Below are 54,964 nucleotides of genomic sequence, written 5' to 3'. Positions count from 1 at the left end.
TCACGGATGTGAACTCCGAGCAGCCAGGGCTTTCAACGACACCTGAAAAGCCCAGCCCACACCCGAGGATGCGCATACTCCGCGCACACCCTGCAGACCTCAGCACGGCCGACGCGATACCCAGACTCCTACTCGAAGACCGTGCCCCGCTCCCCTTGCCCACCCCGGCGCCATACAGCGACGATGACGCCTGCCCCGACGCCCGCACCCGGTGTCGGGGAAGGGACGCCGGACCATGCCACGGCGGCGCCCCGCGCCCGCCCCGCCCGCCCCAGGCGCAGAGCCCACCCGCGTACCGGCGTCCAGTGAGCCTCCGTCCCCTGGTTGAGGGGTACTTGAACTGGCGCCAACAGGAGGGGTCGCCCAGGGTACGGCGTGACTGCGCCTCAGCGTGTGGCTCCAGACGCACCCCGGAAGGCAGGAGCTTTCACGCTGCCCGCACTTCCAGATGCCTGATCTTGCCGTCCGCGTCGAGGTGGGCGATGTCCTGGCCGGCGAGGGCGAAAACCTCTCCGGTGTTTCGGCGGCCAGCCACCGCCCAGGACGCGGCAAGCTCGTTGCCGCCCTGGGTGACCGTCCATACGATGCTTAAGCTCCGCCTTCCGGGTGAGGAAGCCCCGGAAGAAGTCAGCTACGCCGGTGGCCCAACGAGCACGCACAGCGAACACTCCGGCCTACCGGCCAGGAGCTGGTCCAGGAGATATTGTCAAATCCTGTGGACTGATCGGACCGCCCAATGACCGGTCGGTCAAGCAAGCGGCTTGCGGTAACGGACGTACTCGTTCTGCCGCCGGAACCTCACACTCTCGTAAAGATCGTAAGACGGTGCGGGTTTGACGTGCCCGTGAACAGCCGAGCGGTCGTTGCACCCTGTCCGCGAAGGCTCCGCAGCCCGTCCAGCAGCAGGGCCCTGGCCGAGGACGAGGTGGGTACCCACCTCGATCAGGCAGGCCATCCATACCTGGGGAAAGCTGGACTTGTCGTGGCCTCGGCTGTTTCCGACGGCCGAAGGCGGCCTCGGTCGCCGGGCTGTCGGCGACGTCAGCAGGTGCCGTCCACTGCGAGCAGCCGCAGCCCACGCCAGAAACAACCCGGTCTGGCCTCGGTGCCCATCGGGTTCGCGGTCGTTGCGAACAGCACCCGCAGCGGCTCCGAGCCCAGGCGCTGGGTCATGTGTTCCCTGGCCTCACAGGCTGTTGCGCTCCATCCGCGTCCAAGATCCCAGCACCATCAGCGTCTTGGTCCCGGTGATGTTGCCCGCACGCCTGAGGCCGTCGATGACCTGCTGAGATGCTCGATGTCCCGACCCGCACCTGCACGAGCGCGTCCGGGTCGCCGGCGATCGTGAACATCGCCTGCACTTCGGGCACTTTGTAGGCCGTGCGGACGATCTCGCCGACCGGGGTACCGCCGGTGCACGAGAGTTCTATGAACGCCTCGATGCTCCAACCAAGTTTGGTGTGGTCCACCTGCACCGTGAAGCCGGTGATCACACCTGTCTCGCGGAGCCGTCGATGCGGCGCTTGACGGCGCGACGGACAGTCCGACCTCGGGCGCCATCTCGAGTACGTACGCCGTCCGTCCTTGTGGAGCATGTGCAGCAGTTGCCTGTCGATGTCGTCGACCTGGGCCATGACCATCCTCCGCGGCACGCAAGCGAGCTGGCTTAAATCGGCAAGAGACTCAATATATTTGCGAGTTTGAGACTTACAGCCGCAATTTGCTGTGCTCCTGTTGTGGGGCGGGTTGCCGACCTGGGCACCTCGTTCGCCACGATGTGAGGTAGCCCGCGTGAGCACCGCCCCAGCTTCCATCTCGCCCGGCGTCTCGCTTGACGACAAGTACGTGGCCCGCAGCGGCTCGCGTGCTGATCTCCGGAATCCAGGCATTGGTCCGACTCACGCTCGAGCAGCGGTATTCTTGGACCAGACCCTAGGGCCTCGACACGCAGGCGTTCGTCACCGGCTATCAGGGGTGCTCCGCTGGGCGGAGTAGATCGCGGGAAGATGGGGCGGGCCCGAGCGGTTCCTGGACGCCGCGGGTGTGGTCTTCCGGCCGGGGCTGAACGAGAGCTCGCAGGCCACCGCGGTGGCCGGGACGCAGATCGCTCGGCAAGGTGCCGGGCCGGCGCCACGAGGGCGTGACGGGCTTCTGGTACGGCAAGAACCCCGGCCTCGACCGTGCGGCGGACGCCATCCGGCATTCCACGGTCGCCGGGACCGCGACAAAGGGCGGCGCGGTGGCGTGGATCGGTGACGACCCGGGTGCCAAGTCCTCTACGGTGCCCAGTTCCTGCGAGCCGATGTGCCAGAGCCTGTCGATGCCGCTGCTCGCCCCCAGCTGCGTCGCGGAGATCATCGAGTTCGGTCTCCACGCGGTGGCCATCTCCGGGTCAGCGGGTTGTGGACCGGCCTGAGAGATCGTCGCGGACATCGCCGACGCCACTCAGGTGATCGACCTGGATGCGGCGATCCTCGGATGCCGGATGTGACCCGGTGCCCCGCGGCACGCTCGCCCACCCTGGTCGGCCCCGCGTCCCTGGACGCCGAGCACGACATGCTGACACGACGGCTGGACGCGGCCCGCGCCTACGCCCGCCAAGCGGGCCTCGAACCGCGTCACGTTCAGCGCCTCACGGGCCACGCTGGGCCTGCTGGCATCGGGCGCCTCGTTCGCGGTGCTTCAGCGCGCCCTGAACGATCTCGGCATCGATGACGACGCCATGGAGCAGCTCGGCATCCGGTTGATCCGGCTGGGGATGCCCTTCCCGCTCGACGCGGAGGAGCTCGTCGCCATGACCGGCGACCTGGAGCAGGTCCTCGTCGTCGAGGACAAGGTGCCATTCCTGGAAGGCCACCTCAAGCAAGCGCTGTACCGCTCGGCCGATGCTCCAGTGGTCGTCGGGCGGCACGGTGAGGACGGCCGGCCGCTGCTCAGTGCCCGTGGCACCCTGAGCGCCGAGGAGGGGTCACGCGGGCCCTGGTCCGGCGCATCGGTTCCGACCGGCTGCCGCAGCAGGCCGCGCGCCGTCTGGCCGACCTGGCGCCGGTCGCCCCTGCCCGGATCGCACTGCCAACGGCGGCTCCCCGTACCCCCTTCTTCTGTTCCGGCTGCCCGCACAGCGCCTCCACTCGTACCGACGACAGCACCTTGGTGGGGGTCGGGATCGGCTGTCACGCCATGATCGCGCTGGACGGAGCGGGGCGGGCCTGCAGGTGGGCCTGACGCAGATGGGCGGCGAGGGGCGCAATGGCTCGGCCTGCAACCCTTCACCGACGACCGGCACTTCGTGCAGAACCTCGGCGACGGTACCTTCCACCACTCCGGGTCCCTTGCGATCCGGGCCGCGGTCGCCGCCGACGCCACCATGACGTACAAGCTGCTGTACAACGAGGCGGTCGCGATGACCGGCGGGCAGCAGGTGGAAGGCCGCCTCGCCATCCCCGACCTGACGCGCTGGCTCGCCCTTGAAGGCGTGCGCAGGGTTGTCATCACTACGCCGGATCCCGGCAGTTACCGCGGGGTGCGTCTCGATCCGATCGCTTCGGTGCGCCATCGCGACGACCTGTCGAAGACGCGAGCGGGAACTGGCGGCCACCGAGGGCGTCACCGTTCTGATCCACGACGACCGGTGTGCCGCTGAGGAGCGACGCCTGCGCAAGCGCGGCCAATTGCCCGCGCCGGCCGAGAAGGTCGTGATCAATGAGCGGGTCTGCGAGGGCTGTGGTGACTGCGGTGACGTATCCACCTGTCTGTCGGTGCAGCCGGTGCACACCGAGTTCGGCCGCAAGACGCGCATTCACCAGTCGTCGTGCAACTCCGATCTGAGTTGCCTGAAGGGTGACTGCCCCTCCTTCCTGCTGGTCGAGCCGCTGCAGCTGGGAAGGAGACCCACGGCAGGAGTCTGCCACCGCTTCCCGTACAACTGGCCGCGCCGACGACCCGGTTGGACCGCGACCATGCTCTGCTGCGGATGCCCGGCATCGGCGGAACCGGCGTGGTGACCATCTCCCAGATCCTGCAGATGGCCGCCCACCTCGACGGGCGCTATGCGGCCGGTCTTGAGCAGACGGGCTCTGGCGCAGAAGGGCGGGCCGGTCGTCAGCGACGTACGGATCTCCTCCGGGCCGGTGGACGGCTCAGTGCGCGCTTCTCGGGCGACGGCCGACGTCCTCGTCTGCTTCGACGCCCTGGGCGCCGCGTCCCAGGAGAACCTGAACTCGGCGCGCGCAGGACACACGGTGGCCGTCGTCAACACCGCCGTCGTCCCCACCGCGGCCATGGTCACCAACCAGGTCGTCGTGCCGGGCACCGCACAGGACTCACTGGAGCGCATCGAGGCGGTCACCCGGCCCTCCGACAACCTCTACCTGAACGCCCAGGACCTCGCCGAGCGGCTGTTCGGCGACCACATGCCCGCCAATATGGTCCTGGTCGGGGCGGCGTTCCAGCACGGCTGTATCCCCTGACGGAACAGTCCATCGAGAAGGCGATCCGCCTCAACGGGGCCGCCGTCGACAGAATCTGGCCGCCTTCGCCTGGGGCCGTGCCGCGACGCTGGACCCGCAGGCCGTCGAGCGAGTCCCCTCGCGGCGCCCGACTCGCCCATGACGACGGTCATCACTCCCGAGGCGCGTGCGCTGGTCGCCCTCTGGACATCGGCGACGCCCTGCGCGAGATGCTCCTGCTGCGCACGGCCGACCTGATCGGCTACCAAGACGCCACCTACGCGGCCCGGCACACGGCCGATGTCGCCGACTGTGGCCGCCACGGCCCACCGCGCGGCAGGGCCGGACGCGGGTGAGCGCGTTGCCACTCGCCTACGCGCGCAGCCTGCACAAGCTCATGGCGTACAAGGACGAGTACGAGGTGGCGCGGCTGCATCTGGACACCGTGGAGAGGTCGAAGGTCGAGACCGAGTTCGGTGCCGGGGCGGACGTCTCCGTCCTGCTGCATCCGCCGCTGCTGCGGGCCCTCGGCATGCGGCGCAAGATCGTCTGCGTCGCACCGCGCCCGCCCTGTTCAGGCTCCTGTACCGGCTGCGTGCGGTGCGGGGCACCCGCCTGGATCCGTTCGGCTACGCAGGCGTGCGGCGCGAGGAGCGTGCCCTGGTCGCGGAGTTCCCGGTGCTCGTCCGCCAGGCACTGACCGCTCTGACGCGGGACAACGCCGACGCCGTGAAGTCGCTGATCGAGCTCGCCGACGAGATCCGCGGCTACGAGGACATCAAGCTGGCCCGCATCGCGGAGTTCCGAGCCCAGGCCCACGAGACCCGGGCCGCGCTGGTCTCTCCGACGACGGTGATCCGCCTGACGCGGCACACCGCACGCGTGACACCGCACACACACCACGCCACTTCGCGTGCCACCGCACCGCACCAGGAGCCCCGCCATGCCTGTCGATCGCTTGCTCCCCACGTCCCAGGCGCACGATCTCATCGACCTCGTCCGGGATATCGCCGACAAGGAACTCGCTCCCCGTGTCGACCAGCACGAGCGCGAACACCGTTACCCCGAAGGCCTTTTCACCCTGCTCGGCCGCGCCGGCCTGCTAGGGACTCCTACCGTGGAGTGCGGCGGCGGGGCCCAACCCTACGAGGTGTACCTCCAGGTCCTGGAGGAGCTGGCGGCGCGGTGGGCCTCCGTCGCGGTCGCCGTCAGCGTCCACACCCTGGCCGCTTTCCCGCTCATGCGCTTCGGCACCCCGGCCCAACGCGAGCGCTGGTCGCAGGCCGTGCTGAACGGCGAACTGATCGGCGGATACAGCCTGATCGGAACCGCACGCCGGATCGGACGCCGCCGCCCTGCTCTGCCGCGCCGAGCACACCCCGGACGGCTACCGCATCAACGGAGCCAAGGCCTGGATCACCCATGGCGGCAAGGCGGACTTCTACGCCCTGTTCGCCCGTACCGCGCCGGGCAAGGACGGCATCTCCTGCTTCTTGACACCCGGCGCCACAGAAGGCCTCAGCTTCGGCCGGCCCGAGGACAAGATGGGCCTCAACGCCGTGCCCACGACCACCGCACACTGGGACGGGGCGCTGCTGACGACGGACCGGCTGCTCGGCGCGGAGGGCCAGGGACTGCCGATCGCGTTCGCCGCGCTGGACTCGGGCCGTCTGGGAGTCGCCGCCTGCGCGACGGGTCTTGCGCAGGCCGCGCTGGACGCCGCGGTCGACTACGCCAACGAACGCACCGCCTTCGGGCGCCGCATCGTCGACCACCAGGGACTGGGCTTCTTGCTCGCCGACATGGCGGCGGCCGTCGACTCCGCGCGCGCCACCTACCTCGATGCGGCGCGGCGCCGCGACCGGAACTGCCCTACGGCCGGCAGGCGAGCGTCGCCAAGCTGGTCGCGACGGACGCTGCCGCGAGGGTCACCACCGACGCGGTGCAGGTGTTCGGCGGCTACGGCTACACCCGCGACTTCCCGGTGGAGCGGTACATGCGCGAAGCCAAGATCATGCAGATCTTCGAAGGCACCAACCAGATCCAGCGCCTTGTCATTGGCCGTTCCCTAGCACGCTGAGCAGGCAGAGAACGGGCGGAGCGCAGAACGTCCGACTTCGTGCAATCAGAACCGACTTCGACGCCCCGGTTCGTGCGTCGGAACGAACCGGAAGGGACCGTTGCGCTCCTAAGGTCAGGGACCGGCAGGCGTTCACAAGGAGATGACCATGCAGACACTGTTGCGAGGCGGCCGCGTCATCAATCCCGCCGAGGGATTCGACGGGGCGGCCGACGTACTCGTCACCGACGGAAAGATCTCTGCCGTCGGGCCCGGCCTCGATACACCACCGGACGCCACCGTCATCGATGTCACGGGCCTCATCATCGGCCCGGGCTTCGTCGACCTGCACAGTCACGTGCACTCGATCGCCGGACACCGGTTGCAGGCCATGGACGGGGTGACCACCGCGCTCGACCTGGAAGCCGGGCTGATGCCCATCGAGCGTGCCTACGCCGAGGCCGCCGCGGCGGGACGGCCACTGCACTTCGGCTTCTCCGCGTCCTGGGGCGGAGCCCGGGCCCAGTGCTTGCCGGCATCGCCCCCGACGCCCGGATGAGTCCGGCCTCGCGGTGCTCGGCAACCCGCGCTGGCAGCGCTCCTCCTCCCCGCGCGAACTGGCCTCCTGGCTCTCCCTGTTGGAGACCGAACTCGCCGGCGGCGCGCTGGGGATCGGCGTCCTGATGGGTTACGCGCCCGGGACCGACCCCTCGCCGAGTTCCTGGCTGTCGCACGCCTGGCGGCCAAGGCCGGTGTACCGACGTTCACCCACGTCCGCGAACTGGTCGAGATGGACCCGGCCACCCCCATCGACGGGTCCACCGAGATCGCGCTGTCGCGGCGGCGGAGACCGGCGCCGCCATGCACCACTGCCACGTCAACAGCACGTCCGGGCGCCACGTCGACCGGGTCCTCGGCACGCTCGAGGAGTCGCAGCGGTCCGGTTCGCGGGTGACGGTGGAGGCCTACCCGTACGGGGCGGGCAGCACGCGCCGTCGGCGCGGCGTTCATCGCGCCGGAGCGGCTGCGGCTCAAGGGTCTCGGCCCCAGCAGCGTCATCATGGTCGAGACCGGCGAGCGGATCGCCGACGCGGCCCGTCTGCGGCAGCTGCGCGCCCAAGACCCGGGCGCACCCTGTCTGCTGGAGTTCCTCGACGAGGACGAGCCGCGCGATCTGGAGCTGATGCGGCAGGCACTCGCCTACCCCGACGCCGTCGTCGCCAGCGATGCGATGCCCGTCTACTGGCCGGACGGCAGCCACGACAGCACCCAGTGGCCCTTGCCGCCCGGCGGCACTACTCACCCGCGCACGGCCGGCACCTTCGCCAAGACGCTGCGCCTGATGGTGCGCGAGAGCGGCGCTCTGGACCTGGGCCGAGGCGTTCCGCCGCTGCTCCTTCCTGCCCGCCCGGATCCTCGACGACGTCGCACCGGCCGCCCGCGCGAAGGGCCACCTGAGCGTCGGCGCCGACGCCGACCTCGTCGCCCTGGACCCGGCGGCGGTGACGGACACCGCCACCTACGCCGATCCCACACGCCCGTCCCTCGGGATCCGCCATCTGTACGTCGCGGGACAGCCCGTCGTCACGGACGGCACCCTGCAGACGGACGCCCTGCCCGGACGGCCGCTGCGAGGCGAGCCCCGATGACAGCACCGGACCTGGACGCTCTGCTCGCCGACATCGAGACCCTGGTGCGCTGCGAGTCACCGTCCGACGACCATCAGGCCCCTGCGCGCAGCGCCGACGCGGTGACCGCAATCGGGCGTCGCCTGCTGGGCGTTGAGCCCGAGCGTCTCGTCACGGACGGGTGCCCGCATCTGCGGTGGCGCTTCGGCAACGGGCCCTCGCGCGCCCTGCTGCTCGGGCATCACGACACGGTGTGGCCGCTGGGGACACTGGACACTCCACCCCTACTCCGTGCGCGACGGCGTACTGCGCGGCCCGGGCTGCTTCGACATGAAGGCGGGCGTGGTGATGGCGCTGCACGCCGCCGCGGCGCTGCCCGACCGCGACGGGCTGACCATCCTGATCACCGGCGACGAGGAGATCGGCTCACCCGGTTCGCGCGAGCTGATCGAGGAGGCGGCCCGCGGCTGTGAGGCGGTCCTCGTCCTGAGGCGTCCGCCGACGGCGGGGCGCTGAAGTGCCGCCGCAAGGGTGTCTCGCTCTACCGGATCGAGGTCGAGGGCCACGCCGCACACGCCGGCCTGGAGCCGGACAAGGGCATCAACGCGGGCATCGAACTCGCCCACCACGTCCTCGCCACGGCCGAGCTCGCCGACTCCGCACGCGGCACCACGGTCGTACCCACGGCGTCGACCGCCGGTACGACGGCCAACACCGTCCCGGCCACCGCCCAGGTGGCCGTGGACGTGCGGGCCTGGGACCGGGCCGAGCAGGAGCGGGTCGATGGGGCCGTGCGCGCACTGCGCCCCGTACTGCCAGGTGCGGGCCTGCGCGTCACCGGCGGCATCAACCGTCCGCCCTCTGGACGCGGCGGCCTCGACGGACCTGTTCGCTCTCACCGAGTCGCTCGCGGAAGACCTGAACATCGGACCGCTGACCGCCGCGAGCGTCGGCGGCGCATCGGACGGCAACTTCACCGCCGGCCTGGGCGTTGCGACCCTGGACGGCCTGGGCGCGGTGGGTGGAGGCGCACACGCCGACACCGAACACGTCGTGGTCGCCGAACTCACGCCACGCACGCAGCTGTTGACCGCTCTCGCTCGGACGCTGCTGGCCCGCCACCACCGTGCGGGCGAAGCTGGACAGCCGGCTCGTGTTCCTTCGGAGAGCCCTGCGTACCCCCGCGCACGAGGTGACACGGTGACCAAGCTGACGGCCGACACCCCGAGCGCGCCCTGCCCGCACTGCAACACGAGGCGGACCAGTGACGCGGCTGCGGCAGCCTCGGCCTCCCGCGTGACTGGTCCGTGAGCTCGCCGACGTAGCCGAACTCAACGCTGTCAGCGCCCTGTTCCAGTCGATCTGGCAGCCGGACGGCGGCAGCCGACCGGTCCCGACCGAGCTGCTGCGCGCCATGACCACCACGGGCAACTACGTGGCCGGCGCGTTCGACGGGCAGCAACTCCTGGGCGCCTGCTTCGGGTCTTCGGCACACCCGCCCACGGCAGCCCGCACAGCCACATCGCGGGCGTCACCCCCAGCGGCCTCGGTCGCGGACTCGGCTTCGCCCTCAAACTCCATCAACGCGCTCTGGGCCCTGCGCCGCCACACCCACACGATCTCCTGGACGTCTCGACCCGCTGGCGTGCCGCAACGCCCACTTCAACCTGACCAAACCGGCGCCCGCCCGGCACGCTATCTGCCGACGACTACTACGGCCCCATGAACGACAGCATCAACGGCGCCTCCGCGACGGACCGGCTACTGGTCAACTGGGAACTCGCCGGTGACACCGCCCAGACGCGCGCCGCGGCGAACCCCAGCGCGCGCCGACGCGCGACGACAGCTGCGCGCGCAGGGCGCCGGGCTCGCGCTGTCGATCGCGGCGGACGGCAGTCCCGTCGCGGGCCGGGCGACGCGCTCCCTGCTGCTCGTCGCGGTACCGCCCGACATCGAAGCACTCCGCAAGAGCGATCCTGCGCTCGGCCTCTCGTGGCGCATCGCGCTCAGGGAGACCCTGCTCGGCCTGCTGGAGGACGGCGCCATCGGTCACCGGATTCGACCGCGCCGGCTGGTACGCACTCGAAAGGAAGCACGCGTCATGAAGCTCAGTGGAGTGGAACTCCTGCGGGTCCAGATGCCGTTGGTGGCACCGTTTCGACCTCGTTCGGTACCCAGCACGCACGGACCTGCTGCTGGTCCGGGTGGTGACACCGGCCGGTGAGGGCTGGGGTGAGTGTGTCGCGCTGGCTCGACCCCCACTACTCGTCCGAGTACGTCGACGGCGCCGAGCACATCCTGCGCGACTACCTGGTTCCCGCCCTGATGCGGGCCGAGGAGGTGACCGCTCACCGTGTCGCCTCCCTGCTCGCCCCCGTCAAGGGACACCGGATGGCCAAGGCAGCCATGGAGATGGCCGTCCTCGACGCCGAACTGCGCGCGAGCGGCACCTCCTTCGCCACCGCGCTGATCCACCAAGGACTCGGTGGCGTGCGGGTGTCGGTCGAGCATCATGGACTCCGTCCCGCAGCTGCTTGACGTCGTCGGCTCCTACCTCGGCGCGGGGTACTCCGGATCAAGCTGAAGATCGCGCCCGGCTGGGACGTCGAGCCGGTGCGCGCGGTCCGCGAACGCTTCGGCGACGACATCCTGCTGCAAGTCGACGCCAACACCGCGTACACGCTCGCGGACGTCTCCCAGCTGCAGCGGCTCGACCCGTTCGGACTGCTGCTGACCGAGCAGCCGCTCTGAAGAGGAGGACGGCCCGCGGCCACGCCGAACTGGCCCGGCACATCACCACCCCGGTGTGCGCTGGACGAGTCGATCGTCTCGCGCGCGCTCGGCCGCCGACGCGATCGCCCTCGGCGCCTGCCGCATCGTGAACATCAAGCCCGGCCGGGTCGGCGGCTACCTGAGGCCTCGGCGTGTGCACGACGTGTGCGCGGCCCACGGCGTGCCGGTGTGGTGCGCGGCATGCTGGAGACCGGTCTCGGCCGCCGCCAACGTGGCGCTCGCCTCGCTGCCCGGGTTCACGCTGCCAGGTGACACCTCGGCATCGAACCGCTTCTACCGCACCGACATCACCGAACCCTTCGTCCTGGACTCCGGCCACCTGCCCGTGCCGACCGGCTCCCGGTCTCGGCGTCACCCCGATCCCGGAGGCCCTGGCCGAGCGACCGTGGACAAGGCCTGGCTGACGTCATAACGCCGTGAGAAGCTCTGAGCCCATGCCTGCAAAGCCCCGCGGAGTCTCGGGCCCGGTACTCGACGCTCTCGGTGACGTACTACTGCGGCCGCTGGCGGGGATGCAGTACCCGCGCCCGCTCCTTGAAGCCGTCGTCATCCACGACCCTCTGGACACTTGCGAGTTCCCCGCCCATGCCATGGTCCTCGGCGTGGGCGTGCGAGATCCGGACGACATCATCGAGCTGCTGCACGACTACGGCCGACGGGACGCGGCCGCGCTGGTGGTCCGGCAGCCGGCCGAGGCCACACCCGACGTCGTACACGCGGTGCAGGAGTCGGGTGTCAGCCTGCTCGCACTGGCCGCCGGGGCCTCGTGGAACCAGCTTGCCGCCATGCTGCGCACGCTCCTTGCCGAGGACGACATCAGCGAGGCACAACAGCAGACCCTCGACGGACTGCCGGCTGGAGACCTGTTCGCCGTCGCCAACGCGGTGTCCGCGCTTGTCGACGCGCCGGTGACCATCGAGGACAGGGCCTCGCGCGTACTCGCCTTCTCCGGCAGGCAGGACGAGGCGGACCAGTCCCGGGTGCGAACGATCCTCGGACGCCAGGTGCCCGAGCAGTTCACCCGCGGCCTGGAACGCACCGGAATCTTCGAACGGCTCTACCGCGACCCGGACCCGGTCTACATCGACCCCCGCACCCAGGGCTTCGAGGTGGACATGCCCCGGGTCGCCGTCGCCGTCCGCGCGGGCAGCGAGATCCTTGGCTCCATCTGGGCGGCCGTCCCCGGCTCACCCCGGAACGCACCCGGGCCCTCACCGACGCCGCCAAGGTCGTCGCCCTGCACATGCTCCGGCTGCGCGCGGGCGCCGACGTCGAACGCCGAGTGCGCACCGACCTTGTGAGCACCGCCCTGCAAGGAGGCACATCCGCTCCCGCAGCGATCACCCGGCTCGGGCTCCTCGACGGCCCGTAACCGTACTGGCGATGGGACTGACCCACGCCTCCCACACACCAGAGGAGGAAGACGCCGCCCGCGCGGCCGACCACCAACGCCTCACGGACGCGCTGGCCATGCACCTGACCGCGGTCCAGCCGCTCCGCGGTGGCCCTCATCGGCGACATCGCGTACGCCATCGTGCCCCTGCCCGACCGCCGAATCAACTGGGAGGAACGGGCGGTGCGCCTCGCTTCGACCTTCCTGAGAGCACCACAGATCACACCCACGCGGCGATCGGCGTCGGATCGCTCGCCGACGACAGCTCAGACATCCAACGAGCGCGCGAGGACGCGGACCGGGCACTGCGCGTACTGCTCACCGATGCCCGACGCCGCCGCGTCGCCACCATCGAGGACGTTCACACCGACGCGCTGATCTCGACCTGGCCGACCTCACGGCCGCCCGCGGAGACCGCCCCACGACCCCGCTCACCCGCCTGCTCGACTACGACGCGCAGCACCAGACCCAGCTGATGCACACCCTGCAGTCGCTGGCTCGACGCGTTCGGCGACGTGGCGACGGCGGCCGCCATGGCACACGTCCACCCGAACACCTTCCGCTACCGCCCGCGCCGTCTCGCCGAGGTGGGCGGCATCGATCTGGACGACTCCGATCAACGATTCGCGGCCATGCTGCGCCTTGAGGCTGCTCGGCCACGCTAAACAAGAGCCCTCCGCCCGACGTCGCCCGACAAGTGAGCGACTCCGGCTCCCCGCATGACGCGGCCGGGCCTTTGGTGGCCCCTGTCCAGGCCGGACGCGGACCGCTCTCCTCGTCTCGTCACCGCGGACGAAAGTTCGCCCCTCCTCTCGTGCGCCTGAACGAGTCCATGGCAAACCCCTACGCTCTACGCTCCCCACCAACCCCATACGGAGGGATCGGTCTTGAGCCCCACCAGCACACCACCCGCAACCGTCCGGCGCACCGAACACACCACACTGTGCCCTGCTCATGGGCGTCTACGTCATCGACTACATCGACCGCGTGATGATCGCGACCGCCCTGCCGCTGATCGGCGCGGAGTTCGGCCTGACGCGCACCGAACAGGGCCTGGTCGTCTCGGCGTTCGCGATCGCCTACATGCTCAGCCAGTTCCCGCCGGCCTGCTCGCCGACCGCCTGGCTCGCGCCCCCTACTGGTGGTGTCACTGGTCGCATGGTCCGTGTTCACTGCCGCGACCAGCCTCGCACCGGGCCTGGTCGCACTCCTCGTACTGCGCGCGCTGTTCGGCATCTCGCAAGCACTCTTCCCGGCCGCGTCTTCGTTCAAGGCACTCACCGAGCGAACCACCTCCGCCACGCGCAGCCGCAGCGCCGGACTCATGCTCGCCTCGAACAGCCTAGGCGCGGGCCTTGGCCCGCTGATCGTCGCACCGATCATCGTCATGGCGGACTGGCGCCACACCTTCTGGATCATCGCCGCCGCAGGACTGGTCGTCGGACTGGTGCTGTGGAGGCTGATGCCGTCCCCGCTCCCGCCCGAACTCACCGAGCCCGACACACCCGCCGTCGCCGCCGCGGCGCCGGTGGGCCGCGTCCTGCGCAACGGGCTGGTGCTGCGCTGCGCGCTCATGTTCGCGATGCTTCAACATGCTGAACTACGGAATGATCACGTGGGTTCCGTCGTACCTGGTCGAGGCCAGGGCCTCTCCATGGTGCACGCCGGGGTATCCGCCGCGATTCCTGCTCATCACGGCGGTCGCCGTGGCGATCGGCGGCCAGCTCATGTCCCGTGGCCTGGACGCGGACCTCGCGCCGACTGGTCGTCCCCGCACTCCTCGTCTCGGCGGCCCTGCTCGTCACCATGCTCCTGTCCAGCTCGACGACGGCATTCACGGTCCTCCAGTCCCTGGCCATGTTCTCCGCCGGCCTCGCCTTCATCGGCATCATCGGCATTCCGCTCCGCGTACTGTCCCGCGACGTCATCGGCACAGGCATGGAATCGTCAACACCGGCGGACAACTCGCCGGCGTACTCGCTCCGCTGGTCATGGGCTGGCTGCCGACCTGTATGGCTTCACTTCGGCTTTCGGGTTCCTGGCGGCCGCGACCCTCGCGGCCGCGTGTGCATCTCCCTGACGACACGGCCCGGTGCGGCCGTGTCGCCGCCCACTCACACTCCGCTAGACAACCCGCCGGCCCATGACCGACGTGCAGGCTATCGGTGAGCTACTGAGCCAGAACCCCTCGACCTCACGCTTCAGAGCAGGCGGCATGTCGGCCAACTCCGAGACGATCAGGCGGACCTCCCGCCCGAGTTCAGGGGCACTCGCTCCAGACCACCGCACTCCTGGTGAGCAGGGCAGCCAGCAGATCGCCCTCATACATGTCGCCTTCCGCCAGGGGATTGGCCCGAGGACCTCGACCGCCAGTGGCAGGAGATAGGCAAGGCCCACGTCCTGCCTGATCAGCAACCGCTGGACTGGTGCGGGTGGGGCTTGCTGGGTCGGCCATGCTTGTTGGGGCGAATGGTGCGACTTCTGGGGCAGGAGGCAGCTTGCGCCTGTCTCATCCCAAGGCGCCCGGATGCGTTCCGTGCTTCCGCGAGGCAGGACACACGCCTGGGCGCACGCCCTGATCGGCAGTACGTCCAGGTCATGCCTCGAACGACGTGCGTACCCGAGTGATCTGTCTGATGCCCGCTGGGAATTGATCGGGCCTGTCCTGGAGGACTGGCGCTACGAACGCCACGGCCGAGCTCTGGGCTTCGGCCGGCCTGCCGAGGTCGATCTCCGCGAGATCATGAACGCGATCTTGTATGTGGACCGCACCGGGGTGCAGTGGCGCTACCTGCCGCACGATTTCCCGAACTGGAACACGACAGCACCTCAACACTCCTGATGGTGGTGTCACGCAGACGCGGCAGGGCTACCAGTGGATGCTCTGGACTCCGTTGGCGACTGTCACCGAGGCCTTCTCCACTGGAGGGCTACCAGCAGACAGCCAGCGGTCGAGCAGCCCTCCACGGCCGCCCACAGACGGCTCGGGCCGCCCTCACGGACAATCCAGCGGCCTTCCTCCTGGTGCAGCGCGGCCCACGCGCCGGTCTCGGCGTCGACCAGGACGTCCTCGTCGTGCCGGTCGGCGCGCAACTTCATGATGCTGGGCGGTCGGCGCGGCGAACTGCATGATGAACCGGCTGGTCCAGCCGTTCAGAGCGTCCGCTCCGATGCTCGTCTCGCGCTCGCGTCCGTCGGAGAGGTCCGAGGACACCGAGCGGCGGCGGCGTGTGGGGGCGTGCCAGCATGAAGCTGACGCGTCCGCCGAGCACGGGTCCGCTGGCCGTTCCGTCCTCGTGCACGGTCAGGCGCACGAGTTCGGACGCGTTGAGCCAGCCTCCGATGGTGGTGAGGATGGTGCCGCCGGGCCGGGTCTGCTCGATCCACTCCCGGGACGGTCCGTACTGCGCAGGTGGCGATGATCCGGTCGTACGGGCCGCTCTCCGGGGCGCCCCGGAGGCCGTCGCCCGTCAGGAGCGTGGGCTGGAGGTCGAGCCGGCTGAGGGAGTTGCGGGCGCGCTGGGCGACGACTGCGTCGTACTCGATCGAGGTGACCTGATCTTCCCCAAGACGCCGCGTGAGCAGGGCCGTTGAGTAGCCGGTGCCGGTGCCGATCTCCAGGACGTTCATGTCCGGCTCTACGTGGAGGTCCTCCAGCATCCGCAGGACGAGGGAGGGCAGTGTGCTCGAGCTGGTCGGCTCCCGCATGATCTCGCCGCGCATGTCCTCGGGCTTGATCGTGCTCTGCGATCTGCGTGACGAGAGACTCGTCGAGGTAACAGGTCGGCAGCCACTCGTGGTTGCTCTCGTGGATTGCCGTCCATGCGGTGGAGTGCCGAACCGGGCACTTCGCGGAAGAACCCGCCGCGCGCAGCGAACTCGTGCCGAGTACGGCGGCCGCGGCCTGCTTCCACGCAGGCGAGCGCAGCTCCGCCGGCCGTGATGAGTGTCGATGAGGCGTTGCAGGAGCTGCTGGTGGCCGCTCACGGCTTCCTTTCGAGTAGGTCGGCAAGGGCCGCACACATGGGCAGCCCGGTCTCGTCCTCCAGCCAGTACCACTGACCGGATGGATTGCATTCCAGGAACCACCATTGCCCGTCGGCGTCCACGGCGAAGTCGAAAGCGCCGAAGAGGAGCCCTGAAGTGGTTCAGGCAGGCCTGGAGCGCTGTCTCGGTTCCGGCGGGCGTGTCACGGGGGTGCAGCTCAGTCGGCTGTAGTCGGTCCTCCAGTCCAGGAGGTCGGAGGTGATCCGCACGCAGAACGAGCGCTGCCCGATGACCGTCACGCGTACGATCCGCCGTCTTCGCAACGCACTCCTGGAACAGGTGGGCGGTGCCGGCCACACGGTCGTCGATCTCCTCGGGCGTCACCGCGGCGATCTCGACCACGCAGGAGGGACGTTGTCGATCCGGTAGACGGGGTTGTGGAGCGGCTTGTAGATGACGGTCCGGTCGCTGCCCTTGATGAACGTCCTGGCCGCATCGGGGTTCGAGGTGATGAGCGTGCGGGGCACCCGGAACCCGGCATCGACGGCGGCGGCGAGCCCGGACGGCTTGAACTCGGCGTCGCCGATGCGGTGGGGGTGGTTCACGTAACGGCAGTCGGGCAGCGAGGCGATGACACCGCCCAGGCCGGGCGCGGGCCTGGGTGATCGCGAGACCGGGCGTCCTGCTCGTCGAGGTGGGGAAAGCGAATCCGAGGGACGGCGGTAGTACAGGGAGCGAATCCCTGCCAGGTCAGCCGTCCGACGGCGTGCACAGACGGCCGCGCACGCCGTCTTGAGTGATCTCGGCCTCCACCGACAGTGATGCGGGAAATCCCCGAGTCGAACCGCACGACCGGGACACCCCGGTCGTGCAGCTCCGGTGATCGCACGTCGGCGGTGGGGTCGTTCAGGCTCGGTGACGACCACCACCGGACGCGGATCAGTGATCACTGGTCGGCATCACTGCCCGTGTCGGAGTCCTGGGTGGAGCCGTTGCCGTCCGCTGGTGCCGGTGGCCGGCGCGGTGCCCGTGCTGGTTCCGAGCCCCGGCATCTCTCCATGACGATGCCGTCCTGGTCGAGAGAACGCGGCGGTCTGCTTCCGCTCGTCGAGGACGACGTGGTCATAAGCCGGCGCCATCGCCGGTACGCCGCCATGCGGCTGGCGCCCCAGGGCGCGGGCGTGGAAGCCCCTGGGAACCGCGGGGCTCGCCGGCAGACGGTCGGAGTGTACGAACATGCTGTGCTCCTCTGTGTCGCTGATTCCAATGCGGTGGTGGGCGGGCCCGCTACAGGGTTGCAGCAGGCAAGGCTCCACGAGCCTCGCCCGGCGTCGGTCGCCTGTCGCTGAGTGCGTGTGGCCGACCGACGCGTGCAGCCTCGGCGCGGAGACCTGAGACCCCGCGCCGAGTGTTGGTACCTGCCCGATGACCCGCTGACGCACGACAGCCGGGCCACCGGGCAGGAGCTATGGGGCGGCCTCGGCCAGCTCTCGCATCAGCTGTTCGACGTCGAGGACTCGGTACGCCTTGAGACGGCGAACCATCTGGGAGGCGAGGAACGTGGGCATGTGGCGGTGCCCATAGGGCAGGGGCGCGCGCAGCTGCAGCACCGCCGCCGCGCGATCCCCTCGCGGGTGTAGAGAGTCCCTTGCACTCCGTACAGAGCTCTGGGCCAGGAAGACCATCGACGCGCTCAAGGTGCGGGCACCATCTGGCGGACACCCGGATGTGCTTTCGGCAGACCGGCGGTTGGGCGGTGATGACGGGCTCGGTGGGGTCGTAGTCGTGGGGCCCGGCCAGGAAGATGTACCCGAGCGGTGTGCGAGCCGGTTCCGCGCAGACCTGGCAGCGCATCGTCTCCATGCAGTACCGCTGGCGGAAGGGGTGCATCAGGCGCCACTGCGGTCGCCCTGTCGGCCGGCCGTGCCGGTCATGCGGGTTGAAGCTGCACCGTCCCCACAGCACGCCCCGAGATGTCGCGGTCCACCGGCTCTCGTCTCCGTAGTACAGACGGGACCCTGACCGGTGGGAGGCGATGAAGAGGTTGTTCGGAGCGGCCTCTTCACCCTCCCGGTTCGTGATGAACGGGATCAGCGCCGGTTCTGTGACGGTGCGCACGGGGCGAGGCATCTTCCTCGCTTGACCGGTCTGGTGGTTGGCAGGTGCGGGCCTGGTCACGACACCTCCGTGAGGTACTGATGCGTGACCATCAGCTCAAGCAGTTCGCTGACCGTCCACGCCATCGTGCAAAGATGCCCGACGGCCTTGCGGTGGACGCCGAGGGAGCACCTCGGCCCGCTGTGTCCGGCCGCGGTCGACGAGCCGGGCGACGGCCTCGTCCCGCTCGTGGAGCCGTGTCGTGACGGCGCGGTTCGACAGCCGCATGTGGTGCCCGCGAAGACGCTGGGCCAGGTCGTCGACCTGGTCCTCGCCGGGCATGTAGTCATCGAGGACGGCGGCGAGGTCGTCGAGGACCTGCCCCTCGACGTACGGCGCCCACCGCCGGATCTTCTGCGCGATCCAGGCGAGACGGGTGGCGCCGAACAGCGGGGCGGCGGCCCGCACAGGGTGCGTCCAGCCAGAGGCAAGCGTGGCCGGCGTAGTCATCCAGTCGCCTCGCTCGTCGGGCGCAGGATGGAGACCCACACGTCCTTCCGCCAGCCGTGGACGAGCAACCGAACCCGTCGCTGACCTCCTCGCGGAGAGCGAGCCCGCGGCCGTTCTCGTCGGTGTCGAGGGCGTTGACGGACGCTGGATGGCGCGGGTCGGGGTCGCGCACGCTGGGAAGACGCCGTCGGGGGTGCGCGAGAGGAGGAACTTCACGGGGACGCAGTCCGCGCCCTCCGGCCGGGCGTGCTGCCACGCGTTCGCCAAAAGCTCGGACGTCGCCAGGACCACCCGGAACTCCAGGTCGGATCGCAGACCCCACAGCGCTCAGACACGCGGCGACAGGCTGCGCGGCGCGACGATCTCAGCCGTCAGCTGACGTCGACCTCGCAGGTTCCCGAACGCACCCGGAGCCACCAATGCGCTCGTGCCCTCCACGGCGATCGGTTGCGCCTGCGCCAGGTCTGCCATTACGGGGACTCCTCGTTCGACGAAATCTCTCCACCAGGCACCGACCGCGGTGTGTACTGCGGTGCCGTTCAGCAACCATTGAGTCAGGCCGACAGGAGCGACTGCAGACCCTGACTCGGAAACCTCGATCTTCCGTTTCGCGAGCGAGGAACAGCCCATGCCCAGACCAGAGAAGAAGCTGACCCCGGACGCATCACCGCGGGACTGGTTCGGCCACGAGCTGCGCACCTGGCGCAGAAGCGCGGCCCGCTCAAGCCCTCCGAACTGGGTGGGTTGGTGCAGGTCAGCGGCTCCCTCATCGAGAAGATCGAGAAGGGGACGGCCACCTGCTCGCAGGACCTGGCGGAGCGGCTGGACGACGCTCTCGAGACCGGCGGGGTCTTCGCCCGCGCGTGGGAATGGTCTTCGGGAGCAGAAAACTCCCGTGTTGAAACGGAAAGTGCACCCCCGGCAGGGCGGAGGCGTCGGTTCAGGTCCACCGCGGCCAGCATCCTGGTTGGAGGTAGTCCATTACCTCCGAGTGGGAGTTCTGCCTCCGTGGACCGTCGCGCCTTCCTCGTCACGAGCGGCCTCGCCGCCCTCGCCCCTACCGACCTTGTTCGCCTCGTCGCACCGACCGCACCCCAGGAGATCCCGTCACAGATCCGCCCCCGCGAGATCGCCCAGTTGAAGGCACTCGCCGACGTCATCCACCGCCAGGACAATGAACACGGCGGCGGCGGAGTCGTACGAGAGCTCGCCCGCGGCGCGATCACGTGGGGTGCCTCACTGCTGCCCGTGCCCTGCCCCGAGCCCCTGCGCCCGGAACTCCTCGCCTCCGTGGCCCGGTTGGGGATCGTCGTCGGAGCCAGCCAATTCGACGCGTACGCCCACGACGACGCCCGCGTCAGCTTCCGTCTCGCCGCCGAATGCGCGGAAGAGGCCGGGGAATGGCACCTGCGCGCCAAGACGTACAGCTTCATGGCCCGGCATGAGATCTGGGTAGGCGACCCCGACACCGGGCTCACACACGCGGAAAAGGGGCTGGTGCGCTCCGACCGGCTGACAGCAACCGAGCGGGCCATGCTGCACACCGCCCGCGCCAGGGCCTTCGGCAAGATGCGCAACGTCACCGAGACGCTGCGCGCGGTCGGCGAGGCCGACGCCGCGTTCGAGCAGTCCGACCCGTCGAAGGACCCGCCCTGGATGGCGTACTACGACCACGCCCAGCATCACGGCGACACCGCGCACGCCCTGTTCGATCTGGCCGTCCACGCCGAGCAGGATCCGGGGCAGGCGGCCCGCCGGTTCGAGATCGCGGTGCAGGAGCACGGGGACCAGTTCGCCCGCTCCCGCGCGATCTCCGGCACGAAACTCGCCTCCCTCGCCATGGCCAGAGGCGACGACCCCAGCATGCGGTCGTGCTCGGCCACCGGGCCCTGAACGACGTCGGGAACTGACGTCGTGCCGGGCCGCCGACGACCTGCGCGAGCTGTCCCGCTACACGGCCCGGTACCGGAAGCTCCCCGAAGCCGAGCACCTGCGCGAGCGCATCGCGGCTACCGTGCAGCCGTGACCGTCTCCACCACGCCCACCCATGCCGTGCTTCAGGCCGCATGCCTCGCCGCCGGCCTCGATGCCACCGGCGCAAAGCCGATACGGATCGCCGAGAACGCGCTGTGGCGTCTGCGTGGCGGTGTGGTGCTGCGCATCGCCCGCCCCGGCCAGCTCGTTGCCGCGACCCGCGAAGTACAGGTGGCCCGCTGGCTCGCCGCCCAGGGCGTGCCCGCCGTCCGCGCCCTCGAGCTGCCGCAGCCGGTGGCGATCAGCGGACACCCGGTGACGTTCTGGCACGAGCTGCCACCACACAAGATCGGGACCGTCGCCGATGTCGTGGCGGTCCTCAAGCAGCTGCACGCCCTGCCCAAGCCCGAGCTGCCGCTCGGGCACCTGGACCCGTTCGTACGGGCCGCCGAGCGGATCGACACCGCGGCTACCCTCGCCGACGATGACCGGCAATGGCTGCGGGAACGGCTCGAAGACCTCAAGGCGCAGTGGGCGTCACGGCCTGCGGCTGCCCGAGTGCGTCGTCCATGGGGACGCCTGGGTCGGCAACATCGCACGTACCGCGGCCGGCCCGATCCTCCTGGACTTTGAGCGCGCCTCGTTCGGCCCGCCGGAGTGGACCTCGTGTCGACGGCGGTGAAGCTGACCACGACCGGCGCGGTCTTGGCCGCCGAGTACGCCGCGTTCTGTACCGCCTACGGCACGGACGTCACCGAATGGGCCGGTATGGACTCTCGCCGGGGCCCGCGAGTTGCGGATGACGACGTATGCCGCGCAGCACGCCGCCACCCGCCCACAGTGGCGGCGCGAAGCCCAGTACCGCGCCGACTGCCTGCGCGGCCGCGCAGGAGCACCACCCTGGCGGTGGAAAGGAATCATGTAGCGGCGGCCGTGCCGCCTCGGCCGCCCCCGGGACACGCGGCGGCACCTCCTGAACAGGGGCCTTCTCCGCATCCCTGGTAGGGCGCACGTACCACTCACGAGGGATCCGCACCTCCCGATGCCTCCCTGCGCGAGATGGCTGTCGCGGCCCCGCAGAAGGCGTCGCGCACTAGCGACTCGTCCACCAAGCGGCCCCAGTACCGCCGGCCGTGGTGATCAGCGTGTGATGAACCAGATGGGAGCCCGCTGCACGATCACATGCACTCACAGCGGAGTTCGAACTGTGGACGCTGCTCGCGTGTATCAACTCGACGGCTCATGCCTCCTGTTATAGATAACCTTCCGAATAGCCGCAATACGGATAGTTCGGTCTGCTGGTCCTCGATCATGCGGACGCGGACGAACCCGAGTCCTCCGAGGTGCCGTTCTGGACGCGGGACCCGCGAGTTCGGCTACAAGTCCCCTTCGGACAAAGCGAACCGGCGGCCTTTGCCACGGCCCGCAGGCAGTCGAGGACGGGGCCGTCTTCCGCAGCCCGATGTCCTCCCGCCAAGGGCTGCCAGCGGTTGGTGCCGTGATGTTCGCTGGAGTCCCCCGCCCAGACCGAGCAGGGATCATCACGTCCTCCAACCTCATGGCGTCCATCCGGGCAGCCACCTCAGCGACCGCCCGATGTCCTCCGGTACGGTGCCCGTGCGCACTGTCTCTCGACACCTCCGTGCAGCGCGGTCGAGGTAGCACAGGGTCAGCTCACGGCGGAGCCGACGGACGCCGTAGGCACTGCTGTAGATCAGGCAGCGCTTGCCACGGAGCGCCGCGGTGAGGTCCGCCAGGATGTCCGCGAATGCAGGGGCCCCGGCAAGGGCCGCGGCCGTGATCCCGTGAATGTCCGCCGCGTCCTCTGGCACAGCAACCCCGCGGGTCAAGCGGTGTGTCGAGGACTGACTTCGCCGCGCGAGGTCACATCGCCGGCTCCACGATGCGATGCATCGTCACCGTTCTCATCCCTGAAGGTACTGCCCGAGGGACAGGTCCGTCCTGCCCCGCTCCGGCCGCCTTCGCGATCAGTCCTTCCGCAGCTGCGAGACACACGGAGTGCCGCCACCGCCGGAAGCGGTTGTGCACGGTGGCCCACGCGCCGAACTCGTTCGACCTCCCGCCACTGTGCTCGAGCGGAACCTCCAGATCACCCTCAGCCTGCTGCCGCAGTCGCATGAGATACGGCCCGCACTCGCCGGACGGCAGGTACGGACCGATGAACTCCGCTCCTGGTCCGTCCGTTGCGTCCGCGTCGTGCACTACGGACCACCGGACCCGCCCTCTCCACGAGGGCGCAACCCGCAGATTGATCACGACCCAATACAGGACCCAGAACCCGAGTAGGAAGCGGCAGAGCTCGCGGTCACGCGATCAGCGGGGGCAGATGTACGTCGACGGTGTCGTGACCCAGTCGTTGGTCTCGCTGCCGCCGTTCTCCCACGACACGAGGACCTGCGCGACGGACGAGCTTGCGTGCTTCGACGAACCGCACGACGTGCCGATGTCGGTGCGCGCGACATCCTGCCCGGACTCATAGACGGGATACGGGGCCTCCTGCCGGAGGTCTCCCAGGCACCGTTCACGTGAGTACTCCAGCCGCACCCCGGCGACCACATGACCTTGTAGACGGTACCGCCGGCGGTGTCCAGGTCACCCGGCCGTGCGCGTTGAAGACGCCGGTGGATGGCATCTCGACGTTGTGGCGCAGCGGACGACCGCCTCGCCCACGCAGCTGTGCGCGATCTGGGTGGCCGACGCCGGCGCGGCAGTCAGCGCGGTCGTCCACGAGCGCGGTGCCGACGGCGGCCAGTCAGGCCGCTCTCATGAGCTTTCCGTACCTTCTTGCGTGGCAAACGAAGGCCGCCGGACGCCGTCGGCGGAAGATTGCAGCATCCCGCAGCCGCCGGCGGTTGCGGGCACATCAGGCGGGGGTCCGGCTCCGCGCGCGCGGAGCCGGACCCCGCCACGAAGCGGGTCGCGTCGAGCGGTCGGGATCACGGCGACCTCCGTCCGCACCGATGCGCACGCTCAGTTCGAGCCGGCGGGCGATCTGCTCGTCCGACGAGCGAGATGCGCAGGAGCGCGAAGCGACGCGGCGCTGGCGCTCGGTCGGCGTCAGGCGGCGGCTCCTCGGCGGCGCGCGGCGCACGTCGTCGACCCGCGCCGCGCCACGTCCCAGTAGCGGCGCGCGGCGGCCACGCACGCGGCGTCCCGCACCACGATGACAGTCCTCTGTGGAACGCGACCACGGGCCTCGAGGAGCACCGCCACCGCGCCGACGATCTTCATCTGCAACGGCCCGTAGCCGAAGAAGTAGCTACCTGCGGATCCTCGCCGGACAGTACGAGCCGCACCTCCGGGCTCAGCGCATCGCGGTGCCACACACTGACCATCTGAAGACCGGCGTCCATCGCGAACGTATTGTTCGGCAGGCTCACGGCGAGTTGCTCCACGCAACCGCTGACGTTGACGGAATCCAGGGTGCGCCAGTGCGGAACCTCACGGCTGAGGTTCCGGTTGATCTCCTCGCCGCCCCGTCCCAGGACCCGTGCCGCGACCGGCCGCCCGCACTCCATCGCCCGGACCACCCGCAGCCGCTCGGCCTCCAGACACGTCATCGCCTCCGTCACCCGCAACCGCGCCGGGCCGGATCTCCGCACAGAATCGGCGAACATCGAGAAGTCCTGCTCGGGCAGCGCGCGCTGGTCCACCCTGCTCCCTCCGCTACACCCCGGCCGATGGAGAAACAGCCGTCCACCAGCCCGGAATGCTAACGCCCCACGCGCGGATCCACACCCAAACCACCCCCCTCTCATCGCCACCAGGGCCGGGCCCCACCGCCGTCGCCGTCGATGCTGTCCCGCCCCGGCCAAGGCACAACAGGCGACCGCCTCCCGGACAGACTCGCCCTCCCCAGGACCTGGACCACGCGGCGAAACTCGCCGCCCTCGCCCTGCGCGAAGGCTCCTGGCTACCAGCGCTGCCCGCCCTCCTCCAGGCCGAACCCGCAGCTCTCGCCGTCGTCTGCGAACGGATACCGCCGGTCGCAGAGGCTGCCACGACGGCAGCTAAGAACCTCTGAATGGCAGGCCCGTGACGCCGCACGACAGCCCTGCAGCCCTGCAGCCCTGCAGCCCTGCAGCCCTGCAGCCCTGCAGCCACCATGCCCGCCAGAACGGCGTCCTACCGAGTGAGCACACCCGGCTCCGATCCCCTCCCGCGCACGCCTGTGGACCTGCCGCCTGCTCTATCCCTGTTCTTTCCTTTCCTGTCTGTCTGCCGGGCCGGAGGGTGCGTGGGAGGGGTTGTCGGCACACCCGGTACACCCCCAGCAGGTGCCCTGAGCTGCGCCTTCGCCATGCCCGGCACACAGAGGTGCGGTAGGGCATACGGCACCACTCACGGACCCACCCCGACGCCACACCCGCCGACCACCCACACGCCCGTGGGGCGGCCTGACAGCCCCTCACCGGCACACGCTGCAGCCAACGTCAGGCTTCGGCTTCGGCTTCGGCTTCTGGGCGGAACCCCTCCGAGTCCGGGCAATCCGCCAGGAACATCGGCAGATGCTGCGGCATGAACGCATCGGGGCAACCAACAACACTGCCCATGAACCGAGTTGAGACACGCCCGGCAGCCACGGAAGCAGCACCACTGATACCGTCCGGATGCGGCGGCACCACGGCCCGCTGCAGCCGGGCACACACCCCCGTCCACAGCCGGCAGCAGACGACGGCGCCCTGCGGGTCCACGTCACCGATCAAGCGCAGCGACAGGCCATCCCAACGCCTGGCCAAGAGACCGCGGGCTGCCGCCCCGCGCCGCATTCCACCACGTCTCACCCCACGGGCCACGCTCCCCCAGCCGGGCCAGCGTCGTCCCGATCACCGGAAACGACGTACCCAGCCCCCCGACCAGGTTCATCACGACACCAGCCCGGGCCAGCACACTCCTCTCACTGCGACCGGACAGCACCAGCGCAACCACCGGCCCCACCCCCTCCGGCGCAGGCCAGCGGCTGCGCCACCACTCCTGCCCCTGCCGGTCACGGCGCTCAAAGAACAGCTGGTAGCGGCGGATCTTGTCCACCACGCGCTCGGGAACCATCGTGGAGCGGTCGACCTCCACGCACAGCAGCGGGAGTCGATGCTCGGGAGCGGTCAGGACCAGGTCGGCCTGCACCGAACCACGGCCGGGACGGGCCTCGGTGCCGGTGACCGGCAGGCCGACCTCCGTACTCATCGCCTCCAACACCCCCAACCCCGCCGGCCGGGCCTCGACCACCGCCCGCTCCACCCGCCCCAGCCGCTCCAGATCAGGCCCCACCGGGCGCGGCTGCAGGAGAGCCAGCGCGGTGGCATTCACGTCCATGGCGTGCGCGGCACCGTGAGTGGCCGCACCGCGGGCGATCGACCCCATCTCCCCCAGCGGCCGCTGCAACACCTGGGCGGCCGCTTCCAGGCCGGCCGCCGTCAGTCCCCACAGCTTGTGCCGCCCACGGCTCACCCCCTCGGACACCACCAGCCCGCGATGCGTCAGGTCCAGGCAGGCATTGCGATGCGCCTTCGTCCGGCGGCCACCGTGCGGCACCGGATACCGCACCGACAGATGCGGACGCGTCAACGCCTGCACCTGCTCCGCCGACGCCACCTTCAACACACCCAAAACCCGCAACACATCCCCACGCAACGCACCCGTCGACCCATACGGCCACAACACACTCTTCCCCACCACCCACCACCCCCCTCAACACCAACCCGCCCCAACAGCAGTCTGTCACCGACCAGCCCACCAAAGCCTTCGAACCAGCACACAGACCCGGCCACGGCACACCACCGACGGAAACAACAACTCCACAACAGACCACAACAGTTGCGTAGGCACGCGCGCAGCAGACGGGACCGAGGGGTGCGCAGCAGACCGGGTCGAGGAGTGCTCAGCGACGTTGCGCAGTGCAGTGCGCAGCGGGCAGGTCGGGGCATGCGCAGCAAAGTTGCGCATCCCTCGCCCGAGCTACTGCGCACCGGGCGCCTGCCGCAGCACCACCACCTCCCGCACCGCCCGAGCCCGATGCAAAAGCCCCCTCACCCCGAACCCCGCAGCGCCCGGTACGCGTTTGCCCCAGGGCCCGAAAACGCGCACCGGCAGGGCGTACCAGCTAGGTCACCGCCCCGCCAGAGACGTGCGCGTCCACCCGCGCCCATGGTCAGCGCCCGGCACCGGTACACGTTTCCCTGGGCCACAGCACCGACCGGTACGCGTCTCGACCCCACCCTCAAACGCGTACCGCTGCCCCACAGACGACCGGTACGCGTTCGACAACACAAGACCGTGCGCAACCGGATGAAGCCCGAGCACCCCGCAGCGATCGGCGACACCTGCCGACAGACGAGTGGCACCAGACCCCAACACCCACCCGAACGCGGCCTCCCGCCGGCGACGACAGCTCCGGCGCAACCGCCGAAGGCCAACTCGCCCCCACAGCCGCCCCCTCCAACCTGCAACAGAACATCGAGCAGGCCACCACCGGACACAACGCCCGCAGCAGTCAACGCCTACCGCGACGGCCGCATCACGATCAGGGTCCATCCCCGCGGGCGCGGGGAGCACCCGGCGGGCGGCACCCGGCGCACAGCGACACCGGGACCATCCCCGCGGGCGCGGGGAGCACCCGTGGACCCCCGCGAACGGCGGCCCGTGAGGGACCATCCCCGCGGGCGCGGGGAGCACTCCAGGCCCTCCAGGGCTCCCACCTTGGCCAGGGAACCATCCCCGCGGGCGCGGGGAGCACCCGGGGCAGCGGTGCCGGCGTACGACCTTGATGGGACCATCCCCGCGGGCGCGGGGAGCACTCTTCGTGACCTGCATTATTACTCGACCACGGCACCGCTCAGGGACACTTTCGCTGACTCCGACATTAGGGACATCGTGGAGACGGATGGCACCTTCCACCGCAGCATCGGCGTTTGGCGGCCTTGCTCCAGCCCTTCTTCGGCTCGAAGGGGCTCGAGTCAGCATCTCGCTCCGGCCGGTGGATGAGGGTCAGGCCCTGGTGATCCGATGGGTGCCAGGCGTGGTCGTGGGCCTCAAAGCTAATACCCTGCTCGTTGTTGGTGGTGTGTGCGAGCAGAGCACCCCCGCCCTTGACCCGCGTTCCGAGCGTCACTTCAGAGGATCCGCACCCAACTCACTTTGCAGGCAACGTGGTCGCGGGGTTGGCAAGCTACTCAATCGGGTGCGGTTCCTCTCGGGGGATGCCTGAGCTGGGGTGATGCCGTCGCTGATGCTTTCGGAGTGCGTCGTCTCTACCTTGGTGGTGGAGGAGGGGTGTCCGATGGGTTCATTGTTCGAGGAGTTGGAGGCCCGGGAGTCCGCTGCCCGTGTCCAGGTGGAGGGGCTCGAGGCCAAATTGGCCGAGGTGGCGGACCGGTTGGACAGTGCCCGGGAGATCTTGAGAATGCTGCAGATCGCGCGGGAAACGGTGGCCGAGGTGATGGCCGAGATGTCAGCGGCCCCGTCACTGGCGTCTGACGTCGACGATGTGCCGTCGAGAGATGACGTACCGGGTGCTGAGCCCGCGACCCCGTATGCGGGTGCGGAGCGACGGATGGTCGGGGTGTTGTCGGTGCCCAACTGGCAGCCGGGGATGGGGATAGAGGTGTTGCCGACGGCGTATCGCGACATCATCGAGGTGGTCCAGGACGCTCCGGAACCAGTACGAGCCAAGCAGGTCGTGCCGAGGATCGGGCTGCCCGCCGAGGTGGGGAAGATCGAGACGACGCGCGCGAAACTGAAGCGGCTGGCGGCCAGGGGCTGGCTGGAAGAGGGAGATCCCGGACTGTTCACCGTGGCTCACCACCGCACGGACGGGTCTGTCAACTCCTCGTAGGCGAGGGGCTCTTCTCACTACATTCGAAGGTGCCACCCAATCGATGCAGCCCGAGAAGAGCCCCGGAGATGACATCGTATGACGCACGCACGGGTGCTGACCCGTTTGCCTGCTCGGTCAGTGCCTTCGAGTCGCTGAACACGCACCTTGTCAGGCGAAGCTGCGGCCTCGTGGACCCATGCCGAGCTGGAAGAACATCTGGATGAAGCGGGCCGGCTCCTGCTGCGGCAGCTTCTGCAGGACCACTTGGACCTGTGGGCCCGCCGCGAAGAAGAAGCCATACGAGGGGGTAATTGCCCGCCCGGCATCGGCGCGGACGGGCTCGTGCGCCCGTGGCGGGAGCGTGTCGCCTATCGCGGGCCGGGCCAGGCCAACGTCCATCCGGCCGATGCCGTGTTATCGCTGCCAGCGGGCCGGCACTCAATGAGCCTGCGCCGGCTCGCTGCACTGGAGGCGGCGAGAGGCTCGTTCGACCAGGCACAGGCCGCGATCGAGCGGCGCTGCGGAAGAGTCCTGGGCAAGCGCCGACTTGAACAGCTCGTGGCCGCTGCCTGCGGCGACGTCGATGGCTTCTACCGTCAGCATCCGCCGATCCCCTCCAGCAGGGACGTCTTGCTGGTCATCGAGGCCGACGGCAAGGGGGTAGTCATGCGGCCGGAAGCACTGCGACCGGCCACCCAGAAAGCCCGGCTCGCCGCCCCGGGAGGGCATCGCAGCCGGCTCGCGCCGGGCGAGAAGCCCAACCGCAAGCGGATGGCCACCGTGGCCTGCGTCTTCGATGCCGTCGCGGCGCCGAGAAGGCCACACGATGTCATCCATCCGCCCGGCGGCCGCACTGGAATGCGTCGGCCCCGCCCCGGGCCGACCGCGATACGCAAGTGGTGCACCGCCTCCCTGGTCCACCCGCCGGAGATCAATTCCTCGCGAGGAGGCCGTCATCCGGCGGCTCTCCTCGCGCCCACCCATCTCGTCAGCGCAGCCGATTCGCCCAAGAAACGCCGTGCACAACCCACTTGAGCCGCGCCGCCCCGACGCGGCCATCCCTCCCCCCGTCCAGCGGCCCGTCGGCATCACCGCCGACGGGCAGTACATCTACCCCCTGCCTCCCGCCGCCCCTATCCCGCAGCAGGGCCCGCTCGTCGCCCGGCCGTGGGGCGCGTACATCGCAGGCGGCTGCCTAGGCATCGTCGCACTGGCACTCCTGGCCGCGATCGTCCTGGCGCTCGTCTTCGGCTTCGCGCTGCTCATGCTCGTACTCGCCCTGGCCGCCGTCGCGTTGACGATCTGCCTGTTGGTGCTGCGCAACATGTGGCGCGACAGCCAACGGAGTTGACTGCCCTTCACCTGACGGACTGGAGAGCTGCACGCAAGCGCCCCGGCCCATCGCCGTAGACCACAGCAAGTATCAGGAGCCCGCAGGATGCAATCACGTATGGAGCGAAGACGTCTGGAAGCCCCATCCATGAAATGCCCGCGCCTGCCGCGCCAAGGAGTACGACCGTTGCGATGAATCTGACGACTGGACGATCAGGCACCGGCTTCACTCCTGCGACTTCATCCTCATCAAGCAGCGCCCCCAACTTCCCCTCGGAGTAACGCTCTGAGATCATGAGGATCGCCTCAGCCAATTCGCGAAGCCCCGCACGAGGGGCCACGTCGATGGATGCCTCAAGCTGCTGAAGCCGAGCCACAACCTGCCCGGCATGCCGCCTGAGCTGCTTACGGCGATGAGATCGCCAGGTCAGCAGGCCGCGTGTCCGTTGGGCTCGGTAGATGGCCCTGGACACAAGCCGCACGTGGACGCACACCTGCCGGTACTCACGGATCGACCGGTCACCCGACGATCGGTGAGCCTTCGCTATCGCCTGGACCGCCTTCGCGCAGGTGAGCGGGAGCCGATAGCGCCGAGCGCGTTCCACGACCGATCCGGACTGGCGCCCCATTGAGTACCAAATGGGCCACCCAGCCATGAGCGATGCCCCGATAACAAACGCGGCCAGGAGTGCGACCGCAAGAACCAGTATTGGCACGTAGGTGGCAATACCAAATGACAGTCTGAACCCGGCAGGTAAGGCATCAACCTGCTTCACGACCGGGTCGATCAGCGACCCGCCCTCACCTTGCTCCTCCCCCGGGTAGTTGAACACCATGTCGGCAAACAGCCCCAGCACGGCGGCGCACAAGACCCAGGAGGCCGGGATCAGGATCACCTTCAAGGCCGGAACGAGGCGCCGACTTAGACCTGAAATCCTGAATGCGACACAAATCCCTTTGGGTGGCCTTGCTCCAATGCCAAGCTGCACCATCGCCCGGCCAAGCGCCTGGACCTCGTGCTCCGCCCATTCGGTACCGCGGGCCAGCCGCCAGAAGGTGGATGTCATGCGCGGGATCTTGCCAGGGCGGCCACCGGAGCGAAGGGGGAATCAGGGCATGGGCAAGCATGACGGGCGATCAGGCCGCCGCTGGCGACGCGCCGTCGCGCAGCTCAAGTCCGAGTCGCTGCCCATCTGCTGGATCTGCGGATACGACATCGACATGACGCTGCCGCACCTGCATCCGCGCGCGTGGACTGCCGAGCACGTTCAGCCTCTGTCCGCTGGTGGCGATCCCTACGATCCCGATAACCTGCGCCCCGCGCACCGTGGCTGCAACAGCCGCAAGGGCAACGGGCCACCGCCGATCCCGCCGCGCGGATCACACCGCTGGTGATCTCAGCCCCGATGAATGGCCATACATCAACTATTCATTCGCACTGCCGCAGCGATCACTCAGCGGGCGGATACCTATGCACCAACCCGGGATCGTTTATACAGGACCCAGGGGGGTGGGTCGCCAGCGTGATCAAATCACCGGTCGACCACCGCGTTTATTGGCCTAATTTCCCTCTAGGTTTTCGCAGGTCAAAGGCATGATCGAGGATCGGATTCAGTGACAAGTTCCGCATAATCGAGCGTCAACCAACCACGCACGAAGGTCGTGCATAAATCACTGCATAAACGATCTCCCTGCGTCGTGCATAAATATCTCTCGTAGTGGCTACAGCGACGATCCACGCAATTTACCGAAAGGGAACTTGCTGCACGCGGACTTGCCGTTCACGCAACCTCACATCGCACCTCTTGAGAAGGATCAACTCTGGCTGACCGCAAGGTCATACGGTGTGGTCATGTCCACGGTGTAGAGCAGCTCCCCGCACTGAGCCGTTTCCAAGCTGGCGTTGCTGACCGTGAGTTGGACAGTCCTGCACACGAGTGAAGCTCCTGGTAGACGGGTTCTCGACCAAGATCACCCGTGTCCGCCAGGAGCTTCGGGTGCTTGTCTACCCGTCCTCGATTGATCTGTCCAGCCGCACCCTGCGGTTCCTGACGGGGCAACTGACCGTGAGGCGGCAGGAGATCGGGACGCGGTGGCGACGTCTGTCCGCCGCACGTCAGGCGTTGCTCGCCCTGGCTTGCGGTGCGGTGACACCTATGCCCAGCTCGCCGCCGGGTTCGGCATCGGGATCGCAACCGTCTACCGCTACGTACGGGAAGCCGTCGAGGCCCTGGCCGCCCTCGCCCCGACCCTGACCGAGGCGATGAAGACCGTCCGGGCGAAGGCGTTCGTCCTCCTCGACGGCACCCTGCTGCCCATCGACCGCATCGCCGCCGACACCCCGTACTACTCCGGGAAACACAAACGTCACGGCATGAACGTCCAGGTTCTCACCGATCCGTTCGGCCGTCTGCTCTGGGCCTCGCCGGCTTTGCCCGGTTCGACCCACGACCTCACCGCCGCCCGGCAGCACGGGATCATCGACGCCCTCGCCGAGGCGGGAGTCAAATGCTGACCGATAGGGCGTATGAAGGCGCGGGCGGGCCCGTCCGCGTCCCGTTCCGAGGCCGCCGGCTCAAGCGATGGAAGCGTCGCCACAACACCACTCACGCCAAGATCCGCTGTGTCGGTGAGCGAGCCATGGCCACCCTCAAAGGCTGGCGGGTCCTGCGAAAACTCCGCTGCAGCACCAACCGCATCACCAACGTGGTGAAGGCCGTCCTCGTCCTTCACCACGCATCAGCGTGAGGTTGGAAAGGGCTCACTGGTGCCACCGGACTTCACCATACCGATGAAGGCCATGTAAGTGGCTCGAGGAAGAAGCAGAGCGGGGCCGCTCTTGTCCTTCGAGTCCCGAAGGCCGACCTCGGCGCCTCGATCCGCAACCTCCAGGCAGTTCCCACCACCTTGGTCGCTGTACGTCGACTTGGACCACGCCCCTTCCGGAGCGAACTCCGTGGAGGGAACGGGCCGTGTGTGATCAGTCATTTCCACAGTTTCTTTTCGAGTTCCATCAAAAATGACGGCGTATGGGAAGGCCCCGGAGCCGCCTTAACCATGGCATCGAACTGCCTTTGGTACTGTCCAACATCGGATGCCTTCGACCACATGGTGATGGATCTGTATCCGTCGCCCTGGACCACTGGGTCCAGCTCATCGAAATCCAGCACCGTGAAGCTGAAACCCGCTCGGTAGGTGGCCAGATCTTCGGGAATGATCTGTACCTCGACGTTGTCCTGCTCAATGAGGCGGATGATCTCCTCGTACTGGGCGCGCATGACCTCAGCGCTACCGATCTTCGTGCGCAGCGTGTTCTCAGTCAGGATGATGTGGACTTCGCGGTCACCGTCCAGCAACTGCTTCCGCTCCATGCGGGCCTGCACACTGCCCTCAACGGCGTCCGTCGTCCGTTCCTCCACGACCTTGGCCGAGCCCATGAGCGCTCTCGCATACTTCTCGCCCTGGAGGAGGCCATGTACCACGTTGTTCTCAAAGCCGCGGATGCGCACCGATTCACGCTCCAAGCCGAGGTACCGAGGCATGCCGGAGGGCAGCACGTTTCGGAACGTCGTTAACGGTTCGCTCTTCAGCGAGTCGCGCTGCATCTGGAGCAGAACATCTCGATCGCTCGGCTCTATAACGTCGTACTCGTCCATCAACGCTTCGAGGTCCCCCAGCTTCGGCAGAGGGATCTCGCCGGCCTCGACTCGACTCAGCTTCGATCGTGAGAAGCCCAGCTTCGTCGAGACGGCTTCAGCGGTATAGGACTCCATCTCTCCGTTGCTGGGAGTCGTCTCCTCCGCGTCTTTCTTCTTCCGCTCACGCAGTTCGCGCAACTCTTTCCCGAGCATGACCCGGAGGTACGTCGGTCCACGTCGTGCCGCCACCTGTCCCCCTCACTTCGCTGTGCTGTCCGACATGTCGACCCCTCTGTCGCCCAGGACGATGTGTCTGTCCATCAGTAAGAGGGCGCTGCCCGGAGTCTGGCATGGCCTGTCCTCTCTGCAACACCCCCTGTCCACTAAGGGGCACATGCCAGTTCGCGCTCCTTGGCGGATTCTCTTGAATGTTAACTAGGGCGCGCAGCAAGCTAGTTCAGCGATCGAGGGCCGGTGCCTGGCGACTTTGGGGCGTACCCCCTGAACGCCTTCGGTCCTGCACCCATGAGTGCTTCCGTTCACGGCCAGCTCGGAGCAGGGCCGTACCGGCGCCCTCACTGCCCAAAGACGAAGCCGAGGTGAGCTACGCGCCAGAACGTCACCACCCACAGGGGCCTTACTCAGATATGCGCCGATCGCCAGCGCAACGCCGATATCCCTGTCCATCGCCATTCGCGGGAGACCCTCATGCCCTCCTCCACCGGCAAGTCCAGCATCACCAGGTCCGTGCACTTGGAAGCCCTTGATCAACAAAGCGGACAACCGCCGTGCCAGTCCCCGCCCAAGCGCCCAGCGCCGGCGCACGTCTCGGCGTCGAGGGTCACTGCCGCTGGGAAGCGAGAGGCGCATGTGGTGCCGCATCTCCGCAATGTCGCAGCAGCTTGGCTGCGGCACTCGTGCGGCATGCCGGAGGAACGCGTGCAGGACGTCCTGGTGGTCCACTCCGAGTTGCTCACGAACGCCGTGCTGCACGGCCGGGGTCACTCGGTGCGCTATCGAAGCTGGTCCCCGCAGCCGGGCTTGATCCGCTTCGAGATCGACGACGGGACGGAAACCGAGGAGCCCCAGCCACAAGAGGTCTCGCCGCTGGCCGAGTCCGGCCGCGGTCTGCTGCTGGTTTCCCTGTTCGTCAAGGAGCTCGGCGGCCGCTGGGGCTTCATTGAGCACGGCACCACCGGCTGGTGCTGGCTGCCTATCCACGACCGGCCCGCAAGCGGGCGGAGGCAGTCGTGAAGGCCGCACCCATTATCGAGGCGTCAGTGACAGGGGCGCCACCGGGCACGCCCGTTACCGTGTATGCCTGTCTGGCCAAGGTTCCCTTCCGAAATTCGGCGCTGCATGGAGTCGAGGACCTCGTCCGCCGGCGCAGGTGGGTGTCGGTCGGGGCCTTCATCGATATCCCAGGGGTCGCCTCTCCGGCCGGCGAGCGGCCCGCGCGAGCCAAGTCCTTGGCCCTGGCATCACGGGGCGCGGCGCCGGATGTCGTGGCGCCGAGGTATTCGATGCGCTGGCATGGCCCGGATGAGCACGCCGCATTGACCATCTGGCAGGCAGGCATCGGCGCGTGGGTGTCGAGCCCGTGGAACACCGCGGACGTCGGCGCTCGGCTGGGCCCGTTACGTCCGGTGCGGGCGAGATCGTGATGGCGGGTGTGCCCCGGCGTCGGGCGCGAGGGCGTCAGCTTTTGCGGGTGCCGCGGCTGCGGTGGGTGATACGTCATCCGCTGCGCTACCTGGCCACGCTCGGCTTCGGCCCCGTCCAGCTCATCCTGCTGCCGGCCCTGGTCGGCGCCATCGCCCTCCTGGTGATGACACTGAGGCCGCATGCCTCCTGAGCCGGGGCCCCCGATGCAGGTCGGCGCCACGTCTCGTCTGCGTCCGGTCGCGCTTCTGTGGGGGAGGTCGCGGCCGGCCACTCGCTCCGCCCGCTACCAGAGGCGGGCGGTGCAAGACCCGGATGCGGCCCTGCCACAAGGGTCCTGTCCGGACGGGCGTGTGGGGAGGTGTCCTCCCCCGCCGTCTCCCCACACGCCACCACCCACCGGTTTTCCGTGAAAGGAAACCTCATGGCCACCAGCGCGGGCCTCACCGTCCCGTACATCACCGTCCGGCACGGCGAGACACCCGACCTCGAGCGACACCTGTGCGTCCGCCCCGGCCCCGACGGCCGACAGCGACTCGCCTGGATCAACGAAGGTCCCGGGGACCGCGATCTGCGCGGCGTGCTGTGGGGCCGGGTCTCCCAGGAGCTGGGCATCGACCGCCGCCCGGAGGGAACACCGCGGTGGCGGCTGGTCCATCCCGCCCGGCAGCGCGAGACCATGCTCTACCTCCAGTGCCAGGTGTGCGTGACCCGGGTGCGCGACGTGCACCGCCAGAGCACGCCGGCTGCGCGACCTGGCGTGCTGTTCCTGGCCGCCCAGGGAGCCGATCTCAAAGCCCCGGTGCGCATCGCACAGCCGCCCGTGTGTGTCGAGCACGCACGCCTGTCCGCACACAGCTGCACCCACCTGGTCCGCCACGGGCACATCGCACTGCTGGCCCGCCGGTATCGCCTCTACGGCGTGATCGGCACGCCCTACGAGCTGACGCTCCAGGGACTGCGCCCGCTACCGGCCGACGACACTCCCCTCCCCTACGGCGACCCGCGGCTGGACTGGTTCCTCGCCTCCCAACTGGTCCGCGAACTGGACGACTTCGAGACCGTGGACCTGGCCGACCTCACAGCCACCACCTGGAGTTCTTAAAGGGTGTTGCACAAGGCCGTGGACTGGGCATTTCCGTTGTATGGCTGGGGTGTTGAGGGCTGAACGGGTGTGGGTGGAGACGTTCACAGGGCTGTCGATGACGCGGTTCGGGCGGCTGCTGAGGACGGTGCGGGACCGGGGCGGCAACGGCACCCTGCGGGGCCGGCCGTGGAGCCTGCCCCTGCCCGAACGGGTGCTGGTGGTGGCCGTGTACTACCGCACGAACCTGACCATGCGGCAGCTCGGCCCGCTCTTCGGCATCTCGTCCTCGACGGTGTGCCGGGTGATCCAGAAGCTGGGCCCGCTGCTGGCCCTGGAGCCCGTCGTCCGGCCGGCCGACGCCGCGGACCGGCTGTGGATCGTGGACGGCACCCTGGTCCCGGTCCGCGACCGACAGGTCGGCTCCTCCAGCCGCAACTACCGGTTCTCGGCGAACGTGCAGGTCATCGTGGACGCCGACACCCGCCTCGTGATCGCCGCGTCCCGGCCGGTGCCGGGCACCACCGCGGACGCGCACGCCTGGCGGAACTCCGGCCTGGCCGAGCACTGCCGGGGCGTGACCGTGCTGGCCGACGGCGCCTACCTCAATTGCGGCATGATCACCCCGCACCGCAAACGCCCCCGACGCCCGCTGCTGCCAGGCGAAGAGGCCGACAACGCCGCCCACCGCACGGTCCGGGCCCGCGTCGAGCACGTGATCGGCCGGATGAAGAACTACAAGATCCTCCGCGACTGCCGGCAACACGGCGACGGCCTCCACCACGCCGTCCAGGCCGTCGCCCAGATGCACAACCTCGCCCTCGCATCATGACCAGAGAACCGCCCTCACCCGCCCTGACCTGCCCGAACACGGCCTTGTGCAACACCCTTTAAAGGGTGTTGCACAAGGCCGTGGACTGGGCATTTCCGTTGTATGGCTGGGGTGTTGAGGGCTGAACGGGTGTGGGTGGAGACGTTCACAGGGCTGTCGATGACGCGGTTCGGGCGGCTGCTGAGGACGGTGCGGGACCGGGGCGGCAACGGCACCCTGCGGGGCCGGCCGTGGAGCCTGCCCCTGCCCGAACGGGTGCTGGTGGTGGCCGTGTACTACCGCACGAACCTGACCATGCGGCAGCTCGGCCCGCTCTTCGGCATCTCGTCCTCGACGGTGTGCCGGGTGATCCAGAAGCTGGGCCCGCTGCTGGCCCTGGAGCCCGTCGTCCGGCCGGCCGACGCCGCGGACCGGCTGTGGATCGTGGACGGCACCCTGGTCCCGGTCCGCGACCGACAGGTCGGCTCCTCCAGCCGCAACTACCGGTTCTCGGCGAACGTGCAGGTCATCGTGGACGCCGACACCCGCCTCGTGATCGCCGCGTCCCGGCCGGTGCCGGGCACCACCGCGGACGCGCACGCCTGGCGGAACTCCGGCCTGGCCGAGCACTGCCGGGGCGTGACCGTGCTGGCCGACGGCGCCTACCTCAATTGCGGCATGATCACCCCGCACCGCAAACGCCCCCGACGCCCGCTGCTGCCAGGCGAAGAGGCCGACAACGCCGCCCACCGCACGGTCCGGGCCCGCGTCGAGCACGTGATCGGCCGGATGAAGAACTACAAGATCCTCCGCGACTGCCGGCAACACGGCGACGGCCTCCACCACGCCGTCCAGGCCGTCGCCCAGATGCACAACCTCGCCCTCGCATCATGACCAGAGAACCGCCCTCACCCGCCCTGACCTGCCCGAACACGGCCTTGTGCAACACCCTTTAGCCTGGTGCTTTCGTGACCGGCGGGCCCGCGGCGTGCTATTGAGGTACGGAGTGCCTCTGGACAGGGAGGATGAACCTCTCCAGGCCTTGGTCGCCGTCGAGAACGTTGCACTCCTGAGGTGAAGCCGAGGGAACAGTGCCTGAGCCCAGAAGACTCACCTGCACAATGTCGTCACGTTGGCCGGACGAGAGGCCAGCGAGGGCTCTCTCGCTCAGTTCAGCGTCAAGTGCACGACATCGATCTCCTGGCCCCGAGCTCGCGCGAAGTGACGGCTGCGCCCCGTCATGACGAAGCCGCACTTCTCAAGTACGCGGATGGAACCGGCGTTGTCAGCAGCGGCGGTGGCGTGCAGCGGCCGGGTCCCCTCCAGCTCGATCAGCTCAGCGAGCGCCTGCGAGGCGATGCCTCGACCCCAGTGGGCCCGCCCGATGACATAAGAGACCTCCCGCTCGGAGGGCGACCCGGCTACGGCGGCATGCCCCGCCACGACACCGTCGGCGAGAACGGTTCGCAGGAGCCTTGCTGGATCGGACCGTACTTTGGCCCAGTACTCGTCGAAGTGGCCACGGTCGTAGTGGTACTTCCTCGTAGCAGCCGCCATGTGCTGCATTTCTGGGTCCGTCAGGTGCTCCCAGAAGATGGGCAAGTCAAGGTCCTGAGTTTCACGCAGGGATATCTCCACGGTGCCGTGTCATCTCCGCAAGATCGCTGTCAGGGTGGTGGGCTCAGCCTAACCTCGGGCGTTATGAACGAGCTCGTCCATGCCTTGACTCCCTGGAGACCGTCGTACGGATGCGGCAGGAGGCCGGATACCCGATCGAGACATCACGGGCGAGATCGAACGCATCCGGACCCGAGCCTTCGACGCCGCCGCCCGCCTCGCCGACGCTACCGGCGACAACAAGGCCGTACGTGACTAACTTGGACTGCCCGAAGCAGCCCCCGAGATCCCGGAAGTTCCACTCGTGCCGACGCCCGGCGCCCCGGAGGAACCGGAGGACGAAGACGACTGGCCTGGCAGCGGCTGGTCCTCTTGGAGCGCATCCATCACCAGCACCAGACGCTTCAGCGAGCGGACACGCTTCGGGCGCCGCCACCACGCCGTGAAGTACAGGTTCTGTGCAGCCCCGGCGAGTTCGAGGAGCGCCGTCAGCTTGTCGGCCTCACTGCGCTCGGAGATCCACACCATGCGCGACGTGAACGCGAACCTGATCGCCACCTCGCGCAGCACGAACACGAAGGTCAGCGGGGCAGTGCTGTCGGCCAGCTCCTCCGTGGCTTTGCTCAACTGCTGCCGCCACCGCGCCCCTTCACGTTCGAGGCCGTCCCGCACCGCAGCAGTCGCCTCCTGCGGGATGGCCAGGCTATTCAGGAGCGAGCCGGTGACCAGGACGGTGAGGATCGCGGTCCCGAACCGCTCGCGTGCTTGATGGCCAGCCTGAATACGCCGGTTTCGGGCTTCGAGCCGCGGCACGACGGTCAGGCTCGCCACGGTCGTGGTGAGGACGGCGGTGACGACGGCGATGAGGAGAGTGCTGAGCCAGTTGGGCATGAGGTGCAGTGTGGGCTCCCGCGGTGCGCCGCAAGGCCAGTTCCGACAATCTGCGCCGATCACCTGCAGTGAGCGCGACTGTGCCCGCCACGGCCGGGATTCTCTCGAACAGGGCATCAGCTGGGTGACGTCGTTGCGGTGGCCGTCGGTCAGCGACACCGCGAGCGGGACTCCCTGCTCGCCGGTGATCACGTGGTGCTGGCGGCAGCCCCCTGGTCGCCCGACTGGCTGCCTCACGCGAGGACGCCGCCGAGGGTGAGGCCAACCAGGGTTCCGAGAAGGAGCGGCGGCCCGAACGGCAAGGCTGTCGTGCCGGTTGCTTTGCGGCGTGCCAGCAGGGTGATCCCGTGGACGCCGGCGATGAGGTAGCCCGCGAAGACGCCGAGGACCAGGGCGCGCCAGCCGTACCAGCCGAGTACTGCGCCGACGGTGAGGGCGAGTTTGACGTCGCCGAACCCCATCGCCTTGGGACTGGCCAGGAACATGAGGAAGAAGACGGCTGCCAGCCCCGGCCCACCCACCACCGAGCCGGTCCACGAACCGCCCTCTCCTGGCAGGAGGCTGACCGCGCCGAGCAAGGCTGGCGCGGCTGCGGCGAGCGGCAGGGTCAACACGTCCGGGAGCCGGTGCACGCGGGCGTCGATGACAGCGAGGAGCACTGCGATGGGGGCCAGCAGCAGCTGGGCGAGAAGCTCCGGGTGTGGCTGGGTGGCCGCCGCGAGCAGGCCGCAGATGAGGGCTGTGGCGGCGGGGAGGGCTGTGTGGCTCAGGGGGGTGCTGTGGGTGCGGGGCCGGCAGGGGCAGGGTGGTGCGGTGAGCCAGCCGCGCGCGCCGCCCGGCAGGGGGTGCCCGTCCGGGCAGTGCCGGTGCCATTCGGTGCCGGCCGGGACGGACATCCGGTAGGCGGCGGGCCGTATCAACCAACCTGCCGCCGCTCCCCACACCATGGCCGCCGCTACGGTCCACATCACAGGCCTCCCCCGGCTGTTGACGCTCCCACATTGTGGATCACATCGTGGCGTCAGTCGCCTGCCTGGCGGCTGCGGCAGGCGGGGCAGAGTTCGCCGGGGGCGCCGACGGGGCGTCCGCACAGGCCGTCCTGGCCCGGGCACTCCGGCCGCGGCGCCGCCGGCCCGGGTTCCGGGCAGCGCGCGTGCTCGATGGCGTCCCCGGCTGCGGGTGGTGCCTGCGCGGTGGTGCGGGCATGGTCGGCCCTGGCGGCGAGCTGGGCGAGTTGCCGCAGGCGGGCGGCGACGAGTGCGGCCAGCGAGTGGGTGCGCTGTGCGGGCGGCGGATAGGGGCGGCCGGTGAGGGCTTCCCGGAGGTGCTCACGGCTCACCCCGCCCTCCAGGAGCCTGCCGACCAGCGCAGCCTGGTCGGTGAGCGTGCTGCCGGTGGCCAACGCGGCCTGCAGTTCGGGGTGGTGACGGGCGATCGCCAGCAAGGCTGCCTCGCCCCGGGCCGTGACCGCGCCAGGCGTCCCTCCCGTTCGTTCCGGCATGCTCGGCCGGGATGGAGGGAGGGGGTTGGTGTTCTGGTAGTTGGTCTTCTTGAAGTTCTTGTTCTTCTTATGTGTCGGATTTACCAACGTAGGCTCAGCCAACGTAGGGAAATCCGACTTAGGTTCTGACCTGCGCTGTTCCGGCACCCCGTCCAGGGACGGATTTTCCGGCGTAGGCGGTGACCTGCGGGAACTCGCTTCGCCCGCGCCCGGCTCATCAGCGGCGCTCCGGGGCAGTTGAGGAGGGGGCACAGACAGGCTTACGCCGTCGGGCATGTCGGTGATGACGTACCGCGTCTCGCCCAGCCGTCCCCCTTCCGCGCGGACGCGATGGCGGAGCAGGTAGCCGTGCTGCTCCAGCTCGCGCAACCCGGCCCGCAGGGCGTCGCGTTTCTCCGGGCCGCCGGCGAGGAGCATCTCCAGCGAGATGCCGTACCCCTCGCGGTGGCTGAGGAGTTCGACCAACAGGCCGCGGGCGCGACGGGACAACCGCCGGTCCCGCACCGCCTGGTTGAAGACCGTCGTGTAATGCGCGCCGAGCACATCGCTTGCCATCGGACCGCGCTGGATCAACCCGCCAAATCCCTGCTGCGCACCGCTCATCGCCACTCCTTCCAACCGGGATCCGCAGCCACCAACAGCAGCGGATCATGGGGCCCGTAGAGGAAGTTCACGCCCCAGGGCGTACCGGAACGCGTACCGATGCCCGCAGCCCGCGATCACATTTCCATCACCTTCTGTAATCGCTCACCCGGTATGCAGACCGGTACGCACAATCGCGCACCAGCCGACCGGACGGACTGCGCACCAGCTGCGCACCGGCTCTGCGGGCCGACTGCGCAGATTCGCCGACCGCTGCGCAGTCGATTGCGCACCGCCGCAGCCAGTCGGTGCGCAACGTCCAGTCGCAGCCCCCGCGGGTGCCGATCCGACCGGTGCGCAGTGAGCTCGCGCACCACGGCGACGGCGTCGGTGCGCAGTGGAGTTGCGCACCGATGGGGCGCTCCGGTGCCGCAACTGCGCACGCCCGAGGACCGGTACGCGTACGGATTTCCAACGCGTACCGGTCGCCTGCCCTGACGCCGGTGCGAACGGCCGGGCCGCTGCCCGATCGAGGCGCGACGCCCGAGCCTCATCGGTGGCCGGTACGCGTTTTCAGGTACACCGGAAACGCGTACCGAAACGCGTACCAGTCAGCGCCTCTGCCCAGGTCACCGGCCATCCGTTGACTCCCAGAACCATTGCGGCCAGGTCGCCGTGGCCGGCACCGGTCTGCGCTTGGAACGGGCTCCAAAGGTCGACCGGTACGCCTTTCACGGGGCACGGAAAACGCGTACCGGTGCCCTGCACCAGGACGGTACGCCTTGGCGTAGCACTCTGTGCGCAGCTGGCAGCGACAAGACTTGCGCAGTGCTCCGCGGAGCAGGGCCGGGGTGCTGCGCAATCTGGCCGGCAGGGTTGCGCAGTGGCCTCTGGCAGCGGTGCACTGCGCAGCCCAGACGGGTGCCCGACGGCACTGCGCAATACCACTGCGCACCTCACCCCGGCCCCGTGCGCACGACGACGCCCACAGCTGCGCACCGGTCCGTCACAGCGCCGGAAAGCCGGTGCGCACCACAGCGCCATCCGACTGCACACCCCCATGGCAGGACGAGACGCAGCCGCGCGGCATCCCCTGCACCGCACGGCATCGGCCACGCAGAGTGAAGCCACACCGGCCCGTCCAGCAGCACTCCCCTCGCCCCGTGCCGTCACCACTGTCACGCTGACGGAGCGTGAGCGTGACAGCGCCGGTGGCAGGCTTACCTCTCCGTCTGAGAGGACCACCTGGTCGGGTGTCACCGATTCCACGGTGCGGCCGAGTCGCTGCTCGACGCCCAGGGCGCCGACGACGGACTCGATGTAGGGGCGGGGACCGGGTCCGAGTTCAGGGCCAAGGGTGTCGGCGCGGTCGACGATCACGACGCGTACCTCGTCGCTCATGCCGTGGGGATCGGCGATGCGGTGAAGGCGCTCTCCCATGGCTGTGGCGACCTCGAGCCCGGTGAAGCCCGATCCCGGTGCCGAGGACATGCCCGAAGCTTCGCGGCGCGGCCTGCCGATCAGGCGGCCGGTTACCGGTTCGAGATGATCAAGAGTCCGGAAGGTGCCCTTCCACGACGCTGGGCTGCGAGGATGGCGCGATGGTGAGGCTGAGAAGGCACGTGTTCACAGTCGCCGCGGCGGTCGTGAGCGTCACGTCCCTGGCGTTGACCGGGTGTGCGCAGAGCAACTCCGGGGTCGGCAGCGGCGACCGCGAGGCGGCGTACAAGCGTGTCATCAAGGACCCGCACCCGAGTCCTGACGCCGTCATCGAGGCGGCCGGCGCACCGGCCGGGGTGGCGCGGGCGGGCGACGGCTCCCTGCTGCTGTCGTACAAGGTGCGCTACTTCGGGGACGACGAGGGCCCGGCGGCCGCCGCCTGGCGGATCGTCTCGCCTGCCGGCCGCACGGTCGCGCAGCAGGCGTGGCACGCGAACGTGGAGGACCAGCCGGACCAGTACATCGGCGTGCGCGACGGCTTCGTCCGCTGGCACCGCAGCAGCCGGGGCGCGGAGAGCGTGTACGCGCTCGACGTACGCGGCAAGCGGCACAAGGTCACCACGTCGGACCGTGCGCTGGGCACCCGACCCGGCGACATCGTCCTCAACGAGCCGATGCCGGCTCTCCTCTACCGCCCCGCCAACCGCACCGTGGCGGCCCCGGCAGGCGCATCGATATTCGGAGACTCCGCAATGGACGAGCGCGGCACGCTCTGGTTCATTGTCCAATCGCAGAAGCCCAACCTCGTCGTCCAGCAACGCGACGGCCGCACCCTCACCTCCACGCCGATCCCGCAGCCGTACTCCAGCGGCGGCGCCGTCACCGCGGCGGGCGGCACGACGGCGTTGGCCTTGCTCCGCGGCGGCCCCAACGGCACGGTCCGAGGCCTGATGGTGACCGCGGACGACGGCGCGCACTGGCGCAATCTCACCGGGGGCGGCATCCCCTGGCAGGACCTCAAGCGCGATTTGGTGTTCCTGGTACTGCAGGCGCTGCCGGACGGGCGGCTGCTCGTCGGCGAGAAGGGGGGCCGTTCCTGGCTCGCCGACGACCGCTCGAACCGGGCCTTCCACCAGCTCAAGACCCCGGTGCCGTTCACCTCACTCACCGTCCAGGGCAAGACGCTGTACGGCATCGCGGACGCGACGACAGAGACGTACGACCTGGTGAAGGGCGAGGGGCTGTACGCCTCGGACGACGGCGGGCGCACGTGGCGGCGGCAGGGGACGCGCGGCTGACTTGTCGGTGGGCGTTGTTACGTTGGCCTGACGATGGCCGACACCCCGTATCCGATGGCGAGATGACGGTCGGCGGCAGCCTGTGCGTCGCCCACGCTGGGGCGGTGCAGTGCCTGCAAGTGACATAAGGACGCAGGGCGTGTGGCTCGCTGGTCGGAGCAAGAGCAGGAGTCGATCAGATCTGCATGAGAACCGAGCCCTGTCCACCATGGATTTCCCCCGTCTACGACCTCTCGGTGTCCTGGTCTTCCCCGATCTCCGCGCCATATAGGACCGGAACTGACCTAGATGGCTCCTACTGTGGCACCGCTAACATTCCAGCAGCTCACGGAAGGCGGACGCCATGACCGACAACGAGACGATCTCCCACGAGGAAGCCGAGACTGTCACCCCGGCTGCCACCGGCGAGCGCGCCGATTGGCTCGAAGGGCTGGCCAAGCAGCGGCACTTCATCCGGTTCACCACACGCGACCTCACCGACGAGCAGGCGGGTCTGCGGACCACCGCCAGTGAGCTGTGTCTGGGCGGACTCATCAAGCATGTCACCCGGGTGGAGCGGAGCTGGGCGGCGTTCATCCAGCACGGCCCCTCCGTCCTGCCCGACTTCACAGCGATGACGGAGGCGGACTGGGCCGAACGCGCGGCGACCTTCCGGATGCTGCCCGGCGAAACGTTGGCGGGCGTCCTGACCGACTACGAGAAGGCGGCGCACGAGACCGATGCCGTGATCGCCTCCGTGCCCGATCTCGACGCCTCATGGCCGCTGCCGAAGGCCCCCTGGAACGAGCCCGGGGCCGCCTGGACGATCCGCCACGTCCTGATGCACCTGGTCGCCGAGACCGCCCAGCACAGCGGCCACGCCGACATCATCCGCGAGTCCCTGGACGGCGCACAGAGCATGGCATAGCGACCTCTCCCTCTCCCTGCTGCGTGGCACCAGCATGGGCAACACTCCAGCTGCCCCGATGGGACGAGCCAGCGTTGAATACTCTGTTCGGCTGTTCAACGAGTCCTGCCCCGCCCGCACGGGACGTCGCCAGAGGGCGGCGGCGCGGAGATCGGCCGGGGCAGGCGCCGGGACGTCGAGCGAGAGGACGGGGCTCGTCGAACCGCAGCACTCGCGGCTGGAGGCCGTGAAAGGGGAGATCGCCTCGGACCGGCGCGACGAGCAGGAGATATTCGTCCTGTGTCTGCGGAGCCTGCAATCGGCTCTGGTCTACGTGAACATCCTGATGCTCCAGGACATCCTCGGCGGACCGGAGTGGGCCGAGCTTCTCACGCCTGCCGATCGGCGCGGCCTGATCCCGCTGGGCTGGTCGCATGCGCGTCCGTTCGGCGAGGTGAACCTCGACATGCAGGTACGCCTGGACCTCGCCGCCACCGCCGTAACCGGACCACGCGCACCCACGGACGAGCGGCAGCCGACGCCGTAGCACCCCGACCGGACGGTTCGTCTCATCGTGGTCAAGCGCGGGCAGGAACAGCGTCCTTGCCAGTGGAGGTCCGGTACACCCCGACCGGGCGCCGCAAGCGGTCACATCTGGCGCACTCTGTCGGCCGGGCGGTCGGGAACACCGGGGGTCGCAGGAGCGGATAGTCCGGCAAGGAGTTGGAGACTGACGGCGGCCTCGGTGCCGGGCGGCGCGCTGTAGATCATCATGGTCATGTCGGGGTCGTCGGGGGCCCGCATGGCGACGTAGTCGAGCTCGAGTTCACCGACTCGGGGATGGGCGAACCGTTTGCGGCCGCGGGTCTTGCCGCGCACATGGTGGTCGGCCCACAGGCGGCGGAAGTCGGCACTGCCCAGTGACAGTTCGCCCACCAGCACGGCCAGCTGGGGGTCGTCCGGGTGGCGGCCGGCGTCCAGGCGCAGGTTGGCCACGGTGTCGCGTGCCTTGGCCTTCCAGTCGGGATACAGGTCCTTGGCGGACTCGTCCAGGAAGACCAGCCGGGCCATGTTCCGCTCGGCAGCTGGGAGCGAGGGAAAGTCGGCGATCAGCGTTCGGGCGGGTTCGTTCCAGGCCAGGATGTCCAGGCGCCGTCCGATGATGTAGGCCGGAACGCCGGCCAGGGCCGCAAGGGCCTGGCGCATCTCGGGTCCGACCTGTTGAGGGCGGGCCGGGCGCCGACGGGTGCGGGCGGGTTTGGCGAGGTTGTGCAGGTGAGCTCGTTCGTCGGCGTCCAGCAGCAGCGCGTCGGCGACGGCGTTGAGCACATCGGGGGAGACATTGCGGGCCCGGCCCTGTTCCAGACGGGTGTAGTAGTCGACGCTCACCCCGGCCAACAGCGCCAACTCCTCGCGGCGCAGGCCCGGTACGCGGCGCTGTCCGCCGAAGGACTCGGCTCCCACGTCCTGCGGTCGCAGGCGGGCCCGTTTGGTCTTGAGGAACTCACTGAGCTGCTGCGTACGGTCCATGGCCACAGTGTCAGGTACAGCGGTGCTGTGGTGCCTGGTTCTGCTGGACCCAGGCACGGCGGTCCGGGGTCGAGCGGAGCTCTGGGTGAGGCGGGAGGTGGTTCGCAGGATGGAGGGCATCCGCCGGTCATCACCGGCACCGACCACGGCGTTCTCAACCCCTAGGGGAGCTTTCCATGTCGAACACGCTGATCATCGTTGCCGCGTTCACCGCCAAGCAGGGCCATGAGCAGCGCCTGCGCCAGGAGTTGGAGGCGATGATCGCGCCGTCGCTGGCCGAGGAGGGCTGCCTGGGCTACCAGCCGTACGCCGACCCCACCCGTCCCGACCGGATGATCATCGTGGAGGAGTGGGCCGACACCGCCGCCCTGGACCACCACTTCTCGCTGCCGCATTTCGCCCACGTCGCGAAGGTGCTGGACGAGATCCTCGCCGAGCCGTTCACCCTGCGGCGCCTGACAGACATCCCCGTCTGATCGAGCATCACCCGGACACGTTCCCTGGGCCGTACCCCCGACTCGTACGACGGGAGTACGGCCTCTTGTGCGGACGGCTGCGGAAACCGACGGCCCTGGCGATCCGGGCCCCGCATTTCCGCTGCCCCCTCGTGGGGTACGCCCGCGTGTCGGCGAGGGGCCCGTTGCTCGACCGGCAGATCCACGCACTCAGCGAAGCGGGCTGCATCCGGATCTTCACCGACAAGAAGTCCGGCAAGAAAGCCGAGCGCGCCTCAACACCCTGCGATGGTCCATGAGCCCGCCGATGCCGCGCTCGATAGTCCACCGCCTCGGGATGACGGTGTACCCCCGCTTGCCGGGCGGGCGTTGGACGGAGTGGGCATCGATGCCGAGACGGGCCCCGTGGTTGATGGCGGTGGTGCGGTAGCCGGCGTCACCACAAGCCTTGCGGATCGGGGGCGCCTGCTACGCGGGAGCGCAGGGTTACTCCGGCCGCGGTGTCTCAGATACGGCGGGCGGTGACCGGCACGGTCAGCAGCAGGCCGAGGAGGTCGCCACAGCCCGATGATCTCCGCGATGATGTCGCCGGTCTGCCAGTGGGCGACGTAGCTGTAGACGGTGTTCGCATCCGGTCATCCGGCCGAGCTGCGGCGAAGGTGGACCGGCAGGGTCTGGTGACCGTTGCTGATCAAGGTGGGCAGAGGCTTCAATTCGGAGGCGGGAACGGCCAGTTCGATGTCGGGGAAGCGGGTGAAGAGCAGGCGGAGTGCCGTGGCCACTTCCAGACGGGCCAGCGGGGCGCCCAGGCAGAAGTGGACGCCATGGCCGAACGACAGGTGGTCCTTTGCCGGCCGGGTGACGTCGAAGCGGTCGGCGGTGGGACCGTGCCAGTCAGGGTGACGGTTGGCGGCGGCGTAGGAAGCGAGAATCGCGTCGCCGCGGGGGATTGTCCGGCCGTCGGGCAGGAGGATGTCTGTAAGGGCGTAGCGCAGGGGTAGGTGCTTGATGGCGGGTTCGTGGCGCAGGGTTTCCTCCACGACGTCGTCCCAGGTCGCCCGGCCCGCGCGGAGGTGACCGAGCTGCTCGGGGTTGGTCAGCAAGGCGGTGGCCGCCTGGTCGATGACGTTCACTGTGGTCTCGTAACCGGCACTGATCATCAGCAGGAGGGTGTCACGCAGCTCGCGGTCGGTGAAACCGTCGCCGTCGCCCTCGTCGTCGCGGGCTGCGATGAGGAGCGTGGTCATGTCGTCGGCGGGTTCGGCGCGTTTGGTGGCGATCAGGTCGTCGAGGGCTTTGTAGAGCGACGCCGTGTTCTCGGCGGCCCGCGCGGCGGTGGCCGTGGTGTCGAAGACGCCGTCCACCACGGTGCGGAAGCCCTGCAGTTGAGTGTCGGGGATGCCCATGAGGCGGCCGAGGACCGCGATGGGCAAGGGGTAGGCGAAGTGTTCGCGCAGATCCACGCTCTGGCTGGAAGGCCGTGTGCCGAGGTCGTCGAGGAGAGCGGTGACGATCGACTCCACGGTCGGCCTCAGGTCCTGGATGCGGCGGGCGCTGAGGGCCGGCGCGACCATCCGGCGCAGCCTGCGGTGGTCGCCGCCGTACGCCGTGAACATGCTCTCCACCGCGATCCACAGGGCGAGCGGCCACGTGGACACGGTGTCGGCGTAGGCGGGCCAGTGAGCGCGGCCGTCCTTGGAGACCTGCGCGCTGGTGAGCAGCTGCTTGAGGAGGGCGGGGTCCGTGACCGACCAGACGGTCAGGCCCAGGACGTCCACGCGGGTGGCCGGGCCACGGGCGCGTAACGCCTGGTCCTCGGCGTGGTGGTCGGAGGCTTCGGGGTCCAGGACAAGGGGCGACGGCTCTCGGACCTGTTCGGGCATGGGGGTTCCTCCTGGGCGGGCGGCCGGGGTGGCGGCAGTCGGTGTCGTTCGAGGGGCGAGCCGACGTCCTCGGTGCCGGTCTCGCACAACTGACAGGACCGTCGGGCAACTTGTGACACCTCGAACGCTTGAGTGCCGATCTCCAGTGCGGGCATTCGTACGGCACCGTCTATCAGGAGGCCCCGTGCGCATACTCGTGATGGTCCTGTTCATCGCCTTCGGCATCTTGTGGGCAACAGTCGGGCCCCGGCTCAAAGCACGCCGAGAGCGCGACGGAGGGGACGGGTGGGGCGAGACCGCCGGGCGCACGGGTGTCGAGGGCTGGACTCCGCGCACGTTCGTCCTGACCGGCTGCGCTTTTGCGATCTTCGGAATCGCCTACGGGTGCGGTCTTTTCTAGCCCGGCCAGCGGGACAGCCCCGCCGCCTGCCCCCGACACCCGATCACCGGCACCAGACTTCCACGACCAGCTGCCCGCGGAGCCTCTGTAGCAGCGGGCAGGGCCACGAGGCCGTGCTTGAGCAGCGGCCGGTGGCACAGCGGCCACACCGCGTGGAGATGGCGTGCCAGTCCCGAATCCGTCGAGACAGCTACACGCGTGCACTGCTATCCAGGTCCCATAGGGGCCGTGCCGCAAGCCGACGGCGCCTGCGACAAGACCGCTAGTGAGACAGCGCGTTCCCTCTCACACGCTGCCTTCACCTGCTCCGTGCGTTGGCATGTGCGGGAGTACACCCCGTCGGATGGACGCCAGGCCACGCGCGGAATGGAGCACGAGCAGAGGGGCGGAGCCGCGCAGTCGGCGGCGCGGCTCCGCCCCCGTCTACCTCATCGAAGCCGCAGCCCCAGGGACGCCGGGCGCCGTGTCCGGCCGTGGGGTCGGAGCCGCATCGCCGACCGTGCGGCCCCGACCTTCTGCTCGCAGTGCCGGCCTCGGGCATGCCCCTGCGACCAGACCGGTGAGGAAACACCCGGGAAGCGCGCTGCCCCAGTAGCGGGCTGACCCAAGGTCATGGGGGGCGCCGACACATAGATTCCTCTCCGGTGCACGCGCGTAGCAGTCCCCGCGGTGCGACATTCGCTCTGTGTCTTCGCGTGCGCGAAGAGCCGGCGGGCCAGGGGACAGCGCGCAAGTCGACCGAGGTGGCCCGCGAAGCTGCCTCCCGGCGTACCGTTCGAAGCAAGGAGCGCATCCGGCGTGAGCGGGGAGCGCATGTCAAGGCGGTTGGGGGACGGCCGCTGCCGGTGGTGCGGCAGCGGCCGTCCTGGCGTGCGGGACTCGTGCTCCCCTGCTTGTCCCGCACGTGGTGTCCCCTGCGGCCGGGAGGCGGGAGATGCTCTACCGGTGGCAAGGGGACGGGAGCTGGGATCGCTTCAGTCGGCGATTGCGGTCCCAGCGGGCATGCAGGCCACGCCACATTGAGCCGCCTCTGCAGCAGGGAGGCAGGCAGGGCGCGAGCAGCAGCCGGTATTGCCGTGGCGCTTGGTCCCAACGCCTCCACCAGGAGAGTAGAACGCCAACTCGCACGTTCTCAAGGGGTACTTGACACGCTGAGCTTTGTGTTTCGCCTCTGTCACTTGCCAGCGGCCGCCTTGCCCGTACACGCAAACCGTCTGCCGGTCATGGGATACAGAGCGCCGGGCCCGGCCGCTCCGTTCGCGGCTCGTACAGCGGGCACTCTCCCCCTGCTCCGTCCATGGAGCAGGCAAGGAGACACGTGGCCGAGATCCTGCGGCCACTCGGCCCTACCGGCGACGATCCGACGTGGGCGCGCCTGCGAACTCCTCGCTCTGGCGCATCAGATAGCCGGCCTTGACCTGGAGAGCATTGACGTTGATCGGTTTGTGGATGATGTCGGCAACACCCGCCTCCAATGCCTCGCCGGTCAGCGCATCGTCCAGCCACATCCCCGTGACCAGGATGATGGGAATGTGGCGGGTCTGATCCAGCCGAACCAGATAGCGGGCCACTTCCAGCCCGCTGACCCGGGGCATGCGCACATCCATGACGATCAGCCCGACACAGCCCTTCAGAGCCGCTTTGAGCGCCTGTGCGCCCCCGGTAGCGCGTTCCACCGGATGCCCGAGCGGTATCAAAGCGGCCTCCAGGGCAAGCAAGGTGTCCTCGTGGTCGTCGACCAGCAAGATCCGCAACCTGTCCGCCATGGCCGCCCCTCCTCGACATCCGCGCATCCTCCTGCCAAGAGTCTGAGCCCTCAGATCATCCTCTTGCACCAGCTTTGCGGAGCAACAGCCAGGATTGGGACCGGAGTTGTCTTCGTGTCATGTGCACGCTTCGCACGGGGAGTTCCTGGAGTAGCTTGCAGGTGTGGGCGAGGACCGATCCTGGGGTGATGATGCCGAGATGGCGCGGCAGCGTGCTGCCGCAGCGCGTGCTCGTGCGGCGGCTGCGGCCGCGGCGGCCGAGCAGCACGATCGCCTGGCACAGCACAGCGAACCTGCGATGCTCCGGCGTCTGGCCGCGCGCCACCGCGCGACGGCCGCTCGCCACCTGGCGGCTGCCGAGATGCAGGAGGCGTACGCCCGTCGGCTGGCCGCCTGGTCGCACAGCACACAGGAAGCCCGTCCCCTCTTCATGAGCAGTGTCGTTGCGGCGTGCGGGGTCGACGCCGGGGCGCTGGTGCTGCTCGACCCGAACATGCAGCGCCTCGCGGTCGCCTCGTCCGATGAGCGTGCCGAACGGGCACAGGATCTGGGGTGGGTGCTCGGCCAAGGCGCGAAAAGAGAGGCGGCGCGTAGCGGGGAACCGGTGGCCGCCGCGGGCTCCGATCTGCTGGCGCGCTGGCCGGCCTACGGGTGCGGCATCCACGATCTCGGGCTGCGGGCTGTTGCCGCCGTGCCACTCACCGCCGCAGGCACGCGCTTAGGTGTGCTGGTGGTGTACGACCACGAAAGCCTGCCCCGGCCAGCAAACCTTCAGCGCATCGGTGCGGCCCTGACCGAGGACATCCTCCTCGGCCCGGACGGCGACCCCTGGCTGTACGGGGAAACCGACCTGCACGACGAGGTCCACCAGGCCACCGGCATCACCGCGCAAAGAGAAGGCTGCGGCATCACGGACGCCCTGGCCCTCATCAAAGCCCGCTCCTACACCGACGGCACCACCACCAGCGACATCGCCCACCGGATCATCCACCACGGCCTACACCTGACCAACGAACCGGAGTGAATCACGCCTGCTAACGCAGCGCGCCCACCACTCGCTGAGCAGTCTGCGCAGCTCGCAGTGTCCCGGACTGCGACCGCCATTACCGCGCTGGCTAGAATCCTCTGCCATGTCGAAACCTGACGAACTGCTCGTCGACCTGGCCACGTTGGTGGAATCCGGGCAGAGCAACCAGATGTCGCTGACTGTAGTAACCGGTGGCACCGTGATCACGGGCCGGCTGGCCCCCGAAGCCGCCTGGCGCCAGCGGGTGGCCGAGGTGCTGGCCGACTCCGCCCGCCTGCACGACTTCGCCACCACGTTCACGTCCGCGGCAGACCGGAACGGACCGCCCACCCACCTGCACTTCCACCTGGCCCGGATCCTGCAGGGCACCGTCGGCATCCCGGAGACAGGCGGCATGTACCGCGTGGCCATCGAGGACGTCAGCGCCTGGACCATCGGCGACTTCAGCTACTCCGACCGCTGACCGCGCCTGCTCACCCCAAAAGCCACCTCCGCTGCTGCGGCAGCGTCTGGGCCGGACAAGCGCGTCGATGGCCAAAGTGTTGGGCTACCACGCGAGGGGCCCCGATCGTGGGGCCCCGTTTGTGCTTCCACCTCCAGCCCGGCGGCCACAACACCGCCGGGCTGTTCGAGTCCTGGAACGAAGTCATCAGCAGTCACGCGTGCCCGCATCACGTCAGGGCAGCCGCCTTGCGCAGCAGCAACGACCGTTCGCGGTCGTTGCCGCACAGGCGGGCGGCGAGCTCCAACTCGGCCCGGGCCTCGGCGGTGCGACCGAGACGAGCGAGCAGTTCACCGCGCACGCTCGGGAGCAGGTACGACCCCGACAGCCGGTCGGAGACGACCAACCCGTCCACCATCGACAGGGCCTGCTGCGGCCCGTACGCCATCGCGACGGCGACCGCTCGGTTGAGGTCGACGATGGGCGAAGGAGCCACCCGGCCCAGCGCCTCGTAGAGGAGCACGATGCGCTCCCAATCCGTCTCCGCAACCGAGGACGCCGACGCGTGGCAGGCGGCGATCGCTGCCTGCAGGCCGTAGGGTCCCAGGCCACGACCGGCAGCCGTGGCCCGGCCGAGTGCGGCCAGACCGCGGCGGATCGCCGGGCGGTCCCACCGGCGACGGTCCTGGTCCTCCAGGAGCACCGGCTCGCCGTCCGGCCCGGTGCGGGCAGGAAAGCGCGCGGCCGTGAGCTCGAACAGGGCAAGCAGCCCGTAGACCTCCGGCTCATCGGGCAGCAGCGCGGCCAGCGTCCGAGCCAGCCGGATCGCCTCGTACGCGAGATCAGGCCGCAGTAGGCGGTCGCCGGTCGTAGCCGTCGAGCCCTCAGCGAAGATCACGTAGAGCACGCTCAGGACACCGCCGAGCCGCTCCCGCCGTTCCTCGGACGGGGGCAGTTCGAAAGGTACTCCCGCCGCGGCGATCGTCTTCTTCGCACGGGTGATCCGGGCTTGGACGGTCGGCACGGGCGCGAGGAACGCCCGGGCGATCTCCTCGCTGGACAGGCCGCCCACTACACGCAGCGTGAGCGCCACCCGGGCCTCGGGTGAGAGCACCGGATGGCAGGCCGTGAACACCAGCGCGAGGACGTCGTCGTCAACCCGGTCAGGATCCCAGGGCAGGTCGTCCGGCCCGTCCCGCGCCGTCGCCGCGCCCGAAGTCAACTCACCCTCGGCCAGCCGGCCCGCGAGTTGGCCATAGCGCTCGTCGAGCGCCGACTTGCGGCGGAAGCTGTCGATGGCGCGCCGCCGCGCGGTCGCCAGGAGCCAACCCACCGGGCTGGCCGGTGCTCCCTCGCGCGACCAGGTGACGAGTGCTTCCGCGACAGCCTCCTGCGCGACGTCCTCGGCGAGTTCAAAGTCTCCCGTGTAACGGGCCAGCGCACCGACGATCCGTGCGGACTCGATCCGCCAGACCGCCTCGACGGCCCTCCGCGCCGACTGGGCGATCGGCGGGCCGTCAGGCGTCCCGGGCATCAGAGCTGGCCGGTCCGCTCGCGCCAGGCCCGCTCCTTGATGATCCACTCATTGTCCTGGGGGAACTCGTCGATGCCCGGCACACGGCGGATCTCGCACTTCGAGCCCGCGACCGCCGGCATCCGCTTGGCCCACTCGACCGCTTCTTCCTTGGAAGCGACGTCGATCAGGTAGAAGCCGCCGAACAGTTCCTTCGTCTCGCCGTACGGACCATCGGTGACCACCGGCGTCTCGCCGCTGTAGTCGACCACTACGCCCTGGCTCGGGTCGTCCAGGCCCTCGGCGGCGACGAGCACCCCGGCCCGGATCAGCTCCTCGTTGAACCGGCCCACCGTCTCGAGCATCTCCTCGAAGGGCGTCTCCATCATTTTCGCCATGGATTCGTCCGTGCCTCGCATGATCAGCATGTACTTCGGCATCTCGATCCCCTTCATGTCAGGTCGCCTCTGGACCCTCTCACTC

Annotated in this window: 56 protein-coding genes, 9 pseudogenes and 1 CRISPR repeat array; of the genes and pseudogenes, 37 read left to right on the top strand and 28 right to left on the bottom strand. The window is 69.1% G+C overall.

The window, feature by feature from the left end:
- Positions 1-748: 748 nt before the first annotated feature.
- Both RBJ77_RS15465 and RBJ77_RS15460 read right to left on the bottom strand, forming a co-directional pair.
- Positions 749-912: pseudogene (locus tag RBJ77_RS15465) on the bottom strand (GNAT family N-acetyltransferase); the annotation flags it as partial.
- A gap of 257 nt (positions 913-1,169) precedes the next feature.
- Positions 1,170-1,634 (bottom strand): Lrp/AsnC family transcriptional regulator, encoded by a 465-nt coding sequence (locus RBJ77_RS15460; RefSeq protein ID WP_372345549.1) that lies wholly within the window; start codon positions 1,632-1,634, stop codon positions 1,170-1,172.
- 482 nt (positions 1,635-2,116) lie between these two features.
- Here RBJ77_RS15460 and RBJ77_RS15455 point away from each other — a divergent pair, with 482 nt between their 5' ends.
- On the top strand, positions 2,117-2,416 hold the full coding sequence (locus RBJ77_RS15455) for a hypothetical protein (protein WP_372345548.1): 300 nt from the start codon (positions 2,117-2,119) through the stop codon (positions 2,414-2,416).
- Between the two features lie 216 nt (positions 2,417-2,632).
- On the opposite strand, the gene RBJ77_RS15450 is transcribed toward RBJ77_RS15455, so the two are convergent.
- Positions 2,633-2,911, bottom strand: a complete 279-nt coding sequence (locus RBJ77_RS15450) for a hypothetical protein (protein ID WP_372345547.1) — start codon at positions 2,909-2,911, stop codon at positions 2,633-2,635.
- A gap of 378 nt (positions 2,912-3,289) precedes the next feature.
- Here RBJ77_RS15450 and RBJ77_RS15445 point away from each other — a divergent pair, with 378 nt between their 5' ends.
- The 13 genes and pseudogenes from RBJ77_RS15445 (at position 3,290) to RBJ77_RS15385 (ending at position 12,229) form a co-directional block, all read left to right on the top strand.
- Positions 3,290-3,643, top strand: coding sequence for a hypothetical protein (locus tag RBJ77_RS15445; RefSeq protein WP_372345546.1), 354 nt, complete (start codon positions 3,290-3,292; stop codon positions 3,641-3,643).
- 418 nt (positions 3,644-4,061) lie between these two features.
- Complete coding sequence (locus RBJ77_RS15440) at positions 4,062-4,469, top strand: 2-oxoacid:acceptor oxidoreductase family protein (protein WP_372345545.1); 408 nt, start codon at positions 4,062-4,064, stop codon at positions 4,467-4,469.
- A gap of 209 nt (positions 4,470-4,678) precedes the next feature.
- Positions 4,679-4,804 carry a hypothetical protein gene (locus RBJ77_RS15435; RefSeq protein ID WP_372345544.1) on the top strand — a complete coding sequence of 42 codons (126 nt, stop codon included), beginning with the start codon at positions 4,679-4,681 and terminating at the stop codon, positions 4,802-4,804.
- Between the two features lie 41 nt (positions 4,805-4,845).
- A pseudogene (locus RBJ77_RS15430) lies at positions 4,846-5,204 on the top strand (DUF6537 domain-containing protein); the annotation flags it as partial.
- Positions 5,205-5,391: 187 nt separating this feature from the next.
- Positions 5,392-6,528, top strand: a pseudogene (locus RBJ77_RS15425) (acyl-CoA dehydrogenase family protein).
- Between the two features lie 148 nt (positions 6,529-6,676).
- Complete coding sequence (locus tag RBJ77_RS15420; protein ID WP_372345543.1) at positions 6,677-7,066, top strand: hypothetical protein; 390 nt, start codon at positions 6,677-6,679, stop codon at positions 7,064-7,066.
- Positions 7,067-7,907: 841 nt separating this feature from the next.
- Positions 7,908-8,156, top strand: a complete 249-nt coding sequence (locus RBJ77_RS15415) for a hypothetical protein (protein WP_372345560.1) — start codon at positions 7,908-7,910, stop codon at positions 8,154-8,156.
- A pseudogene (locus tag RBJ77_RS15410) lies at positions 8,153-9,248 on the top strand (M20 family metallopeptidase); the annotation flags it as partial. The gene RBJ77_RS15415 and the pseudogene RBJ77_RS15410, both read left to right, overlap by 4 nt.
- A 673-nt stretch (positions 9,249-9,921) precedes the next feature.
- A complete protein-coding gene (locus tag RBJ77_RS15405) occupies positions 9,922-10,359 on the top strand; it encodes a hypothetical protein (RefSeq protein WP_372345542.1) in 438 nt (145 codons plus the stop codon).
- Positions 10,360-10,367: 8 nt separating this feature from the next.
- The gene (locus RBJ77_RS15400) at positions 10,368-10,673 is read left to right on the top strand and encodes a hypothetical protein (RefSeq protein ID WP_372345541.1); all 306 of its coding nucleotides are present in this window, start codon (positions 10,368-10,370) and stop codon (positions 10,671-10,673) included.
- Between the two features lie 36 nt (positions 10,674-10,709).
- A complete protein-coding gene (locus RBJ77_RS15395; RefSeq protein WP_372345559.1) occupies positions 10,710-10,886 on the top strand; it encodes an enolase C-terminal domain-like protein in 177 nt (58 codons plus the stop codon).
- Between the two features lie 55 nt (positions 10,887-10,941).
- Complete coding sequence (locus tag RBJ77_RS15390; protein ID WP_372345540.1) at positions 10,942-11,340, top strand: enolase C-terminal domain-like protein; 399 nt, start codon at positions 10,942-10,944, stop codon at positions 11,338-11,340.
- Positions 11,341-11,362: 22 nt separating this feature from the next.
- On the top strand, positions 11,363-12,229 hold the full coding sequence (locus RBJ77_RS15385; RefSeq protein WP_372345539.1) for a hypothetical protein: 867 nt from the start codon (positions 11,363-11,365) through the stop codon (positions 12,227-12,229).
- Between the two features lie 453 nt (positions 12,230-12,682).
- Here RBJ77_RS15385 and RBJ77_RS15380 read toward each other — a convergent pair whose 3' ends face one another.
- Positions 12,683-12,856 (bottom strand): hypothetical protein, encoded by a 174-nt coding sequence (locus RBJ77_RS15380; protein ID WP_372343403.1) that lies wholly within the window; start codon positions 12,854-12,856, stop codon positions 12,683-12,685.
- On the opposite strand from RBJ77_RS15380, the gene RBJ77_RS15375 reads away from it, so the two are divergent.
- Complete coding sequence (locus tag RBJ77_RS15375) at positions 12,855-12,986, top strand: helix-turn-helix domain-containing protein (RefSeq protein WP_372345538.1); 132 nt, start codon at positions 12,855-12,857, stop codon at positions 12,984-12,986. The genes RBJ77_RS15380 and RBJ77_RS15375 overlap by 2 nt on opposite strands.
- Positions 12,987-13,462: 476 nt before the next feature.
- Complete coding sequence (locus tag RBJ77_RS15370) at positions 13,463-14,401, top strand: MFS transporter (RefSeq protein ID WP_372345537.1); 939 nt, start codon at positions 13,463-13,465, stop codon at positions 14,399-14,401.
- Positions 14,402-14,581: 180 nt separating this feature from the next.
- Here the strand turns inward: RBJ77_RS15370 and RBJ77_RS15365 are convergent, their stop codons facing one another.
- Positions 14,582-14,650 (bottom strand): hypothetical protein, encoded by a 69-nt coding sequence (locus RBJ77_RS15365; protein ID WP_372345558.1) that lies wholly within the window; start codon positions 14,648-14,650, stop codon positions 14,582-14,584.
- A gap of 249 nt (positions 14,651-14,899) precedes the next feature.
- On the opposite strand from RBJ77_RS15365, the pseudogene RBJ77_RS15360 reads away from it, so the two are divergent.
- Positions 14,900-15,142, top strand: a pseudogene (locus RBJ77_RS15360) (transposase); the annotation flags it as partial.
- Between the two features lie 83 nt (positions 15,143-15,225).
- Here the strand turns inward: RBJ77_RS15360 and RBJ77_RS15355 are convergent.
- The 6 genes from RBJ77_RS15355 to RBJ77_RS15330 all read right to left on the bottom strand — a co-directional run bounded on the left by RBJ77_RS15355 (position 15,226) and on the right by RBJ77_RS15330 (position 19,386).
- The gene (locus tag RBJ77_RS15355; protein WP_372343414.1) at positions 15,226-15,420 is read right to left on the bottom strand and encodes a hypothetical protein; all 195 of its coding nucleotides are present in this window, start codon (positions 15,418-15,420) and stop codon (positions 15,226-15,228) included.
- Positions 15,421-15,474: 54 nt separating this feature from the next.
- Positions 15,475-15,981 (bottom strand): methyltransferase domain-containing protein, encoded by a 507-nt coding sequence (locus RBJ77_RS15350; RefSeq protein WP_372345557.1) that lies wholly within the window; start codon positions 15,979-15,981, stop codon positions 15,475-15,477.
- Positions 15,982-16,688: 707 nt separating this feature from the next.
- Positions 16,689-16,913: a hypothetical protein gene (locus tag RBJ77_RS15345; protein WP_372345536.1), complete on the bottom strand. Its 225-nt coding sequence runs from the start codon at positions 16,911-16,913 to the stop codon at positions 16,689-16,691.
- 354 nt (positions 16,914-17,267) lie between these two features.
- Positions 17,268-17,546: a hypothetical protein gene (locus RBJ77_RS15340; protein WP_372345535.1), complete on the bottom strand. Its 279-nt coding sequence runs from the start codon at positions 17,544-17,546 to the stop codon at positions 17,268-17,270.
- Positions 17,547-18,522: 976 nt separating this feature from the next.
- On the bottom strand, positions 18,523-18,915 hold the full coding sequence (locus tag RBJ77_RS15335) for a DUF6415 family natural product biosynthesis protein (protein ID WP_372345534.1): 393 nt from the start codon (positions 18,913-18,915) through the stop codon (positions 18,523-18,525).
- Between the two features lie 327 nt (positions 18,916-19,242).
- Positions 19,243-19,386, bottom strand: a complete 144-nt coding sequence (locus RBJ77_RS15330) for a hypothetical protein (RefSeq protein WP_372345533.1) — start codon at positions 19,384-19,386, stop codon at positions 19,243-19,245.
- Positions 19,387-19,923: 537 nt separating this feature from the next.
- Between RBJ77_RS15330 and RBJ77_RS15325 the strand changes: the two genes are divergently transcribed.
- Both RBJ77_RS15325 and RBJ77_RS15320 read left to right on the top strand, forming a co-directional pair.
- A complete protein-coding gene (locus RBJ77_RS15325; RefSeq protein ID WP_372345532.1) occupies positions 19,924-20,808 on the top strand; it encodes a hypothetical protein in 885 nt (294 codons plus the stop codon).
- 21 nt (positions 20,809-20,829) lie between these two features.
- Positions 20,830-21,571, top strand: a pseudogene (locus RBJ77_RS15320) (aminoglycoside phosphotransferase family protein).
- 2,396 nt (positions 21,572-23,967) lie between these two features.
- Here RBJ77_RS15320 and RBJ77_RS15315 read toward each other — a convergent pair.
- The 4 genes from RBJ77_RS15315 to RBJ77_RS15300 all read right to left on the bottom strand — a co-directional run bounded on the left by RBJ77_RS15315 (position 23,968) and on the right by RBJ77_RS15300 (position 26,529).
- Positions 23,968-24,141, bottom strand: a complete 174-nt coding sequence (locus RBJ77_RS15315; RefSeq protein ID WP_372345531.1) for a hypothetical protein — start codon at positions 24,139-24,141, stop codon at positions 23,968-23,970.
- A complete protein-coding gene (locus RBJ77_RS15310; RefSeq protein WP_372345530.1) occupies positions 24,138-24,563 on the bottom strand; it encodes a hypothetical protein in 426 nt (141 codons plus the stop codon). Before RBJ77_RS15310 ends, RBJ77_RS15315 begins: the two co-directional genes overlap by 4 nt.
- Positions 24,564-25,343: 780 nt before the next feature.
- Complete coding sequence (locus RBJ77_RS15305) at positions 25,344-25,604, bottom strand: hypothetical protein (RefSeq protein ID WP_372345529.1); 261 nt, start codon at positions 25,602-25,604, stop codon at positions 25,344-25,346.
- Position 25,605: 1 nt separating this feature from the next.
- Positions 25,606-26,529, bottom strand: a complete 924-nt coding sequence (locus tag RBJ77_RS15300) for a replication-relaxation family protein (RefSeq protein ID WP_372345528.1) — start codon at positions 26,527-26,529, stop codon at positions 25,606-25,608.
- Between the two features lie 904 nt (positions 26,530-27,433).
- Positions 27,434-27,704: a CRISPR direct-repeat array (repeat unit 29 nt; unit sequence GGGACCATCCCCGCGGGCGCGGGGAGCAC).
- 419 nt (positions 27,705-28,123) lie between these two features.
- Here RBJ77_RS15300 and RBJ77_RS15295 point away from each other — a divergent pair.
- The 3 genes and pseudogenes from RBJ77_RS15295 (at position 28,124) to RBJ77_RS15285 (ending at position 30,074) form a co-directional block, all read left to right on the top strand.
- Positions 28,124-28,741, top strand: coding sequence for a hypothetical protein (locus RBJ77_RS15295; protein ID WP_372345527.1), 618 nt, complete (start codon positions 28,124-28,126; stop codon positions 28,739-28,741).
- A 68-nt stretch (positions 28,742-28,809) separates the two neighbouring features.
- Positions 28,810-29,653 (top strand): annotated as a pseudogene (locus RBJ77_RS15290) (ISKra4 family transposase); the annotation flags it as partial.
- An 88-nt stretch (positions 29,654-29,741) separates the two neighbouring features.
- Positions 29,742-30,074, top strand: a complete 333-nt coding sequence (locus RBJ77_RS15285) for a hypothetical protein (protein WP_372345526.1) — start codon at positions 29,742-29,744, stop codon at positions 30,072-30,074.
- A 7-nt stretch (positions 30,075-30,081) separates the two neighbouring features.
- Here RBJ77_RS15285 and RBJ77_RS15280 read toward each other — a convergent pair whose 3' ends face one another.
- Complete coding sequence (locus tag RBJ77_RS15280) at positions 30,082-31,122, bottom strand: hypothetical protein (RefSeq protein WP_372345525.1); 1,041 nt, start codon at positions 31,120-31,122, stop codon at positions 30,082-30,084.
- Between the two features lie 49 nt (positions 31,123-31,171).
- Between RBJ77_RS15280 and RBJ77_RS15275 the strand changes: the two genes are divergently transcribed.
- Positions 31,172-31,450: an HNH endonuclease gene (locus tag RBJ77_RS15275; RefSeq protein WP_372345524.1), complete on the top strand. Its 279-nt coding sequence runs from the start codon at positions 31,172-31,174 to the stop codon at positions 31,448-31,450.
- 602 nt (positions 31,451-32,052) lie between these two features.
- Positions 32,053-32,803 (top strand): annotated as a pseudogene (locus tag RBJ77_RS15270) (transposase family protein).
- On the opposite strand, the gene RBJ77_RS15265 reads toward RBJ77_RS15270, so the two are convergent.
- On the bottom strand, positions 32,795-33,043 hold the full coding sequence (locus RBJ77_RS15265) for a DUF397 domain-containing protein (RefSeq protein ID WP_372345523.1): 249 nt from the start codon (positions 33,041-33,043) through the stop codon (positions 32,795-32,797). The pseudogene RBJ77_RS15270 and the gene RBJ77_RS15265 sit on opposite strands and share 9 nt — an antisense overlap.
- Positions 33,040-33,906: a helix-turn-helix domain-containing protein gene (locus tag RBJ77_RS15260; RefSeq protein WP_372345522.1), complete on the bottom strand. Its 867-nt coding sequence runs from the start codon at positions 33,904-33,906 to the stop codon at positions 33,040-33,042. Before RBJ77_RS15260 ends, RBJ77_RS15265 begins: the two co-directional genes overlap by 4 nt.
- A 495-nt stretch (positions 33,907-34,401) precedes the next feature.
- On the opposite strand from RBJ77_RS15260, the gene RBJ77_RS15255 reads away from it, so the two are divergent.
- The 5 genes from RBJ77_RS15255 (at position 34,402) to RBJ77_RS15235 (ending at position 38,144) form a co-directional block, all read left to right on the top strand.
- Positions 34,402-34,947 carry an ATP-binding protein gene (locus RBJ77_RS15255; RefSeq protein ID WP_372345521.1) on the top strand — a complete coding sequence of 182 codons (546 nt, stop codon included), beginning with the start codon at positions 34,402-34,404 and terminating at the stop codon, positions 34,945-34,947.
- A 457-nt stretch (positions 34,948-35,404) separates the two neighbouring features.
- On the top strand, positions 35,405-35,548 hold the full coding sequence (locus RBJ77_RS15250) for a hypothetical protein (RefSeq protein ID WP_372345520.1): 144 nt from the start codon (positions 35,405-35,407) through the stop codon (positions 35,546-35,548).
- A 231-nt stretch (positions 35,549-35,779) separates the two neighbouring features.
- Complete coding sequence (locus RBJ77_RS15245; RefSeq protein ID WP_372345519.1) at positions 35,780-36,460, top strand: hypothetical protein; 681 nt, start codon at positions 35,780-35,782, stop codon at positions 36,458-36,460.
- 40 nt (positions 36,461-36,500) lie between these two features.
- The gene (locus RBJ77_RS15240) at positions 36,501-37,271 is read left to right on the top strand and encodes a transposase family protein (protein ID WP_372345518.1); all 771 of its coding nucleotides are present in this window, start codon (positions 36,501-36,503) and stop codon (positions 37,269-37,271) included.
- Positions 37,272-37,373: 102 nt separating this feature from the next.
- Entirely contained in the window at positions 37,374-38,144 is a 771-nt protein-coding gene (locus RBJ77_RS15235; protein ID WP_372345518.1) for a transposase family protein, read from the top strand.
- Positions 38,145-38,417: 273 nt separating this feature from the next.
- Here the strand turns inward: RBJ77_RS15235 and RBJ77_RS15230 are convergent, their stop codons facing one another.
- The 5 genes and pseudogenes from RBJ77_RS15230 to RBJ77_RS15210 all read right to left on the bottom strand — a co-directional run bounded on the left by RBJ77_RS15230 (position 38,418) and on the right by RBJ77_RS15210 (position 41,862).
- The gene (locus RBJ77_RS15230; protein ID WP_372345517.1) at positions 38,418-38,888 is read right to left on the bottom strand and encodes a GNAT family N-acetyltransferase; all 471 of its coding nucleotides are present in this window, start codon (positions 38,886-38,888) and stop codon (positions 38,418-38,420) included.
- 234 nt (positions 38,889-39,122) lie between these two features.
- Positions 39,123-39,758 (bottom strand): hypothetical protein, encoded by a 636-nt coding sequence (locus tag RBJ77_RS15225; protein WP_372345561.1) that lies wholly within the window; start codon positions 39,756-39,758, stop codon positions 39,123-39,125.
- A gap of 111 nt (positions 39,759-39,869) precedes the next feature.
- Positions 39,870-39,956, bottom strand: a pseudogene (locus RBJ77_RS15220) (IS5/IS1182 family transposase); the annotation flags it as partial.
- Positions 39,957-39,991: 35 nt separating this feature from the next.
- On the bottom strand, positions 39,992-40,726 hold the full coding sequence (locus RBJ77_RS15215) for a prepilin peptidase (RefSeq protein WP_372345516.1): 735 nt from the start codon (positions 40,724-40,726) through the stop codon (positions 39,992-39,994).
- Between the two features lie 53 nt (positions 40,727-40,779).
- On the bottom strand, positions 40,780-41,862 hold the full coding sequence (locus tag RBJ77_RS15210) for a hypothetical protein (protein ID WP_372345515.1): 1,083 nt from the start codon (positions 41,860-41,862) through the stop codon (positions 40,780-40,782).
- 1,625 nt (positions 41,863-43,487) lie between these two features.
- On the opposite strand from RBJ77_RS15210, the gene RBJ77_RS15205 reads away from it, so the two are divergent.
- From RBJ77_RS15205 to RBJ77_RS15195, 3 genes are all read left to right on the top strand, one after another.
- Positions 43,488-44,579: a hypothetical protein gene (locus RBJ77_RS15205; RefSeq protein WP_372345514.1), complete on the top strand. Its 1,092-nt coding sequence runs from the start codon at positions 43,488-43,490 to the stop codon at positions 44,577-44,579.
- 343 nt (positions 44,580-44,922) lie between these two features.
- The gene (locus RBJ77_RS15200) at positions 44,923-45,486 is read left to right on the top strand and encodes a DinB family protein (protein ID WP_372345513.1); all 564 of its coding nucleotides are present in this window, start codon (positions 44,923-44,925) and stop codon (positions 45,484-45,486) included.
- Positions 45,487-45,712: 226 nt separating this feature from the next.
- A complete protein-coding gene (locus tag RBJ77_RS15195; protein ID WP_372345512.1) occupies positions 45,713-46,012 on the top strand; it encodes a Tn3 family transposase in 300 nt (99 codons plus the stop codon).
- 101 nt (positions 46,013-46,113) lie between these two features.
- Here the strand turns inward: RBJ77_RS15195 and RBJ77_RS15190 are convergent, their stop codons facing one another.
- Positions 46,114-46,995, bottom strand: coding sequence for a helix-turn-helix domain-containing protein (locus RBJ77_RS15190; RefSeq protein WP_372345511.1), 882 nt, complete (start codon positions 46,993-46,995; stop codon positions 46,114-46,116).
- A 176-nt stretch (positions 46,996-47,171) separates the two neighbouring features.
- On the opposite strand from RBJ77_RS15190, the gene RBJ77_RS15185 reads away from it, so the two are divergent.
- Positions 47,172-47,471, top strand: coding sequence for a putative quinol monooxygenase (locus RBJ77_RS15185; protein ID WP_372345510.1), 300 nt, complete (start codon positions 47,172-47,174; stop codon positions 47,469-47,471).
- A 131-nt stretch (positions 47,472-47,602) separates the two neighbouring features.
- Complete coding sequence (locus RBJ77_RS15180) at positions 47,603-47,749, top strand: recombinase family protein (protein WP_372345509.1); 147 nt, start codon at positions 47,603-47,605, stop codon at positions 47,747-47,749.
- A 336-nt stretch (positions 47,750-48,085) separates the two neighbouring features.
- Here RBJ77_RS15180 and RBJ77_RS15175 read toward each other — a convergent pair whose 3' ends face one another.
- On the bottom strand, positions 48,086-49,333 hold the full coding sequence (locus RBJ77_RS15175; protein WP_372345508.1) for a cytochrome P450: 1,248 nt from the start codon (positions 49,331-49,333) through the stop codon (positions 48,086-48,088).
- A 184-nt stretch (positions 49,334-49,517) separates the two neighbouring features.
- Between RBJ77_RS15175 and RBJ77_RS15170 the strand changes: the two genes are divergently transcribed.
- A complete protein-coding gene (locus RBJ77_RS15170; RefSeq protein WP_372345507.1) occupies positions 49,518-49,733 on the top strand; it encodes a hypothetical protein in 216 nt (71 codons plus the stop codon).
- A 1,346-nt stretch (positions 49,734-51,079) separates the two neighbouring features.
- On the opposite strand, the gene RBJ77_RS15165 is transcribed toward RBJ77_RS15170, so the two are convergent.
- Positions 51,080-51,499: a response regulator gene (locus RBJ77_RS15165; protein WP_372345506.1), complete on the bottom strand. Its 420-nt coding sequence runs from the start codon at positions 51,497-51,499 to the stop codon at positions 51,080-51,082.
- Positions 51,500-51,662: 163 nt separating this feature from the next.
- Between RBJ77_RS15165 and RBJ77_RS15160 the strand changes: the two genes are divergently transcribed.
- Together RBJ77_RS15160 and RBJ77_RS15155 are read left to right on the top strand one after the other, a co-directional pair.
- A complete protein-coding gene (locus tag RBJ77_RS15160; protein ID WP_372345505.1) occupies positions 51,663-52,523 on the top strand; it encodes a GAF and ANTAR domain-containing protein in 861 nt (286 codons plus the stop codon).
- A 106-nt stretch (positions 52,524-52,629) separates the two neighbouring features.
- Positions 52,630-52,989 (top strand): hypothetical protein, encoded by a 360-nt coding sequence (locus RBJ77_RS15155; RefSeq protein ID WP_372345504.1) that lies wholly within the window; start codon positions 52,630-52,632, stop codon positions 52,987-52,989.
- Positions 52,990-53,197: 208 nt separating this feature from the next.
- Here the strand turns inward: RBJ77_RS15155 and RBJ77_RS15150 are convergent, their stop codons facing one another.
- Together RBJ77_RS15150 and RBJ77_RS15145 are read right to left on the bottom strand one after the other, a co-directional pair.
- Complete coding sequence (locus RBJ77_RS15150) at positions 53,198-54,529, bottom strand: RNA polymerase sigma factor (protein ID WP_372345556.1); 1,332 nt, start codon at positions 54,527-54,529, stop codon at positions 53,198-53,200.
- Positions 54,502-54,936: a YciI family protein gene (locus RBJ77_RS15145; protein ID WP_372345503.1), complete on the bottom strand. Its 435-nt coding sequence runs from the start codon at positions 54,934-54,936 to the stop codon at positions 54,502-54,504. The genes RBJ77_RS15150 and RBJ77_RS15145 overlap by 28 nt, the downstream gene beginning before the upstream one ends.
- Positions 54,937-54,964: the final 28 nt, after the last annotated feature.

The sequence above is a fragment of the Streptomyces sp. KL116D genome (assembly GCF_030766975.1).
GTDB classification, from domain to species: domain Bacteria; phylum Actinomycetota; class Actinomycetes; order Streptomycetales; family Streptomycetaceae; genus Streptomyces; species Streptomyces longispororuber_A.
This window is presented reverse-complemented; position numbering and strand designations above follow the sequence as displayed.

What these genes read in the sequence shown, in the direction of transcription:
- RBJ77_RS15460 (WP_372345549.1), bottom strand. Translation starts at nt 1,634, where the DNA reads ATGGCCCAGGTCGACGACATCGACAGGCAACTGCTGCACATGCTCCAC.
- RBJ77_RS15435 (WP_372345544.1), top strand. Translation starts at nt 4,679, where the DNA reads ATGCTCCTGCTGCGCACGGCCGACCTGATCGGCTACCAAGACGCCACC.
- RBJ77_RS15420 (WP_372345543.1), top strand. Translation starts at nt 6,677, where the DNA reads ATGCAGACACTGTTGCGAGGCGGCCGCGTCATCAATCCCGCCGAGGGA.
- RBJ77_RS15385 (WP_372345539.1), top strand. Translation starts at nt 11,363, where the DNA reads ATGCCTGCAAAGCCCCGCGGAGTCTCGGGCCCGGTACTCGACGCTCTC.
- RBJ77_RS15375 (WP_372345538.1), top strand. Translation starts at nt 12,855, where the DNA reads ATGGCACACGTCCACCCGAACACCTTCCGCTACCGCCCGCGCCGTCTC.
- RBJ77_RS15380 (WP_372343403.1), bottom strand. Translation starts at nt 12,856, where the DNA reads ATGGCGGCCGCCGTCGCCACGTCGCCGAACGCGTCGAGCCAGCGACTG.
- RBJ77_RS15355 (WP_372343414.1), bottom strand. Translation starts at nt 15,420, where the DNA reads ATGAAGTTGCGCGCCGACCGGCACGACGAGGACGTCCTGGTCGACGCC.
- RBJ77_RS15350 (WP_372345557.1), bottom strand. Translation starts at nt 15,981, where the DNA reads ATGCTGGAGGACCTCCACGTAGAGCCGGACATGAACGTCCTGGAGATC.
- RBJ77_RS15340 (WP_372345535.1), bottom strand. Translation starts at nt 17,546, where the DNA reads ATGTTCGTACACTCCGACCGTCTGCCGGCGAGCCCCGCGGTTCCCAGG.
- RBJ77_RS15335 (WP_372345534.1), bottom strand. Translation starts at nt 18,915, where the DNA reads ATGACTACGCCGGCCACGCTTGCCTCTGGCTGGACGCACCCTGTGCGG.
- RBJ77_RS15330 (WP_372345533.1), bottom strand. Translation starts at nt 19,386, where the DNA reads ATGGCAGACCTGGCGCAGGCGCAACCGATCGCCGTGGAGGGCACGAGC.
- RBJ77_RS15315 (WP_372345531.1), bottom strand. Translation starts at nt 24,141, where the DNA reads ATGAAGATCGTCGGCGCGGTGGCGGTGCTCCTCGAGGCCCGTGGTCGC.
- RBJ77_RS15295 (WP_372345527.1), top strand. Translation starts at nt 28,124, where the DNA reads ATGCCGTCGCTGATGCTTTCGGAGTGCGTCGTCTCTACCTTGGTGGTG.
- RBJ77_RS15280 (WP_372345525.1), bottom strand. Translation starts at nt 31,122, where the DNA reads ATGACATCCACCTTCTGGCGGCTGGCCCGCGGTACCGAATGGGCGGAG.
- RBJ77_RS15275 (WP_372345524.1), top strand. Translation starts at nt 31,172, where the DNA reads ATGGGCAAGCATGACGGGCGATCAGGCCGCCGCTGGCGACGCGCCGTC.
- RBJ77_RS15265 (WP_372345523.1), bottom strand. Translation starts at nt 33,043, where the DNA reads ATGACTGATCACACACGGCCCGTTCCCTCCACGGAGTTCGCTCCGGAA.
- RBJ77_RS15260 (WP_372345522.1), bottom strand. Translation starts at nt 33,906, where the DNA reads ATGCTCGGGAAAGAGTTGCGCGAACTGCGTGAGCGGAAGAAGAAAGAC.
- RBJ77_RS15255 (WP_372345521.1), top strand. Translation starts at nt 34,402, where the DNA reads ATGCCCTCCTCCACCGGCAAGTCCAGCATCACCAGGTCCGTGCACTTG.
- RBJ77_RS15245 (WP_372345519.1), top strand. Translation starts at nt 35,780, where the DNA reads ATGGCCACCAGCGCGGGCCTCACCGTCCCGTACATCACCGTCCGGCAC.
- RBJ77_RS15240 (WP_372345518.1), top strand. Translation starts at nt 36,501, where the DNA reads ATGGCTGGGGTGTTGAGGGCTGAACGGGTGTGGGTGGAGACGTTCACA.
- RBJ77_RS15235 (WP_372345518.1), top strand. Translation starts at nt 37,374, where the DNA reads ATGGCTGGGGTGTTGAGGGCTGAACGGGTGTGGGTGGAGACGTTCACA.
- RBJ77_RS15225 (WP_372345561.1), bottom strand. Translation starts at nt 39,758, where the DNA reads ATGCCCAACTGGCTCAGCACTCTCCTCATCGCCGTCGTCACCGCCGTC.
- RBJ77_RS15215 (WP_372345516.1), bottom strand. Translation starts at nt 40,726, where the DNA reads ATGTGGACCGTAGCGGCGGCCATGGTGTGGGGAGCGGCGGCAGGTTGG.
- RBJ77_RS15210 (WP_372345515.1), bottom strand. Translation starts at nt 41,862, where the DNA reads ATGAGCGGTGCGCAGCAGGGATTTGGCGGGTTGATCCAGCGCGGTCCG.
- RBJ77_RS15200 (WP_372345513.1), top strand. Translation starts at nt 44,923, where the DNA reads ATGACCGACAACGAGACGATCTCCCACGAGGAAGCCGAGACTGTCACC.
- RBJ77_RS15190 (WP_372345511.1), bottom strand. Translation starts at nt 46,995, where the DNA reads ATGGACCGTACGCAGCAGCTCAGTGAGTTCCTCAAGACCAAACGGGCC.
- RBJ77_RS15185 (WP_372345510.1), top strand. Translation starts at nt 47,172, where the DNA reads ATGTCGAACACGCTGATCATCGTTGCCGCGTTCACCGCCAAGCAGGGC.
- RBJ77_RS15175 (WP_372345508.1), bottom strand. Translation starts at nt 49,333, where the DNA reads ATGCCCGAACAGGTCCGAGAGCCGTCGCCCCTTGTCCTGGACCCCGAA.
- RBJ77_RS15165 (WP_372345506.1), bottom strand. Translation starts at nt 51,499, where the DNA reads ATGGCGGACAGGTTGCGGATCTTGCTGGTCGACGACCACGAGGACACC.
- RBJ77_RS15155 (WP_372345504.1), top strand. Translation starts at nt 52,630, where the DNA reads ATGTCGAAACCTGACGAACTGCTCGTCGACCTGGCCACGTTGGTGGAA.
- RBJ77_RS15145 (WP_372345503.1), bottom strand. Translation starts at nt 54,936, where the DNA reads ATGAAGGGGATCGAGATGCCGAAGTACATGCTGATCATGCGAGGCACG.